The sequence below is a fragment of the Bacteroides sp. AF25-5LB genome, from assembly GCF_003602965.1.
Lineage (GTDB): Bacteria > Bacteroidota > Bacteroidia > Bacteroidales > Bacteroidaceae > Bacteroides > Bacteroides uniformis.
This window is the reverse complement of record NZ_QTMC01000011.1, coordinates 57,672-115,342: the sequence shown is the minus strand read 5'-3', so window position 1 is coordinate 115,342 and position 57,671 is coordinate 57,672. Positions and strand designations below refer to the sequence as shown.

Here is a 57,671-nt window from a genome sequence, read left to right as displayed (position 1 = left end):
ATACTGACCGCCGAACAGCCGGAAAAGAAAGAAGACATTGTCTATGTGGGGCACGGCAACCAGCTACCCAGCACGGCTACTTACGCCATGCTCGACTTCATGATGAAAGCCCATGGACTGAAGAACTTCCACGTCAGCACCATTGAAGGATATCCTACCCTGGACGCAACCCTGCTGCAACTGAAAGAGACACGCCCCAAGAGCGTGACATTGGTTCCGTTGCTGTTGGTATGCGGCAACCATACCAAGGAAGACATTGCCGGCGTGTGGAAGACGGAACTTGAAAAGCAAGGCTATCAAGTGAATGTACGCATGCAGGGACTGGGCGAAAACAAAGCCATCCGCCAGCTCTATATGGAACACATCAAAGCCATGCTAAAAGATTGATAACCAGCAAGCGTAAAAGGGTTACACCTTTTACATACCAAGGCTACACCCTTTGCTCCGGATGGCTACACCATTCCGGACAAAGGGTGTAGCTCTTTTCAATGTACACAGATTACGGACATTTGTAACCATATTACGGATTCCTCCTCCTGCAATATGGAACTTTCCGGATTATTCTCTACATTTGTACAAAACTAACAGGAACGTTTATGGAAGAAGTAATCAAGCTCAATGCTGTAGACCAATACAACAAGATGTTCGGTCTCGAAACCCTGCATCCGCTGGTCAGCGTAGTCGATTTGTCCGAAGCCACCGGATATCCCAGGCATTTCACCTTGAACTATGGCGTATACGCCCTTTTCCTCAAAAACACCAAATGCGGAGACATACGCTATGGAAAACAGTATTACGATTACCAGGAAGGCACGGTAACCAGCTTCGCCCCGGGCCAGGTGACCGAGGTCAACATGCTGGAAGGTATGCAGCCCAGCGCCTCCGGCCTGCTGTTCCACCCCGACTTGATAAAAGGCACCTCGCTGGGACAGGGAATAAAGCAGTATTCCTTCTTTTCCTATTCCTCTACCGAGGCACTGCATTTGTCCGAAGACGAGAAAGAAATCTTCCTCGACTGTCTGAAGAAGATTAAGATGGAAATCCAACGCCCCATCGACAAGCACAGCAAGGGTCTGATTGCGCGCAACATCGAGCTACTGTTGGACTACTGCATGCGTTTCTACGAACGCCAGTTCATCACCCGCTCGGCAGCCAACAAAGACATCCTGATGAAATTTGAAGCACTGATAGATGACTATTTCCAGAGCGACAAACCGCAGACCGAAGGACTGCCTTCCGTGAAATACTTCGCAGACAAAGTGTTCCTCTCCTCCAACTATTTCGGAGATTTGGTGAAGAAGGAAACCGGAAAGACGGCGCAGGAATATATCCAGAACAAAATCATCGACCTGGCCAAAGAAATGATTATAGGAAGCGGGAAGACAGTCAGCCAGATTGCCTATGAACTGGGATACCAGTATTCGCAGCACTTCAACCGCGTGTTCAAGAAGAACGTAGGCTATACTCCGAGCGAATACCGGCACTTGCAGGTTTAGACAATAAAGTTTCACCACAGATTACGCGGATTAGCACAGAGTTTTTTCGGTTTCATCAAATATAAGTTCTATCTTTGTATGCCAATAGAACATATGGATATGAAACACCCCAAAATAATTGTTGCCGGCATCGGACCGGGCAATGAATCGGATATAACTCCCGCCGTAATTTCCGCTTTGCAAGAATCAGATGTAGTGGTGGGATATAAGTACTATTTCCAATTTGTAACCCCTTATCTCCACCCCTCAACAGCATGCATAGATACCGGCATGAAGCGTGAGCGCGCCCGTGCCGAGCAGGCTTTCGAGCTGGCAGAGCAGGGAAAGACGGTCTGCGTCATCAGTTCCGGGGATGCGGGCATTTATGGTATGACGCCGCTTGTCTACGAGATGAAGCGGGAAAGGAACAGCGACGTGGAAATCGTTTCGCTGCCGGGCATCAGCGCTTTCCAAAAGGCAGCCTCACTGCTGGGAGCTCCCGTAGGACATGACTTCTGTGTCATCTCCCTTTCAGACCTGATGACTCCCTGGGAGCGTATTGAAAGGCGTATCATCGCAGCCGCTGCCGCCGACTTCGTGACGGCAGTCTACAACCCCAAAAGTGAAGGACGCTACTGGCAGCTTTACCGCTTGAAAGAACTCTTTCTGCAGGAAGGACGCTCACCGGAAACGCCCGTGGGATATGTACGCCAGGCAGGACGCCCGGAACAAGCGGTACACATCACCACGCTGGGAGATTTCAATCCCGAAGAGGTGGATATGTTTACAGTCGTATTGATAGGCAACTCACAGTCCTACGAATGGAACGGAGCCTTCATCACTCCGCGCGGCTATTACCGGGACACGAATACCGAAGCCACGGGCATCGGGCAAGACATCATGATTCGTAGTTTCCGTACCATCGAAAAGGAACTGAAGAACAAGCATATTCCCCTCGACCATAAATGGGCTTTACTCCATGCCATACATACCACCGCCGATTTTGAAATGGAGCATCTGCTGCATACGGACGAAGGTGCCGTGGCTTCCTTGTATCAAGCCATCGAGAAAGGCGGAATCAAGACGATTGTCACAGACGTCACGATGGCAGCCAGCGGTATCCGCAAAGGAGCTTTGCAGCGGCTGGGCATAGAGGTGAAATGTTACCTCGGCGACCCGCGCACGGCGACGATGGCTGCAGAGAAAGGCATCACCCGTACCCAGGCAGGCATCCGCCTGGCTGTGGAGGAGCATCCCGATGCTTTCTTTGTATTCGGCAATGCACCTACGGCACTTATGGAACTCTGCGACCTGATACGTAAGGGCAAGGCACATCCGGCGGGCATTGTTGCTGCACCGGTAGGCTTCGTGCATGTGCAGGAGTCCAAACACATGGTGAAACCCTTTACGGAAATACCCAAGATTATCGTAGAAGGACGTAAGGGAGGCAGTAACTTAGCTGCCACGCTGGTGAACTCCGTGCTGTGCTACAACGATGCGGAGCAGTTGCGCCCGGGCAGGGATGTGTAAGTGAAAAGAGACATTCCATAACATTACTTGTTACGACCGATAACATTACTTGTTATGCCCCCTTACATTACTTGATATTTTCATAAGATTACTCATTGAATGAAACACAGATTTATAATCATAGGAATGGATGACAACCGTTCCCCCTTCTTTCCACCGGAAGCACTGGCGCAGATACGGAAGGGGAAGGTTTTCTCCGGTGGCATACGGCATAAGGAGATTGTCGGTTCTCTGCTGCCTGCCGGGGCCGAATGGATTTCCATCACCGTACCGCTGGACCGCGTCTTTTCCCGTTATGAAGAAATATTTACCCGCTTCGAAGAGACGGCTACGGACAACTCCATCATTGTATTCGCGTCCGGCGACCCGTTGTTCTTCGGTTTTGCCAATACCATAAAGCGTAAGCTTCCCGAGGCAGACATTCTGCTCTATCCCGCTTTCAATTCCTTGCAGACATTGGCACACCGCCTCGTCATGCCGTATGACGACATGCGCACCGTCTCCCTGACAGGACGCCCGTGGCAGGAGTTCGACCGTGCCCTCATAGAGCATGCACCCAAAATAGGCATCCTCACCGACCGCGAACATACCCCGGTCACCATTGCCGCCCGCATGCTGGAATACGGGTACTCCCACTACACACTATACATCGGCGAGCATCTCGGCAATCCCGAAAAGGAACGCATACGCCGGATGACACCCCAGGAAGCGGTTTCCGGTGACTTCGAACATCCCAACTGCCTGCTGCTGGACAGCCATCTCGGACAATGCCGCACAAACTCCCTGCACGGTAGCGAAGCCCCAGACTTTCCAGTCCGTCCCTTCGGCATCCCCGATGAAGAGTTTGCACATCTTGACGGACGCGCCCGCATGATAACCAAGGCTCCCATCCGCCTGCTCACCCTGCAGGCATTGGAACTGAACCGCCGCCGCGTCTTCTGGGACATCGGTTTCTGTACCGGTTCCGTCTCCATCGAAGCCCGCCTGCAATTTCCTCATCTCGCCGTCATCTCCTTCGAGATACGCCCCGAAGGAAAAGAGCTGATGGACACCAACTCCCGCCGCTTCGGCGCACCGGGCATTACGGCGGTAACCGGAGATTTCCTGCACACCGACCTCACTCCCTTTGCCCGCCCCGATGCCGTCTTCATCGGTGGACACGGCGGACATCTGGAGGAAATGATAGAGAAAGTGAAACAAGTGCTGCACCCCGAAGGCTGCATCGTCTTCAACTCCGTATCGGCAGAAAGCAAGGAGGCGTTCTGCCGAGGAATCGAGCGGAACGGAATGGTGCTCCACCCTTCCACCCATATCGCCTTGAACGAATATAACCCCATTGAAATTATGAAAGCCACGCTTTCTTAAACATACCCATTATGAAAACAGCTATTATTCTAATCTCCGAAGCCGGTTTGAGCATAGCCCAATCACTACTCAACGAACTTCCCGACTCCGAAATCTTCACCCTCAGGCACGAAGAGGGATGCACACATATAGAATCCGCCGGCAAATTCACAGCGGAAAACTTCAACCGCTATGATGCCTTTGTCTTCATTGGCGCCATGGGAATCTGTGTCCGCACCATCGCTCCTTGCGTGAAGAACAAATATACCGACCCTGCCGTGATTTGCGTGGACAGTACCGGTAAATTTGCCATCTCCGTACTTTCCGGACACATCGGAGGAGCCAACGAACTGACCCACCAGGTAGCGAATATCCTCGGGGCCGAACCGGTAGTCACCACGCAAAGCGACTGCACCGGTCTATGGGGACTCGATACCCTGCCGCAACGTTTCGGGTGGTTTCCGGTCATCAACGCCGAACCCTCCACCCTCCTGCTGGCAGAACTTGCCAAGACGCCCGAAGAGAAAAAAAGAGTATGCATGAACGAGCATATCAGCCTCTTCGTTTCCGGCAAGCCCACCGCCCTGTTGCTCACGGTGCGCAATGAAGGTACGGACTGGATGGAGGCGCACCTGCCGCCTCATGTAGAAGTATTCTACCGGGTGCAGGACATCAACCCTTCACGCTTCAAACTGATTCTGTGCGTATCTCCCCAAGTCCCCAACTTCCCGGAAATGCCTATGATATGCTACGTGCCTTGTGTCGTACACCTCGGCATCGGCCTTGCCCGGCTGGCAGGCCCTGTGCGGAAAGTGGAGAAAGAGATTATGAACACGCTGAAGGAATACGGTATCATGCCCCAAAGCATCGCCTCCATCTCCACGATTAAAGCCAAAAGTGACGAACCGGTAGTGAAAGCGCTCCAAAAGAAGTTCCCGGTCTACTTCTATACAGCCGAGGAACTGGCAGAGATAGAGGTGCCTCATCCCAGCAAAACCGTCATGAAGCACATGGGCACCCCCAGCGTCAGCGAAGCCGCCGCCTTGCTGAGTGCAAACAACTCCCGGCTGCTGGTGCCCAAGAAGAAAGGAGAGAACTATACCGTGGCCGCCGCCCTCGACATAAGAACTGTGCGCCAGGGCCACATCGAAATAGTGGGTGCCGGCCCGGGCGACCCGGACCTGGTTTCCGTACGCGGACGCCAAATGCTGGAACGCGCCGACCTCATTCTGTATGCCGGCAGTCTCGTTCCCAGGGAGCTGACTCTCTGTGCCAAGGCCGAGGCTACCGTACTCAGCTCCGCTTCCATGGATTTGGAAGAACAATTTGAAGTGATGAAGAAGTTCTATGACAAGGGAAAATTCATCGTACGCCTGCATACGGGTGACCCATGTATCTATGGTGCCATTCAGGAACAGATGAACTACTTTGACCGGCACGATATGAGCTACCACATCACCCCCGGCATATCCTCCTTCCAGGCGGCGGCAGCTGCCTTGAAGTCGCAGTTCACCATTCCGGAAAAAGTGCAAAGCATCATCCTAACACGCGGAGAAGGACGCACGCCCATGCCCGAACGCGAAAAGCTACATCTCATGGCACGCTCACAAAGTACCATGTGCATCTTCCTCAGTGCAAGCATTGCGGAGCAGGTGCAGGAAGAACTGTTGCAGGAATATCCGGAAACTACCCCTGTAGCTGTCTGCTATCACTTGACATGGAAAGACGAACAAATATTTAGGGGGGAACTCAAAGACCTTGCCAGGATAGTGAAGGAAAATAACCTCACCTTGACAACCATGATTGTCGTAGGCGAAGCCATCGGCAACCGTGAAGGTCTGTCACGGCTCTATGCACACGAGTTCAAGCATCTGTACCGGAAATAAATCAACGATTAATCACCCATAAACATTCAAACATGATATTAATATTTGGCGGAACCACCGAAGGACGCATAGCCATCCAAACCCTTGAAGAAGCCGGAAAAACTTTCTACTATTCTACCAAAGGGGATGAGCAGGACGTACTTCTGCATAATGGCATCCGCCTGCAAGGCGCGATGGATGCAATAGAAATAGAAACATTCTGTGCACAGCATCACATAAAGCTGCTGATAGACGCCGCGCACCCCTTTGCCACACAGCTGCATGAGACTCTGGAACAAGTCTCCGTGGAATCGAATATCCCCGTCATCCGTTTCGAGCGTATCTTCCCGAAACGCGATGAAGAACACATCACCTGGTGCAGGGATTATGACGATGCCATCGAGAAGATACAGAAAGAAAAGATTTTCATCTTACTTGCACTGACCGGCGTACAGACCATAGGTAAGCTGAAGCCTTTGTGGCAGAATGCCTGCTGTTACTTCCGCATCCTCGACCGTGACAGCTCGCGCAAGCTCGCCCGGGAACAAGGTTTCTCCGAGAAGAACCTCTACTACTACACGCCCGGAGAAGACGAGCAAGTCCTGATGAAACAGCTTCATCCCGAAGCCATCCTCCTCAAAGAAAGCGGGATATCGGGCGGATTCTGCGAAAAGGTGGAAGCTGCCCGGCAACTGGGTATACGCATCTTTGCCATCTGCCGCCCCAAGACATCCGACAAGTTTATCTGTGTAAACGGCGAGCATGGCCTGCGCCGCATAATCGAGAAACATTTACCCGACTTCTTCCCCCTGCGCAGCGGACTGACCACCGGAACATGTGCCGCCGCTGCCGCCGTAGCCGCCACCTGGGATGTATTCAATATCTACTTCAAAAAGCGTCCTACGGAATTTCCGGTAGTCCTCCCCAACGGAGAAACCATCCAGGTTCCCGTAGAGCCGCAGCACCATATTCCCCACTCCGACCTTCTGGAAAACGGTGACGGCATGTTCGAGACAAGCGCTACCGTCATCAAGGATGCCGGCGACGACCCGGACATCACCAACGGGATGAAAGTTGTGGCCAATATAGCCGTACCTTTCCGCACAGACGACCCGCTGCCGGAAGACACTCCCCAGGATGACTACAACATCATCGTCTGCGGCGGCGAAGGCGTAGGTGTCGTCACCATGCCCGGTTTGGGACTTGAGCTCGGTAGCTCTGCCATCAACGACACCCCACGCGAAATGATAAAGAAGAACGTCAAGCTATGTCTTGAACGCCTCCATATTGCCAAACAGCCCAGTCCTATTCTCATTACCATCTCCATCCCCGGTGGAGAAGAGATAGCCAAACGCACCTTCAATCCCCGCCTCGGTATCGAAGGAGGCATTTCCATTATCGGGACCTCCGGCATCGTGAAGCCATTCTCCTCGGAAGCCTTCGTCAATTCCATCCGGAAGTCCATGGAAGTGGCAAAGGCGACCCGGAGCCCTCGTATCGTCATCAGCTCCGGCGCAAAGAGCGAACGTTTCATCAAGGCGTATTATCCCGACCTCCCTGCCCAGGCTTTCGTACATTACGGCAACTTTATCGGCGAAACCTTGAAAATAGCAGCCGAAGAGCAAGTACCGCACGTCACCCTCGGCGTGATGATGGGAAAGGCCGTGAAACTGGCCGAAGGCAATCTGGATACCCACAGCAAGAAAGTGACCATGAACAAGGAATTCATCCAAGACCTGGCACGCCAGACGGGATGCAGCGAAGAAACACTTGCCGCCATCGGACAGATGAACCTGGCGCGCGAACTCTGGGACATCATTCCCGAAGAGCTGCTGGAAAAGTTTGGCAAGGCACTGATTGAGCTCTGTCACCGGCACTGTACCCCCTTGCTGCCCAATGGCGAACTAACAGTATTACTCATAACCGAAAACGGAAAAATTTACTCATGAAGAAGAAGATAATCATTACCGTCTGTATGGCAATGACCGTACTGACCGGTCTGGCACAAAGCCCGCTGTCCTTTCATGCAAAAGCTGGAATCGGTACCTCCCATTTTCATGGGAAACACTCCAGCAGTGACACCCAAATAGCTTACAAAGCTGGTGTCGGTGCAGAATATGTCCTCAACAAGACCTTGGTGCTGCAATCCGCATTGGAGTTCGTGTCCATCGGCGGTAAAGACGAGATAAGCCAAATCGGCAAGGCCAAAATGCATGAACTGTATCTGCAAATCCCCCTCATGATAGGGGCCCGCCTCCATCTGGGCAGGGATTATCATGCCTCGCTGAGCGTCGGCCCTTATGCGGCCATAGGCGTGGCAGGCAAGACCTCCGGCGAGACCTACGATTATAGCAGCAGTAGTATGCAGGGAGGATACCAGTTCAAGATAGACACTTTCGGCAGCATGGTAGACGGGAAAATGGGTAACAACCGTTTCGATGCAGGTATTGCCCTGGGACTTACTTTTGAATACAGAAGATTCATCATCGGTACAGAGATGCAGGTGGGACTGGTAAAAATCAATGAGCAGATAAACCAGATGATAGACTATTCGGAAGAAGGAGGATATTTCCCCAAGAACTTCGCCGCATTCTTCACGCTGGGGTACCGGTTCTGGTATCCGTAGGCATCGAATACCATGCAGCTCCCCTCGATAAAGTAAAGCGGCAACTGATAGTCCCGTAAGCATTGAATAAGATACTCAAGACTACCGCTGTTGCAGTTGTTCCGCCTCCTTCCTCTTCATCTCCGCCAGCACCCCGCAGGTCAATGGAATGGCGAGGAAGAAGGTCAGCATGTCCGACGCCGCCTGGCACATTTCCACCCCTTTCAGTCCTAAGAAATAAGGAAGAATGAAGATGAGGGGGATGAAGAACAGCCCTTGACGGGCAGAGGAAAGTATCGTAGCGCGTACGGGCTTGCGGATCGTCTGCAGCATCATGTTGCTGACCACAATCCATGCACCCAACGGATAAGTGATGAACTGCCAGCGCAATGCTGCCGCACCGGTAGCTACAACAGCAGGGTCTCCCTTGCGGAAGATAGAGACAATCTCCTCGGCATATCCCATACCTGCCACCGCACAAACCAACAAAAAGAAAAAGCCTACCTTCACACAGAACCAGAATCCCTGGCGCACTCTAGCATACAGCCCGGCACCATAATTGAATCCGCATACCGGTTGGAAGCCTTGTCCGAAACCAATCAGGAAAGCATTGATGAACATAGAGATACGCGTCACAATGGACATCCCTGCAATAGCTGCGTCACCATACGCACCGGCCGCCACGTTCAGCAAAATGGTTGCCACGCTTGCCAGTCCCTGGCGGGTGAGTGACGGAGTTCCACCCCCGATAATTTCCTTGATGAAAGCCAGTGTAGGCGTAAAGTTTCTGTAACGTATACGTATATTCCCTCCTCTGCGCCCCATACATAAAAGAAGGATGAAACTGCATATCTGGCTGATTACCGTGGCAAGTGCGGCACCGGATATGCCCATATCGCATACAAAAATCAGGATAGGATCGAGCACCACGTTAATGACCGCTCCACTCACAATCCCCACCATGGCATACGCCGCATTACCTTGAAAGCGTATTTGGTTATTCAGCACCAATGAGGCGGTCATAAAAGGAGTCCCCAGCAGAATGATTTCCAAATAGCGCTCCGTATACGGAAGAATGGTATGCGTTGACCCCAAAGCAAGGGAAAGCGGTGTAAGGAACAGCAATCCCAACACAGCCAGAACCGCCCCGACAAACAAGGCAAAAAAGAAGCCGGTGGATGCCATCTTCTCGGCATCCACCGTTTCCTGCGCCCCTAACTTACGGGAGATGTAGTTCCCCGAACCATGACCGAAGAAAAATCCCACAGCCTGGATAATGGACATCACAGAAAACACGATACCTACGGCAGCCGTAGACTGGGTATTTATTTTACCCACAAAATAGGTATCTGCCATGTTGTAGAAGGACGTCACCAGCATGCTGATGATGGTTGGCACAGCCAATGACGTAATCAGCCGGGGGACCGGAGCCGTCGTCAAGTGGACATAATTATCTTTTGTAGAATGATGTATCATAGTGAATGGAATGACAAAACTATTTGAAGCAATTCCTCAATGGAGTACACCGTTACCGGCTCCTTACCCGGCCGATGGAACACGAAGCTGCCGTCTCCCTTCAAATCTCCGGTTTCGATATAGATCTCCGATTCAACATTCCGGTTTGCCAGAATCCCGTTTCTCTGGAATGCCTTGCGCACCATGGCATACTTCTGTCCGTGACCCGCCAAGCGTATCTGGGAGGTATATTCATTGGCTACCCTGAACAGTCCCGTTTCCAAATCAAAGGCAATACCCTTACGGGCAAAGAAATTGCTCAAGCTGCCGTTTAGCGATAGGTCTTCGGGCGTGCCGATGGTCACTCCGTTCGCCTTGTCCATCAACCATATTTTGTCCGCTATCTGCAGGGCCAGTTCCAGGTCATGGGTAGAAAGAAAAATCGTCTTGTCCGTTTGCCGGCTGAGCTGGTGAAGCAGTTGCATCATCTCTACTTTACTGGGAAAATCGAGGAAAGCTGTCGGTTCATCCAGATAGATGACGGGAGTTTCCTGGGCGAGCGCCTTGGCTATCATCACCTTCTGCCGTTCACCGTCACTCAGCGTATGCACCATGCGGTGTGCCAGATGGGAAATGCCTACCAAGGCGATGGATTTGTCCACCACAGTCTTGTCCTCTTTCGAAAGAGTTCCCCAGAAACCGGTGTAGGGGCTGCGCCCCAGACCTATCAGTTCTACGACGGACATATTGCGTATATCGCACTTCTCTGTCAGCACCACACTGATGACGCGCGAAAGCTGCTTGTCGGTATAGTCCCCTATCTCTTTTCCTTCAATAAATATGTTTCCTCCAAGTTTAGGCTGGAAGGCGGACAACGTACGGAGCAGCGTGGACTTCCCCACTCCATTAGCTCCCAACAAGCAAGTCAGCTCACCACTGTTGATTCTGGCGCAAATGCCGTCTGCCACCACTTTCACATCCTCCTTACCGGGGTAACCGATGGAAAGATTCTCTATATGTATGGTTTCCTTATTCATTCAATTCTCCTTTCCGTTTTCTAAAAAGTACAGAAGCCACTACCGGCGCACCTACCAGTGCCGTCACCGAGTTTACCGGCAAAGCTCCCTCGAAGCCGGGCATACGGGCTATCAGATTGCAGACCAATGCCAGGGAAGCGCCTACCAGCAATGTGGCAGGCATCAGCACCCGATGGTCCGAAGAGTGGAAGATGGCACGACACAAATGAGGAACCGCCAATCCGATAAACATTATCGGACCGCAATAGGCCGTTACAATCGCCACCAGCACACCGGAGCATGAAATAACCAGCAGGCGTGCCCGCTTGATGTTCAGTCCCAGATTGCGTGCATAGCCATCGCCCAGCAGCAACAGATTCATCGTCTTTATCAGCAGGAAGGACAACGGAAGCAGCACAGCCATGATGCAGACAAACAGCACCATCTGGTCGCCCGAGACACGGGCAAAGCTACCCAATCCCCAAATGACATATGCACGTATATCTTCCTCCACACTGAAATATTTCAATACGCCGATGACGGCACTTGCCACATAGCCTATCATCACACCGATTATCAGCAGCGTCACGTTACCCTTCACCTTCTGGGAGACGTAGACAATGAGTGCCATCACAGCCAGCGCACCGATAATGGCGGCAACCGACAAGGCAACCTCGCCCATATACCCCAAACGGCTCAACGCCACACCGCCCATCGCCCCGGACAGCAACACCACACAAGCCACACCCAGGCTGGCACCTGAACTGATGCCCAATACCGAAGGCCCTGCCAGCGGATTGCGGAACACCGTCTGCATCTGCAGACCGCTGACTGACAGCCCTGCTCCCGCCACCAATGCCGTCAACGCCTGGGGCACGCGGGACTTCCAGATGATATTCTGCCAAATAACGGATTCATCCGTATTTCCCCACAATATATTCCACACAGAGCGCAGAGGAATGTGAACCGACCCCAAAAGCAGGTTCAGCAGGAAAAAAAGAAAGATAGATGCCAGTGTCAGCAACATCAACGGAAGTACGGGTCTTTTTATCATTTCAGCAGTTCGTAGTAAGTCGGTTTATAGTCGGGCAACAAATCGGGATGGAAAGCATGTATCAGGTCTTCCAATACTATTTCGGGCTGCATGGGCATACTTTCGTAGAAGGGTTTCTCGCGCATATTGCAGTATACCACTCCCTTCTCGCGGAACGCACGGAAGTCAGCATAACGCGGATCGAGGGACTTCAAGGCATCATACGTGAATGTCCCGTCGTAGCTGTTGACAATGCGCCAGTAGTCGGCACTCTCTGCCTGGCTGTATACGGTTTCAAAGTCCAGCGTAACACCTCCCGAACGGGGGTCGTCTTTCAAGAAATAATCCGCACCGGCATCACGGAACAGTTCGGCAAGAAAGCTCTTTCCTCCCACTGCATACCAGTTGCCACCCCGTATCTCGCCGCTGAATACCACCGGACGCTTCTTCACATTGGCAGCCAGTTCCTTCAATTCGTTATAGCGCTTCTCTATCGCAGCAAACTTTTCATTCGCCTCCACTTCCCGGCCAATGAACATGCCGATGAATTTTATCCATTCGGCCTGCCCCAACGGGGTCATCTCCTTGTACCCCAAATGGGGAACCAGTGGGATGCCTATTTCCCGCATGGCATCATACCCGCCCCGCTTGAAAGGAGAGATAAAGATAACATCCGGATTCATGCTCATTATCACTTCATTATCAAAGTTCCCTTCGATACCAATCTTCACAGTCTCGCCGGACTTCAAACGGTCGTTCATCTCCTTGTTGAAGAGATGGCGCGTACTGGTGATACCCACCACACAATCGCAGGCATCCAGACGGATGAAGTTGGAAAGTTGCAGAGATGTCATACACATGACGTGCTCCACCGGCGTTTCTATCACCGTATAATCATCTGGTACACCGGCGGGTTTTATGCCTTTCGGTACCAGTGCGTAATGAAAGGTGTTGCCATTTTCTTTCTGAGGGTCGTGTATATCCACTAGGCGGACATGGTCCGGCAAGTACTTCACCGTATAGCCTTTAGCATAAAGCGGGACAATGGCAGCCGCCGTATCTGCCGCAACTGGCAAATGACTCTTTTCTGAAGAGGATGCTGTAGAAGTCTGTTTTGATTTTGAACTGCAAGAGGTTACGCATAAAGCGCACAGCAGTGCAATGCCTATGGCAGATATCCGGATCATGATTATCAGGGTTTATAGAATTCGGGCACAATATTCGTCATTTTTGGGGAGATACGCAAATGCTCTTCCTGCAAATTGACGGATATTGTGCCTAAATAATCTTTAAAAGCCCATCAGGTCATTCAGTGCTTCACTCATGCTGGGATGTGTAAAGACCGGCAGTTTGTTGCCTCTTATATTCAATCCCTTCTTGCGTGCTTCCGGTTTCATACGTCTATTTCCTTAATTGGTTCAATACTCTTTTTGCACTGTCAGACAGTACGACAATGGCACCGGCAAGAATGGCCGTATCCTTGATGACCAAGCGCCCTGCCCCCGTCAGCAACGGAAAGCCGTGCTCCCCGCTTCCCAAGTCGGGTACCCACACTTCAGGGGTTGTCACCAGGAAAGAGAGGGTACCTATTGTCATGACAATGGCCAGTGCGGCTCCCGCCAGTCCGATTTTCGGAGAGAATATCCCCAGAAATGTCAGAATGCCGATGGTCATAATCAGAATGCCCAGACCTTGGGAGAAACCATACGTATTGTTCTCCACGTGCCACTGATGTTTCACCTCATTGAACTCACCCTCTTTCAGCTTATACTCCTTGTACTCCGGGGCATTCTTTGTATAAAAGAAGCTCATGAACGGGCTGTTCGCCACAAAAGGAACAATCCCTTCAGCCTCATAATTCCAGAATTTCAATCCACCAATCCATACGAAAATAACCAGGATAGCTACACGGATCAAATTAACACCCAACTTTTGAGTGGAAGCGGCCAGCGTCAACGCAGCCATAAACAAGTTTTGCAATTTCGTTTTCATCTTTGTTCTACTTTTTAAATGGTTTCAGTAATATGACTTGATTTTTGTTTTTGCAAAGTTCCTTGTTTTCCACCACGTACGAAATGGCAATTATTCCGCAACAGTTGGCAATTCTTCCCGTTTCACTCTTTTCCGGTAGTCCGAGACACTCTCGCCGGTCATTTTCTTGAAAAAACGGCTGAACGCGGGCAAGTCTTCAAAGCCCAGAATGGAGCTGATTTCTTTGGCGCTCTTGCGGGTATACAACAGCAGTCTCATGGCTTCCGCCTCAATGCGCTCATGAATCACCCGCAACGGGGAAGGCAACCCGCAGGCCGAGAACAGATTGGAAAGTGTCTTGGGAGAACGGCAAAGAATATCGGCATAATCCTGCACCTGCTTCTTCTCCTTGAAGTGCCGGTCCACCAGCACATAATACTGTCGGATGATGTCAAACGTCTTTTCCTTCTCCTGCCCCACCCCGAAAAGCTGGCGCGCAATGCGTGTGCAGGTAATGATGAAACGTTTCAAGACAATGCGCAGCATCTCCTCCTGCAGATTGTCATGAATGACCGATTCCTGCCGGAAAATGCGGACTATGTCATGCAGGTTGGAAGACTGCCCGGCAGAAAGCGCCAGTCTCATCACCTTGGAAGAGCCATAAAAAAGGAATCCGTTGCAAGAGACCTCGTTGTCATGTCCATAGATGCAATAAAAATTGCTGTTGAATACAAACGTCAGGTATTCACCGTCCACCTCTTTTACCTCCAGGTGATGCAACGGGGTCAAGGTCACGATTTCGTCCTTTTCCAAGCGCATGGAGATATGGTCTATTTCCAGAGTGAGCGTACCGCTCTGTACCCAAATGAATTTATACAGAGTCTTGTCACGTTGCAGCGACGCACGCTCATGGTAGCTGGAAGTCATGGCTATGTTGCCATTCAAGCGGGTGTTCAGTTGATAATCCATAAAAAACAGATTGTTTTAGTAAATAACAAAGATAGCGAATATCTTGTTTGCTACTGATTATTTCCCCACTTTTGTAGCCGTTTTGCTGTTCTTTAATTTTTAACCTTTAATGTCTTCATGCAAATGTTCCCCGTCATATTTGTATCTCTCGGTCCCGGCGAACCGGAACTGATTACCGTAAAAGGCTTGAAAGCCCTGCAGACAGCCGACTGTATATTCTGTCCCGAGACACTGGCCAAAGATGGAAACAGAGTTTCACGCGCAGCCGACATCCTATTGCAACTCGACATTCCGGAAAACACGGTGCACCGCTTTCCACTCCCCATGAGCAAACAGCGCGAAAAAGCCCTGAGCGCCTACGACGAGGTCTATATGGAGAGCTCCACCCTCCGGCAACAAGGAAAGAAGGTCTGTATCGTTGCCGAAGGAGATGCCGGATTCTACTCTTCCATACACTATGTATATGACAAATTGCAGGCAGACGGCATCCCCGTGAAGCACATCCCCGGTATCCCCGCCTTCATTGCCGCCGGCGCATTGGGCGGGCTCCATGTAGCCAGCCAGGAAGAACGGCTGACGGTGATACCCGGCATCGTCACGACAGAAGAGATAGAAAGACTGACAAGCGAAAACAGTGCGGTTGTCATCATGAAGCTGTCCAGATGCACCGATGAGATTCACCGCTGCATCCGCCTGCATCCCGAATACCGGTATCACTATTTTGAGAATGTTGGCACTCCGGAAGAGAAGTATATCAATGACAGCAAGCGGATAGCGGCCATCCGCTTCCCCTATTTTTCCCTGCTTATCATTCGCCCAGAGGCCTTTTGAGCCCGATTTAATACAATTTCGCACACCATAGGCATTATTTTAATGAAAATGGGTTACCTTTGCGCCGTTGAAATATAAAAAAGATAAGAACATGAAGAAAGTCGTTTTTTATATGATGATGCTGGTTATGAGCATCGGTTATGCCTATGCACAAGGAAAGGCAGACATCAAATTCGAACAGACCACCCACAACTTCGGCACATTCTCCGAAAACAGTCCGGTAGTCAGCTACACCTTTAAGTTTACGAACGTAGGCGATGCTCCGCTTGTCATCCATCAAGCTGTAGCTTCCTGCGGATGTACCGTTCCCGAATATTCACAAGAACCGATAGCACCGGGAAAGACAGGAACAGTGAAAGTAACCTATAATGGAACCGGAAGATACCCCGGACACTTCAAGAAATCCATCACCCTGCGCACCAATGCCAAAACGGAAATCATGCGATTGTTTATCGAAGGGGACATGACCGCTAAAGATGCCAAATAAGCATTTTACCATACAGAATTAAGGAGATTTTTTTAAATCTCCTTTTTTTTTGCTTTCTTTGCCTAAAATGCGAAGATAGGCTGCACCTCAGCAGAATAATAATGAGCTTGCTCATTTTATCCAGCATTCGGTTTGCACTATCTTTGAAGTCTATTAAAGAAAAACATAAAACTACAAAACCTATGAAACAAGAAGAAGAACCTATTACCGGCTTGCCGGAAAATGCGTTCCGTGAACTGAAACCGGGAGAAGTGTACAACCCTCTGATGAGCCCGGACAAGAAGTATTCAGAAGTAAATGCCTGGTCGGTGACATGGGGTATTCTGATGGCCATTCTATTTTCGGCCGCAGCCGCCTATCTGGGGCTGAAGGTGGGGCAAGTATTCGAAGCCGCCATCCCCATCGCCATCATTGCCGTCGGCGTATCGGGTGCCGCCAAACGCAAGAACGCATTGGGCGAAAACGTCATTATCCAGTCTATCGGTGCCAGTTCTGGCGTCATCGTGGCAGGTGCCATCTTCACCCTTCCGGCACTTTATATCCTTCAGGAAACCTATCCGAAAGAAATCACTGTTACCTTTGCACAAGTCTTTATCAGCTCTCTGCTGGGAGGTGTGCTGGGTATTCTCTTCCTTATCCCCTTCCGCAAATATTTCGTGAGCGACATGCACGGCAAGTATCCCTTCCCCGAAGCAACAGCCACCACACAAGTGCTCGTCTCCGGTGAAAAGGGCGGCAGCCAGGCAAAACCATTACTCATGGCAGGTATCATCGGTGGTCTATACGACTTCATCGTGGCAACCTTCGGCTGGTGGAACGAGAATTTCACTACCCGCGTATGCGGCCTCGGCGAAATGCTGGCCGAGAAAGCCAAGCTGGTATTCAAGGTTAATACGGGTGCTGCTGTGCTCGGTCTGGGCTATATCGTGGGACTGAAATACGCGTCCATCATCTGTGCCGGTTCGCTGGCCGTATGGTGGATTATCATCCCCGGTATGTCCATGATTTGGGGAGACTCCGTACTGAACCAATGGAACCCCGAAATCACAGCAACCGTAGGCGCTATGGCTCCGGAAGATATTTTCAAATACTATGCCAAGAGCATCGGTATCGGTGGTATAGCCATGGCAGGTATCATCGGCATTATCAAGTCCTGGGGCATCATTAAGAGCGCCGTAGGGCTGGCTGCCAAGGAAATGGGCGGTAAATCCAATGTAGAGGCCAGCGTGAAGCGCACGCAACGGGACATCTCCATGAAGATTATCGCCATCGGCTCCATCATCACATTGCTGCTGGTTGTTCTGTTCTTCTACTTCGATGTGATGCAAGGTGACCTGACACATACCATTGTAGCCATCCTGCTGGTAGCAGGTATCGCTTTCCTGTTCACTACCGTGGCAGCCAATGCCATTGCGATTGTGGGCACAAATCCCGTATCCGGAATGACGCTGATGACATTGATTCTGGCATCCGTAGTCATGGTAGCCGTAGGGTTGAAAGGTCCCGGAGGAATGGTTGCGGCACTGGTGATGGGTGGTGTTGTATGTACGGCACTGTCCATGGCGGGAGGCTTCATCACAGACTTGAAAATCGGTTACTGGCTGGGTAGCACGCCTGCCAAGCAGGAGACCTGGAAGTTCCTCGGAACCATCGTTTCTGCCGCTACCGTAGGTGGTGTAATGATTATCCTGAACAAGACGTACGGTTTCACCAGCGGACAACTGGCCGCTCCGCAGGCCAATGCCATGGCAGCCGTTATCGAACCTCTGATGAACGGTGTGGGTGCTCCTTGGCTGCTCTACGGCATCGGTGCAGTGCTGGCCGTCATCCTCAACTTCTGCAAGATTCCCGCACTGGCATTTGCATTGGGTATGTTCATCCCATTGGAACTGAATGTCCCGTTGGTAGTGGGCGGTGCCGTCAACTGGTACGTGACCAGCCGCAGCAAGGATGCCGCTCTCAATGCCGAACGCGGGGAAAAAGGCACACTGCTTGCCTCCGGTTTCATTGCCGGCGGTGCATTGATGGGCGTGGTAAGCGCCGCCATGCGCTTCGGAGGAATCAACCTCGTGAACGATGCATGGTTGCAAAACACTTGGTCTGAAGTGCTGGCGCTGGGTGCTTATGCCATTCTGATATTCTACCTCATCAAAGCTTCCATGAAAACCAAATAACCTCTAAATACCAAGAACATGAAAAAGATTCTACTTTTATCTTTTCTATTTGCAACGACCATGTTATCTGCACAAAAGCCCGTTGAGCTGCCCCTATGGCCCAACGGTGCCCCCAATAACAACGAACTGACCAATTCCGGACAGAACCATAACAACGAATGGGTGTCCGATGTCACCACCCCTACCCTTACGGTGTATCCTGCCTCCCACCCCAACGGCATGGCCATCATCATGTGTCCGGGAGGTGGCTACGGAGGGCTGGCCATGAAGCACGAGGGACACGACATGGCTCCCTGGTTCAACACACAAGGCATCACCTATGCAGTACTGAAATACCGTATGCCCAACGGGCACCATGAAGTGCCCCTTTCCGATGCCGAACAAGCCATCCGCATGGTACGCAAACATGCCGCTGAATGGGGTGTCAATCCTCAGCGCGTAGGCATCATGGGCGCTTCTGCCGGCGGCCATCTGGCAGCTTCGCTTGCCACACTATACAGCAGTGACAAAACCCGTCCCGACTTCCAGATCTTGTTCTATCCGGTGATTTCCATGCAGAAAGGCGTTACCCATGGAGGTTCCCGCCAGAACCTTATCGGAGAAAATCCATCTCAGGAGCTGGAACAAAAATACTCCCTCGAAAGACAAGTGTCCCCACGCACTCCGCAGGCTTTTATCATGCTTTCTTCGGACGACGACGCAGTGCCACCCATCAACGGCATTGGCTATTTCCTCGCCTTGCGTGACCACAAAGTGCCTGCCAGCCTGCATGCCTACCCTACCGGCGGACATGGCTGGGGATTCCGGGACAACTTCACCTACAAGCGTCAATGGACGGAAGAACTGGAGAAGTGGTTGCGTGAAGGGCTCGTATTCCCGGTCTCTGAACCTACCACAAAGAAATAAAAGCAATTATGAATAAAAAGTATTTTTTACTCACTTGCCTCGCAGCTTTTCCCTTTGCCCTGACTGCTCAGGAGAACAATCGCTACGAAGAGATTACCAACCCCAAGCTGACAAGCATCAACCGGGAGCCTGCCCGCAGCACGTTCACCTCCTACGTCACGGAGGCCGATGCCGTCATCAATGACCGCAAGAACGGAACCTTCCGCTTGTCCCTTAACGGGAAATGGAAATTCCATTATGTGGAAACCTTCGCCGACCGCCCCACGGACTTCATGATGGACCGTGTGGACGCCAGCCGCTGGCCGGACATCAATGTACCCGGAAACTGGGAGTTGCAAGGATTCGGCACGCCCATCTACGTGAACCATCCCTATGAGTTCTGTTCTTCGGGCTATCCTCCTTATTGGGACAAGCCCAACCCTCCGTACGTTCCCAAGGAATGGAATCCCACCGGCACCTATCGCCGCGAGTTCACCCTTCCGGGAGACTGGGACGATAAGGAGATTTTCCTGAGTGCCGACGGTGTACGCGGGGCAGCCTTCTACTACCTTAACGGCAAGTTTGTAGGCATGAGTAAAGATGCAAAGACTCCGGCGCGTTTCAACGTCAGCGCCATTGCCAAGAAAGGGAAGAATGTCATTGCCATTCAGATACACCGCTTTTCCGATGCCAACTATCTGGAATGCCAGGACTTCTGGCGCATCAGTGGTATCGAACGGGACATTTACTTATATGCCCAGCCTCAAATCCATCTCACAGACTTCAAGGTGGAAGCTCCTCTGGACGACAACTACCGGAACGGTATCCTCAAGGTAAAGGTGCAGTTTACCAATGAAAGCGGACAAAACGCCCCATTTGTCGTTGGTTACCGCCTGCTGGACAAGAACGACCAGCAGATAGCCCAGTCCTCTACTCAGGTCAGCGGTGACCAAACGGAAGTGGAATTCACCAAGAAGACCATCCAGGAACCCCTGCAATGGACAGCCGAAACGCCCAACCTCTATACCCTCGTCGTCAGCTTGAAGCGCCCGAACGGAGATGTGATTGAAGCGACAAGCTGCAAAGTAGGTTTCCGTACAGTGGAAATCAAGGACAAGCAACTGTTGGTAAACGGACAACCTATCCTCGTGAAAGGCGTGAACTATCACGAACACAACGAGAATACCGGTCACTATGTCTCCGAAGAACTGATGAAGAAAGATTTCGAGCTTTGGAAGAGATACAATGTCAATACCGTACGCACTTGCCACTATCCCCAGCAGGAACGTTTCTACGAACTCTGCGATGAATATGGTATCTACGTCATCGACGAAGCCAATATCGAAAGTCACGGCATGGGTTACGACTTGCGGGTAGGCGGTACGCTGGGAAACAATCCGCTCTTCATGAATGCCCATCTCGACCGCACCATGAATATGTACGAGCGGGACAAGAACCATCCGTCAGTCATCATCTGGTCGCTGGGCAACGAAGCCGGGAACGGATTGAATTTCTACGTCACTTACAACACCTTGAAGACACTCGACAGCCGTCCCATCCAGTATGAACGTGCACTGTTGGAATGGAATACGGACATCTACTGCCCGATGTATGCTCCCCCTTCCTATCTGGAGAAGTATGCCCGGAACAAGGAGATGACGCGTCCCCTCATTCTTTGCGAGTATGCCCATGCCATGGGCAACAGTCTCGGCAACTTCCAGGACTACTGGGATATCATCGAAAAATATCCCATCCTCCAGGGCGGCTGTATCTGGGACTGGGTAGACCAAGGCTTTGCCGCCAAGACAGACGACGGCCGTAAATACTGGACCTATGGCGGCGATTATGGCGAGAACGGCACTCCCTCCGACGGCAATTTCTGCATCAACGGCGTGGTATACCCCGACCGCAGTGTCAAACCGCAGACGGAAGAGATGGGGAAGGTCTACCAGAACATCAAGTTCCTCGACTTCGACAAGCAAACTTCCACCGTGAAAATCCGCAATGATTTCTCTTTCACCAATCTCGACAAGTACGACTTCTACTACATCATCCGCGACCACGGGAAGGAAGTCTACCGTGGCAAGATTGAAAATATCCATGCTGCACCGGGCAAGACGGTAACCACCGGCTTTCTGAACGGCATACCCAAAGAGAAACAGACAACGGGAGATGTACGCATCGAGTTCTATGCAGCCATCAAGACGGCAGAACCTTTCCTCCCGGCCGGCACGGTCATTGCACGCGAACAGACCTACGTCCATACCTTCTACAAGAAAGAGGCTACGGCACAGAAGCCCGCCACTTCTAAGGAAGAAGGAAATTTGGTGGCGTTCTCCGGTCCCGACTTCAAAGCCACCTTCGACAAGCAAAGCGGCCTACTCACCTCCTATTTGTACAAGAAGCACGAGTACATACTGAACGGTCAAGGTCCCCGCCCATTCTTCTGGCGTGCACCGACGGACAATGATTATGGAGCCAACCTCCCCGTCCGCCTCAAAGCCTGGAAAGAGGCAAGCTACCAGGAACCAAAAGCCGAAAGTTTCCAAGTGACTCCGGGCAGCAATGCCACGACAGTAAAGGTAACCTACCGTTTTCCGCAGACATACGCCCGTTGGGACATCACCTATAAGATATATGCCAGCGGAATCATCAAGGTAGACAACCGGTTCATGGCCGAAGGAGACCAAGCTCCGATGATACCGCGTGTAGGCCTGCGGATGCAGCTGCCGGAAAGCTTTACAGACTTGACCTACTACGGTCGCGGTCCGAAAGAGAATTACCGAGACCGCCGTACCTCCCAGTTCATCGGAGAGTACGCCATCCCGGTCAAGGATATGTACGAGCCTTACGTCCGCCCGCAGGAGAACAACCATCGCACGGATATCTATTGGTGCGCTCTTACCGATAAGACGCAACGTGGTTTGCTGCTCATCGCCGACCGTACTTTTGAGCTGAACGCCTCCAACTATCCCCTGGAAAGTATGGACAGCGGCGACACGATTGACAACGGCGCTCCGCGTACCGAAAAGACCCATCACCGCCACCTCACCGACCCTCTACCGGAAAAGATGGTCGATTTGTTCATTGACTACCGCATGATGGGTGTCGGTGGAGACGACAGTTGGGGCGCAACCGCCCATGAACCCTATCTGATCCGTCCGGGCAAGGAGAATGCCATCGAATACGGTTTTACCCTTGTTCCGTTCGATAAAAAGGAAGATTATAAATATTTAATCCGGCAATATTGAATTTAATCCCTCCGGATTAAGCTTTTATAAAAAGGATGTAGTAAATTTGCTGCATCCTTTTTACGTTTAAGAACAATAATAATCAAAAGAGAGAAAAATGAAAACAATGACTAAATTTATGTTCAGCGCCCTCTGCGCCGCAGCCCTGGTAACTTCCGTTTCTGCCCAGGGAGGGAAAGATATGTTGAGCAATGGAATAAAGTATCTGGATGTGCCATACGTAGCCCATACGCTGGAGGCAGATGGTCCCGAGGAACTCGTCATCAACTGCGATGAGGTAGACTGCACTACGCTGGTGGAATATGTACTGGCAGAGACGCTTACCCCCAAATTGGCCGACGGAGACATCTCGGAAAGCGCTTTCGCCGATAACCTGCAAAAAATTCGTTACCGTGACGGTAAAATCGACGGGTACACTTCCCGCCTGCATTATATTGCCGACTGGATAAACAATGGCGTACGCAACGGCTTCCTTCAGGATGTAACGGGCGCCATGAGTCCCGACACCGAACAGTTATCCATCTCCTACATGTCTTCCCACCCCCAACTCTACAAGCAGCTGGCAAATTCTTCGGAGAACATAGCCAAAATGAAGAAGATTGAACAATCCTTGTCCGGCAAGGAAGTTCACTATCTTCCCAAAGCCAAACTTCCCGCCGATGGTCTCCCGTGGATTAAAGACGGCGATATCATAGCCATCACCACCAACACTCCGGGGCTGGACGTAGCCCACATGGGAATCGCTTTCTATGCAGATGGCAAACTCCTGTTGGTACACGCTTCTTCTACCGACAAGAAAGTGGTTGTTTCCAAAGTCCCCTTGTCCCAAATGCTGAAAGACAATAATAAGTGGACGGGAATACGGGTGCTGAGAATGAAGAAATAAGGTGAAATACTATAATACGGAAAAGGCGATGGAGAATAGAATCTCCATCGCCTTTTCCATATATATGATTGTTCGTTCCTATTCCTCTACGACAATATATTCATCAATATTCCGTGTTTCTTTACTGAAGTTCACACCTACTTTCACTAATTTCCTGCCATCCAAGGTATAAGGAATCAGATACCCCTTCTCATCTATTTGCGTCAGAGCTGCGTCGGCTGTACCGTCCAGTTTGAACTCAAAAACATAAATAGCGGTAGGGGTATGAACTACCGCGTCCGCACGGCCGCGGCTGCTGCGAACCTCGGACCGGATGAACTGTCCCAGCAAAGTAAACACTACATGAAAAATAACCTGATAATGACGTTCCGTATCATCACTCAACTCGTACGGAATACCGGAGAAGAATATCTTAAGACGCTCCATAAACGCCTCCACATCCCCACTCTTCAATTCACGCATGAATTTAGCGATGTGGAAACCAGTCTCATCATCAGTAACTTTAGTATAAAAAGGAACCAGAAAATTCAGAAAGCCGTAACGAACCTCATCATTTGGAAAGCCTAAAGTGTATAGCTTCACATCATCATCATACCCTTTTATGGTCAAATAACCACTTTGATAAATCATCGGAAGAGGATTATTTGTTTCCGCACGATATTCAGAGAAAGCGGAAGCCAGCACTTCCACTCCATCTATCAATAGACGTATATCGTAATCACTCTGCTTCAGCAAGTCAACCAAGTAAGTAGGTGTGCCGGTCTGAAACCAATAATATCCCATCTCTTCTGCATCAAAAGCATTCAATACACTGAACGGATTGAACATTCCTACACCTTCCGGATGAAAATGATAACCATCATATTGACGTTCCATCAAATCAATCACTTCTTGTAAAGATATCCCTCTTCGTTTAGCCAGTCTCTCAAGTTCCGGCAGAAAGGTTTTCACCAACTCCTCTTTGGTAATACCACACAAAGCAGCGTAAGGAGACTTCATGCTGATATCATTCAGCTGGTTCAAGTCACTGAACACACTTACTTGCGCAAACTTGGTCACTCCGGTCAGGAAAACAAAACGAAGATAACGGTCAGCGCTCTTCAAGACACCGTAGAATGCTTTCAATGTTTTCCGATACTCATCCAGCAAGTTCTCATCCAAGACCGCTTGAAGCAATGGCTTGTCATACTCATCAATCAGCACAACAACCTGCTTTCCTGTCTGCATGCATGCCCGCTCTATCACGTAAGCAAAACGCTCTTCCGGATTACGGTCTTTCTTCTCCTGACCATAGAGCAGCTCCCATTTCTCCAGATACTGATTAAGCATAGCCGTCAGGTCAGCAGCAGTTTCATATTTCCGGGCATTCAAATCCAAGTGCAAAACCGGGTATTCTTCCCATTCCTTTTCCAGCTGTTCGATGGCCAAACCTTGAAACAGATCCTTGCGTCCTTGAAAGTAGGCTTCAAAGGTAGAAAGAAGCAGACTCTTGCCAAAACGACGGGGACGGCTCAAGAAATAAGGTTTACCTACATTTGCAATTTGATAAACCATAGCCGTCTTATCTACATAGAGATAACCATCCCTACGTATTTCCTCAAAAGTCTGTATGCCAATCGGCAGTTTACGCATCTGTTCCATGTTATTATTATAACCTGATTGGTATATGACAAAGGTACGATTTATATTTCAAAAATAAGACGAAAGGCGATGGAGATTTTAGTCTCCATCGCCTTTCATTATTTTACTAATCATCATTTCAGTATTACTCACGTAGACTGGTGCAATCCGAAATACTTCTTCATAAAGCAGGTATAAGAAAAACAAAGCAAAAGAATTATACCTGTCAAATACCAATAACCGTAACCTAAACACATTATATATCCTACGATTATGATTGCCTGCACCGCCATGTAAATAGAAGAAACCATTACATGAGGAATCTTCAGCTCATTCGCCATAATCTGATACAGATGCTTGCGATGCGGCAAACCGATATTCTCATGAAGCATCAGACGGTGAATGATAGTCAGTACACTATCCACACCATAAACGGATAAAAGGACTATCCAGCTGAAATCTTCCGTTTCAATGATGAGCCTGCCTATCAGGAAAAGAAGGATGAAGGCAATGCTCACCGACCCCACATCACCCGCAAAGCATTTGGCTTTCTTACGAAAATTGAAGAAACAGAAGACTAGAACGGAACAGATAACGGTATAGATGAAATCCGCTTCCACAAAAGTAACCACCTCCTTATTGATATAGGCCAACGCAGCAAGAATAACCAGAGAATAACCACCGGTTATGCCGTTAATGCCATCCATAAAGTTGTAGGCATTGATGATGCCCGTACAGACTATCAAGGCTATGACTATCCACCACCAGGACAAGGAGAACAGCCCCCACTGATAAAACATCATAGCCATAGCAGAGAAATGAAAAAGCAGCCTTGTCATCTGTCCGGTGGATTTCATATCGTCCACGAAGCTGATGAACGTCACCAGTGTCAAGGCAAGCAGGAACCAGGGATATTCAAAACTACTTGTCAGAAAATAGGCCAATGCACCAAAATAGAAAATAATCCCACCACCGCGTAAAGTCACTTTCGTATGGGAACTCCGCTCATTGGGCTTGTCGATGATATTGCACCTATCAGCCACTCTAAAATAAAAAAGTTCTGCCAAAAACAGCAGAACCAAGACCATCCAATAATACATCATCCGTTTTTGATTATCCAGTAAAACCAAAGCTGAATACATGTAAATCCCAAAGATACAATACCCAGCCCTATCAATATGACATCTAAATATACATTCATTCTATCTTGAAGTTTTCCAATACACGGGTCGGCTTCCATCCCAATTCACGCATCGCCTTTTCGTTACTGAAAGTAAGCGATTCTGTGATTTTCTTCAGTTTCAAAGAATTGATAGGCGCTTTCTTTCCTAAGCAATCTCCTACCAAAGCCATACATTTAGCTGCCCAATAAGGTATTGAGAAAGGCATTTTTTTATTCAGCTGTTTGCAAATAACCGCTTCCAACTCTCTGAAAGAAGGATGGTAACTATCACATACATTATAGACACCTCCTTTTTCTGCCAACAAAGGAACCAGACTTGCTATATCCTGTACCATCAACACACTCTTCCGCGCACGACTTCCGGCAATACCTAAATATCTTCCATTGCGTATGCCTTGAATCATCGCTCCTAAATTTCCCGGAGGATTACACCCAGCAATTAAGGAAGGACGAATAATACCCAAAATAACGTTGTGTTTGTAGCACCATTTATGCAAAAACTCTTCGGCCAGACGTTTGCTCATGGCATACGGAGTTTTCCCACCCAAAGGATACTCTTCTGTTATCTCTTCTCCATACTCGCAACCATATACGGCTACTGTAGAAATAAAGATAAAAGCTCGGGGAACCCCTCTTCTTTCCAATGCTGCACAAAGATTCTTTGTACCTTGCAGATTTACATCAAAAAAAGCTTGTTTCTCTGCTTTCGTCTTGGGTGTCACATGTGCTTTTCCAGCTGCATGAAGAACGATATCATACCGTTCACGCAGCTCCGGTATCTCCTGTGCCATGTTCACGGTATAGTCATCCTGTGGCAACAGACCTACAGTAGTAACCTCATATATAGCTTCCAAAAGAGGATGCACGTTGTTACCCAAGAACCCGGAGGCCCCTGTAAATAAAAGTTTCATGAAAATTAAATAGAAAAAATTAACTCAAAAGAAAAGTAATATCAAAATGCTGTTCCGGAGTCATAACAAAATTCCTTCCCCATCTCAACTAATAACAACAAATCAATGTCGCTATCCGAACGTACATCACCACGTGCCTCGCTCCCATAAAGAATAACCTTCAAATCAAGAAAGTTACGATGTAATGCTTCTTTATATTAATGATACGACATGTGGACGACTCATAGAAACTTTGTTAAGTATGGTGACAAAGTTTCCGTAAGTACTCAATTTAGGGCATACCCCTTAATGAAAGCACTTTTCAGTGCCCTAAAACGAGTTTTGTTAATTAATTAGTTTTGAATTTAACATTGGCTGGTAGCCAAAGTGATTTTGCCAGGAACCATGTTAACATAATCCCTGCACCCGTTAAAAATATTTTTGAAAAAAGTTCCAATGAAGTTCCAGATAGAACAGCCATGAAGCTTTACAGTTCCTATTACACTATGATAAGTTACAGCCATCCCAGCACCGGAATCACTGCCATAATGAAGGGAATTGTTGCGTTGAGTGGTCAGCTTCCGAAGTAAGCCCGGCTTCATCATAAACATGTTCTTTCAAAAAGAATCTCTTTAAAAGGTTTGAAAAACGCCCGGCTACCGGTTCACCGCCTTGATTACCGGCTTTAATGAACTTGTTGTTTGCATGAGACATGCAAACCTGATGTATAGCTGATTTCAGCTCATTGCCGATAAATACATAAGCATTGTATCCGTCAGACATAATACTCTTTAATTCCGAATCACCCAAGAAGTCTGTTAGTACCTCACGACTGCGAGAGTCATTCTCATAGAAGAAAGGCTACTCCCATCGTTTTATACCCGTCGGGACGATTGCCCAGGTCACGTTCCTTTTGGGGAAGAACCGGCCTATTCCGAAATTTATTTTTGTCCAGAGAATCTGTACGGAGTGTATCGTCCGTACCGTCATATTTAAACCTTTGATTTACAAACATAAAGGCAGCAAAACAATCTCGAAACCTCAAGTAAACAAACCTATTCGTCTGATTTTTTAATATTTTAACCATAGGAATCTCAAGTATCAGAATTACATCTTTCCAGTCGATCCGATAAACCGTATCTGCCTCATTCCGCTCTACTTTCATAAACTGATAGCCAGCAACAAACTTCTTTTCGAACAGGCTGTATGAACGGTTGTCAAATGAAAACATACGGACTATTCTCCGATTTCGAGACAACGCATATCGGCAAAGTCACGGACATAATAGAAATAATTCAGACCAGTTACATTCAATATAATCTCTTCAGTTTCTCTACCATGCGAACTAAATCCTGATAACTTAAATTCTTTTGGGATAAACGCAGCCTATTGCTGATACGAATCTCAAGCCAAATACGAGCAGAGGTATCATTACTGCTTTTTGATGCAGGGGTAGGTTGGTCACTAGTCCTGTTTTTTTCCTCATAGGTAATCACAGAGACATCATCAACCCAGACTGCAACCACTTTTTTGCGAGTATCCTTAAACCATTTCTGGAAAATGTTATAAGGTACTTTGTTCCTAACACAAAACGATTGGAGAGATTCTCCATGAGGCAAGCCTCGCTCTGGTACTGAAAATAAAACCTTTCAAGATATTCACTGCTATACATAATTCTATAAATTTAGTTGGCAGCAAAATTATTACTTTCAATTAATAGCCATTTTTTGACTGCTTACTCATCTATTTGTTTAATCCACAATTCCATTATAAATCCTCAAATATCCATCTATCATATTATCAACAGTCAGCTTCTTTTGATAGCTTTTTAAAGCGTTTTTTGAGAAACGGGTATAAACATCTTTATTCTCTAAAATATAGCAGATTTTCTCACAGAAAGCTTTCGCTGAATTCTCTACTGTATAACCATTTTCATCATCTAATACAATCTCGCTAATACCTCCTACTTTTGAAGCAACCACCGGTTTTCCAAAAGCCATGGCTTCAATAATAGTCATCGGTAATCCTTCATAATTACTGGGAAGAATAAACAAATCAGCGTATTCATTATACGCGCCCGCATTGGGAAGACTTCCCATGAAAAACACATTTTCAGAATACTGTCCACGAAATTCATGCTGATTACCAATCCAAACAAAGGCATATTGAGGTAATAATTCAGAAACTTTCAGAAATAAGTCTATATTTTTTGGGGGAGATAATCTGGCAATACATAATATTATCTTTGAATAGCTTCGCATTTTATTAAAGGGACTTTCCGGTAAACGCAATGGTTGACTAATACCATTATATACAAAACAAACATTGTTATTTATCCCCTCATTACACAAATTATCTTCATCATATTTACTTACACCAATAATAGTTCTACACCTAAATTGCAGCATCTTTTCGAGGAATAAATATTTTCGATGGGCTATACGTATAGAATCAAAGCCATGAACTGTATATACTATTTTTGCAGAAGGAAATGCTATTCGGCCTAATAATCCGGCTTTTGATGAATGCAAATGAATTATATCTGGGTGATACTTTTTATAAAGTTTCCGCATAGCTCGAATTGTCTTGATTTCATTGAGTAGAGACAAAGCTCTTCGTAACGATGGAATGCGTTCACATATCACAGACGGATGAAGCAACAACCACATTTTTCCGTCACCAGCTCCCGCCGCCACTATCACCTCATGTTCTTTAACCAACCTATTTGCCAGATTGACAACGACCGACTGTGCTCCTCCAAGATCACAGAGAGTTATTACTTGAAGTATTCGCATAAAAATAACGTTCAAAAATGACGTATAATATAATTTACAAAATCATTAAAAAGTCTGAAACAATTTATTATAGAGGTATAGGAAAAAATAAAGGCGGTATCTTAAAGCATAAGTCATGCCTATTGCAATCAGATTTTTTCTATATACAGCATGCCGTATGGCATTATCATAGTAAGGGTTTTTCAGTTCTTTATTAATCTCGCGGCACACCTCTCTATATTTTTTATTTTCAAAGAATTGAGATGCAGCTACCGTAGCCACTTCATGCGTAACAAATCGATATAACTGCTCTTTAAAGTCATATTTAGACATATCAATTTGTTTTTCTAAATGCCTACCTATAACTTCCGGAGTATTCCAAGGGAAAGCTTTTCTGCATTTTGTCATAGACGACGGATTCATTCTATAATAATAACCGCAATAATCCATCACTACTGCGTTTCGAGCAAAGTTCATAAATGCTATCGTACAGGCTTTGTCCTCTCCAATCTTCAGAAACAAACCTTGCTGTTGTTGTTGTTGTTGTATGTATATATCAGATTTAAATGCCTTACCCCACAATTGTCCCGGCAGACAAGCATCATCATTCCTTCTCATAAGTAGAGGATAGATTTCCTTCACCAATTGTTCTTCATTATAATAGCCTGTTCTTAACGAAATCCTTCGATACTTGTGATTGGTTTCCAAAGCAAAAACATGTCCCATCATAACAATATCCGGATTTTTATATTGCTTTATGCTATCAGATATCAATTCAAGATAACGGGAATCTATCCAATCGTCCGAATCCAGACAAATACAGTAATCTCCTCGCACTTCATCAGCTCCTGCTATTCTTGCACTCACCAATCCACCATTCGCTTTATTTACCAACCGGAAACGGCTATCCCTTACCAAATACTCCTGACAAATGGTCAAGCAGTCATCGGTTGACCCATCATTCACCATAATGGCTTCAAAATCCGAAAAAGATTGGTTCAGAACACTGTCAAGGCATTGTCTAAGATACCTACCTGTATTATAGATTGGAATTATAATACTAAATAAAATCATACTAAACTATTCATTACAATATTACCATCTTGAACTAACATGTAATCCGACCTTGATATAAAGCCTTAGCAATGCTATCATCTTTGTATCCAGCAGAAAAAGCAATAATCTGTCTTTCATTCCGATTTTAGTTTTATCACCCCCCGATATGTTTGGAAAAAGAGAGATAGAGTATTTGAAAGCTTCTTCATTGTAGAATGATGATTTCATAGAATGTACTTTTACATAAACCTTTGCCAGGGATAATACGGGTGCATAATACTCAAGATTTATCTTCAAAAAGAAATCCTCCAACAGCAAAGCGGCTCTTTCCAGACTTTTAATAGATTTTACACTCACAGATGCGGTATAAGACGTAGCTATATTTTTAAGATAATAATAGCACGTTTTCTTCAGATATGCCACCTTATTGGAGTTATAAACCAGTCGTGGACTGGTAGCATAGTCTTCACTATAACAGATGCTTTCATCCAATTCAATGCCGTTATACACTTTTCTATTACAAAAGCGGAAGCAGAGTTCAAACCTCGTCTTTCTTATAATCATTTGATACAGATACTGCTCTTTTGTTTCAGGCATGGATAAAGTAATGTGTTTTGTGAAGTTGTCATATAATTCGTCTATGTCAAACACCACCATATCGGCATTTTCATCCAAAGCCTTGTTTACAAGACATTCTACTGCATCTGTCGAGATATAGTCATCGCTATCAATATGCCATATATACTCACCTTGGGCATGCGACAAGCCTGTTTTTCTGGCAGCAGTCAGCCCCTTGTTCACTTCATGATTTATTAATATCACTTGCTCCCTCCGATGTGGATAATCAGTCATTTTATCTTGGATATGCTTCATGCTATTGTCTATAGTACAATCATTTACAAAAATGTATTGCATATTTTCGTAAGATTGCGAAAATAATGAATCCAAACATTTATCAATGTAGCGTTCAACATTGTACACCGGAACGACAATAGAAACTAAAGGTTCTCTATTTCTTAACATAATCATTTAATATAAATATAAAGTTCACCGTTGGGATTAACATTATTCATCACCCAGTTATCGTCATAGTCCATGGAAAGAGCCACGGGATATGGACTGAATAAATAGTACCACCTTGTTATGGTATGTTTTCTCCATTCAAGCATGAATCCGAATAGAGTAAGGAATACATAGGTTTTAAAAAGAACTTTCAGTTTAGACATTCCCGCATATTTCATTAAGAAAAAGATGCCGTAATAATAGAAATATGCCATCACTCTACCATTTACGGCAAAAAATGCGGAAGTAAATGCCGTCAGCAGAAATAAATTATACACCAAAGATGTCTGTTTTGTTATAGGAACATTCTTGCAGAAAATAGCAAAAAACAATATATTGCAAGTGTAATGTCCTATCGTAGGAAGCCAAAAAAATATATTATGCCCCTCAAGATATTCGGTAGAAGCGTATTCTCCCTCTGTATAACTAACAAGATAATCATTTAATTCTCCTAAAGGAAGAACGGAAACCAATAATCCAAACGATTGCGAAACAAAAAAAAGAATTCCAAAAACCAAATAGAAAATGGGCTTATGCCTTACATACAATCCAACCTCTGCCAGCAGAATGAGTGGTATCACCATCATGACACCAAAATGAAAGAAAAAGGCAATTAATAACAGCCCTATGTCAATAAAACGTTTTTCGTTCAGCACATAGTGTCTGAAAATGTAATAACTTACTAAAGATGCTGCAAAAGAGCTTCTCAATCCTACTGCAACAGCAGCGTAGGGAATTATAAAAATCACGAACCATAAAAACACACAGCGGTCTCTATCGTTCGGCTTCATGCTTTTGCAATAGCTATTATAGGCATTTAAGAAGAGCATTGTAGTGCTCGCAACAAGCAAGAACCTCAAAAATCCAAAAGAGATACCATATTTTATAAAAATAAATTCCAACAATGGTAATAGGAAATCCACTTTTATGTTCACTCCCAAAAAGAACAAGAAATCGTTCCACTCAAACAGCTTTATGTCTTGAAAGTTTACCCAATGCCTATACAAATCTGCTACGGGAGGATAAAGCAACATGGCGCATAAACCCATAAACAATGAAAAAAGAAGATACATATTCTTCTTTTGCCGATAGCAGCCATTTATCACCATGGGCATGGCCAGTACAGGGCAGCAAAAAAAAGCCACCCACACAAACCAATCAGTTCGGATTAAGCTCCTCAATTTCAAATTGTCCATATACATTCAATAATTCCGGATGACATTTAAACCCAAGAAGATGTTTTTTACATTCCTTCGGGAATGAAAAGATAGAAGTACTATTAATTGTATATGCATCGGTAAAGTACAAACCTATCAAAGAAAACAACTCCGCCGGCATTTTTTTTGAATATACCATTACATCGGGAAACATTCCTCTGTAATCCATAGTATCTCTGGGATGTGTCTTGATTACTACATCTTCTGCATTGTATTGATTAATTATACCTTGATATATCTCTCTCATCACTTCGTCACCCACACCTTGATTGAAAGGTTGTGCCAGTATAATCACCTTCTTTTCGCGAAGTTTTTCTATTTCCTCCTTATTAAAGCTGAACATATCAAGAATATAATCTTTATAATCACACGTTTCCCATAACTTCCTGATATCGACAAGTATAGCTTTTTCTTTGAGACAAGCAGGAATAGATCCCATAGCACCGGTAAGAACAACTTGTGAAGCATATTTAGAATTACCATACTCACCATAACACATGCTGGAGCCAAACAGCAATCTGTATAACCACTTGTGCTTCATCGTTGACGGTCTTACTAAAGCGCTTTCTATATAGTTTGCCAGACCATCTTCAATAACCACCATAGAGCGTTTGCGCAACAGAGCCGGAGTGTACCACAGGTGATCTTGACCAAAAATCGGGAGCGTACACAGAAAAGGCCATTTCATATAGGCTGTACATTTTAACCAAAAGCGGCATAATACTCTCAACACAAACGGCTGTGAGGTCATTTTCACATAAGAGAGAAATTCCTTATACTTGAGTTTACTCTGAAATTCAGACGAGAATGCATCTGATATAAAAAAGAAAGTCTTGTCAAATTGTTCCTTTCCATATACCAGCATATAAATGAGCATGGTATACGTTGAATCAACAAAACATACAGCTTTCAAATCTTTATATTTCTTCATCTTTATTCTTATTTAGATTTATTATTCTATTCATATTGTGACGTAATCACCTCACGTATTTATTAATTAATCCTTTAGCTCTAAAAACCACCATCGCCACCATAAGGGCTTTAAGGAAAACATAGAGCAGACAGGTATAGTAAAGGCTGTATCTGGTAAACAGCATTGACAGTCCTAAATGGAGAACAGAGCAACTGAATGTTATGAACATCAAATCCTTGGTTCTATCATAGTAGAAAAGATAGTTGGTATAAAGAAAATATATACACTGAAAATATCCGGAAATGCCTAATAAATAAAAATAAGGCAAGGAAGATGAATACTTGGGCAACAAAATAGGGATAATGACTGAACAACCTACAAAAACGATGACAGCCCCAATTGTATAAATAACAAAGATATCCCTTGTTTGGCGTTTCAGCCGCAACCACCTGTCATTCGCTTCCGAAGACAATATTTGATAGATTGACACAGAATTTGTCTGATTAAATGCCGCCCCAATCATATCTATGATATTCGAAAGATTGAGTGCAAAACTGAAGATTCCAACTTCGGCAAGGGTATAATAGTAATTGATGATATATCTGTCACCGCCTTGCTTAATCCAACTCGTAGCCAAGTGTGGAATTAAAGGAATGCCCCACATCAAGATAGGCTTTACCTGAAGCCACGAAAGTCCCTTGAAAATAAATAGGCGATAGCGAAAACACACATAAAAAGCTACAAGTCCATAGAGTACTCCGCAAGCAAGCTGTGCATAGATACGTCCCACCCATCCCTGCTTCAAAGCAACAACAAACAGCATAGTTACAGCGAAATTTACAACGGCAAAGCTGCAACTCACCAAACCAAAAGAAGTCAGTTTCTCACGGATGCGATAATAGTCGAGTACAATTTGAAAATAGCAGTTCATCACAGAAATGACTAATGCAAACCAAAGATAATGTATCGGCAATTCTAACACTTCCGCAACAAAAGTATTACCCAACAGAAGCAAAAAAGCGAAAAACGTAGCTACCGCAAAAGTGATTAGGAAGATGAGAGTATAGTCTTGCTTAAATTTCTTTTCATCCTTTTTAAAGAAAGAAATAGTTATGTAACCATGCGTTGAGAGAGAAACAACAAACCCCAAAAAAGAAATGATGGTGTTGAATAAGCTCAAAGTACCATAATCTGAAGGAGCAATATAATTGGCCAGAATAATCAGTAACAAAAAGCTTGCACCCTGATTAAAAAAAGAGAAAAAAGAGAACAAAGCTCCTTTAAGCAGAAGCTTGTTGCCTAATAAACAATTTAAAAACATTATTTTTATTCAGCAGCAGTGCTACGCAATCCTCTCCACCTTTTCCACACTATCACCGGCAATATGCTCAGTGATACGGTAAGTATTATCGTCAGTGTAGCGCAGATGTATTTATTGCCCACAAAATCCAGCAACATTCCATGTGGAAAGAATGCGAAAACAAACATCTGAAGGAGAAAAATCTCGAAGGAATATTTCCCCATCAGACCTATAAACTCTTTTAGTTTAGTACTCAAACGATTATAACAGAATTTCAGAAAGAAAAGGAACAAAGAGGCTACATAGAAGTAGCATATCCAATGATATATCTTCCAGTCTGTCTGAAAAAATAAAGGTTCGAAATTAATTGAGGTATAAGCGAACATCAAAATAAACGCTATACTGACCACAGAAAGCAGCAATCTAATATTATCCAAGAGAATACCTTTCTCCACCCACATATATCCCAAATAAATCAAAAAGAAATACCGGAAAAATAAAAGCCTGTAAAGCATCTCAGGTATGTGGATATATATGCATACCAACTCCCAAAGGCAGCTTAACGCAATCATCAGCAAGCATATTTTACCCCCCCTACAACTTTATTTAACAATTTGATTATCAATGCAATAATAGGCAACAACAACGCAAACTGTATGTATATCCACACATAGTAGGAACCAGGACCTATACCGCCACCAATAATAACAGTCTTCATCACCTGCAAAGGATCTCTTTGCAATACCACTACCAGCAAAAATACCTCAAAAAGCAGTAAGAGAAGAAAAGGCTTGAAAATCCTATTAAACAGCTTAACCAAATTAGGCATTTTCACAGCCTCGTCCACTCCATGCTTATAGGCATGAAAGACCTGTATCAATAGGAACAAAGGCACTGCTTGGTCTCCCCAAAGAGGAAACAAGATATATTCTGTGTGTGGCAGACAGTGTGCCAACACTACCAAGAAGATACAGACTCCTTTGAGATAATCTATGAAAGGGTCATATCCCTCCTTTTGTAATGTAATGGGTAGCATTCGTTTTATATTTGTAAGCACTCAATTTAAGGTATCCCCCTTAATTAAGGCACTTTTCAGTGCCCTAAACCGGTAAGTTCTCTCCTGCTTCCCTGAAGGGACATCAGGCATATCGCCAAATGCTTATGGAATATTATCACCGGGAAGAGTACCGTCAAAAACTGATAACCTTCGACCTGAACGAAAAGACGCTCAAAATCACTGCTACTAATACATACTTCTATTTAGGTCGATGACAGCAGCAAAGGTCGAAATCTTTAGAATAGAAAACAAAACGGCATTTTTGGACGCTTACTTTTATATCCAATTTATTGGCAATCTATTCAACAACACACTCATGCCGTTCGCCAAAGTTCTTTTTTCCCTATACACATAGGAAAATACTTCACAAGTAGTAGAGTAAGGAAGTAACTTACCACTATAATCAAAGGAAACTCAAAACACAACACAGCCGCCCAACTATTGGGGACTATGTGTAATACTTTGACTACGGGTATCTGTGCAAAAGGGAACATTGCCAAATGGACACCGAATATTACAATGGAATTTCTTCCAAAAAACAAAAAAGGCCTATCAAAAACCAAATACCGCCTACTCCTAAAGGATTGGGTTCAAGAGCATCTATTGGTATAACAGTAAAGAGTTTGGCAAGTCCTATAAATTTATCCAAAATAGAAAATTCAAATAGGCCTTCAAACAGATAGCGTACACACTGCACCAAAAGTTGCAAAGTTATTCCGAATAACCAAAAGAACACAAAGGGTACTAAAAGTGTATTCACTTTCTTGATAAAAAAGTCCTTAAAACAACTCCGTTGTCTGAAAAACAATCCGGATACCAAGAAAAAAAGAGGTAATCGTAAAGGAGCATTTATCGCAACTCCGGTCAAATCGAAATGATAAAGTACCACCCAAAGTACTGAAAAACCTTTTATCGCATCTATGTAATCTATACGTTTTGTTGCCATTGAATTTAATATAAATTATTCCTTACATAAGCACAATATCTATAAAAATATTACATTGGGGACGTCAACAATTAGCATCCCCAGCTGATATGCAAATTAAACCTTCTCTTACTCTCTCTTTCTCACCTTCAGCCATCCCTCCAGCCACTCATTCACCATCTGCCTGATTTCATCATCCTCCAAATCCATGGAGTAGTAATAAAAAAGTGACTGATAAGCACTTAATCTCACATCCAGCCCTTTTTTATTTTTCCATACGTAGTTGTACAAATATGGGCTTCTTTGGCAAGAGTATTAATATTCAAGTCTTTCTCTTTACGCCATTTCTCAAATAAAGCACCCAGTATAGGGTGGTCACTGTTTACATTCATCGTCGTCTTGTATTATGTTATCAGAATTAAAAAAGTACATGTTATTAAACGTTATTTTAGGTTTCTCACATTTAAAATATTTTCCATATACAGAAAATATTTAATGAGAAAAGAGCCCTAACTTCGCACAAAATCTTTAAAACAACAAAATGGAAAATCTATTCAAAATGTCACTTTTCATGCCGCCCATATCACCGATAAAAGACGAAAACACCGGAAAAACCGTAAAAAGTGCCACACTCACCCCATTCAGGACAATGAGCATTGACGAAGTACACCGTCTTATCACCTCCGACCAGAGACTTGCCGAACTGACACTCGCCATAAGAAATGCCGCAGCACAAGGAGACGAAACTACCGCACGATTCCTCAAACAACAGACACTACCCTACGTCACTCCCTGCGGCGTATTCACCCGACGACGAAGCGACTGCCTCACGGAATCCTCCGGCCTGGTTGTAGTCGATATCGACCACCTTGAATCCGCAGAAGAAACGGAAAACTTACGGCAACAACTATTCGATGACCCCTATCTATGCCCTGCGCTGGTGTTCATCAGCCCCACCGGACGGGGCGTAAAAGCGTTTGTTCCCTGTCTTCACGGACAGAATCCTGCAGAAGGAATACAATGGGCCATGAACTACGTCCACTGCATGTATGACACCGAAAACACACAACCCGGAAAAGGAGTGGACACTTCGGGGAAAGACCTCGTACGTGCCTGTTTCCTCTGCCATGACCCGAAGGCACTGCTCAGAGAAGTTGTGAATTTCGAATGATGAGTCATTGCAAATCACCGACTACAAATTACTAATTATAAATTACCAAATCCGATGGAACCACTATCTTCATTGCACCTTCTGGCCGAAGCAGTCAGAAATGCAGGAGCAGACATTGCTCCAACCTATCAAGAATATATACAACTGGCATTTGCCATTGCCACCGACTGCGGAGAAGCAGGACGGCATGATTTTTTAAGTCTGTGCAGCCTGTCGTCCAAGTACGACCAACGGGCAGCCGACAAGCTCTTCAGCAATGCCCTGAAGACCGGCCGTAACGACGTGCATCTAGGAACCGCCTTTCATCTGGCCGAGCTTTGCGGCGTGAAGATTCAGCATGAAGCCGCACCCGCCATTGGTACACTTGGTACACAAAGTTCACCCCTCTCTTCTACCTCACACACACGCGCACGCGAGGAAGAGTCCGCATCGGGCATTGAACCACTGTCTCCATTACCCACTTTCGACGAACACCTCCACTGGCCTTATCCCCTGAATCGCATCATGAGCTGCGGAACCTCCCTCGCCCAATACGATGTACTGCTACTGGGTGCCATCACCGTATTGGGTGCCAGTATGGGAAAACACGTCCGATGTTCCTACGGAGGAAAAATGATGTCCCCCTGCCTGCAAACCTTTGTAGTAGCCCTACCTGCATCCGGCAAAGGAGTGCTCTCCTTGGTACGCCTGCTTGCCGAGCCCATTCACGATGAAATACGTGGGCAGGTAGACGAAAGCATGGCATGTTACCGCCGCGAAAAAGCAAAATACGACACACTGGGCAAGGAACGTGGAAAAACGGAGACTCCCGTAATGCCTCTCAACAAGATGTTCCTCATCTCGGGCAACAACACCGGAACCGGCATCCTGCAAAACCTGATGGACTCCGACGGTACCGGACTGATATGCGAAAGCGAAGCCGACACCATCTCCACCGCCATCGGTTCGGAATACGGACACTGGAGCGACACCATGCGCAAAGCCTTCGACCACGACCGACTGTCCTACAACCGGCGCACCGACCACGAATACCGAGAGGTAAAGAAAACTTATCTTTCCGTACTTCTGTCAGGCACCCCCTCACAAGTGAAACCACTGATTCCCACTGCTGAGAACGGGCTCTTTTCTCGCCAGGTATTCTACTACATGCCTGCCATACATCATTGGCAAAACCAGTTCGACCGCAATGACAGCGATCTTGAAGATACCTTCAAGGCTCTGGGCATGGAATGGAAGGACAAACTGAAAACCATTGTCATGAACGGAATATTCACCCTTCACCTTACGGACGGACAGAAAGATGAATTCAACCGGCTCTTCTCCCGGCTTTTCGTACGCTCCGGACTAGCCAACGGAAACGAGATGTCAAGCAGCGTGGCACGTCTGGCCATCAACATCTGCCGCATCATGGAAGTGGTGGCCATGCTCCGCGCAATGGAACAAGGGGAAATCACCGCCTCGCCTTACGTGTCGCCCGACCCTCACACAGCCACAGACAATCTGAAAGACCACATTGTCAGCCGATGGAATCTCCTCATTGCTTCCGCTGACTTTCATGCCGTACTCTCACTGGCCGAAAGCCTTTACCGGCATACCACCCATATCCTCTCCTTCCTGCCCAACACCGAAGTGACAAGCCGCGGCAATGCCGACCGGGATGCGCTGGTAGACAGCATGGAAGAAGAATTCACACGGGCCTCTTTCCTGCAGAAAGCCGGAGAGATGGGCATCAAATCGGAAACCGCCTCCACCTGGCTCAAACGTATGCAGAAACACGGGCTGGTGGAAAATGTAGATGGCAAGGGAAACTACCGGAAACCCAAAGTCTGACATTCACTTCGCTTCACGCACGCGTATGTGTGTGAGACGAAAGGATGGATGAACCTCTGTACCAAGTGTACCAACCTGACCTTTACGCCATCCAACCTCAGGTTTAAGGCTCTCCAAGTGCAGCCACTATCAGCCGCACTTGGGCAGGCGTATAAGAGCGGGAACGGGAAGAACCGCCCAAAGCGGAAAGTCCGTCACGCAAATCGGGACAAAGGTCTATCCAGTGTTTCAGTTTGCGGAAGGCAGCCTCCGGACAAAGATTGGGACAATAGATTTGGGCCAATTCGGTACGCCCGTATGTACGTATGACAAAAGAATCCATAGTTGACAGTTACGATTTATATTTCATCAAAAGTAACTATAAATCATGACATTATCAAACTTACAAGCGTAAATAACCGACTAAAACAGACCCAAACAGACGAGAACCTGCAAAAACCGACAAACGCCCGTATCCACAGCCTTATCTTTGCATCGTTGAGTTCAACACAGCAAATGTTTTTATCCTTTAACTTCTAAATTTTAATTGTATGATTCGTTACAAAAAGTATCAAGTGACGGGCGAAGACAGCCCACTGAAAGGCCTCTGGTATGCACGCCCCGTAATCGAAGAAACCTTCGACATCGAAAAATTGGCCAAGCACATGTCCAATCACAACACCCCCTATTCGAGTGGTGTCATCAAGGGGGTACTGGCAGACATGGTTTCCTGCACCAAAGAATTGATTCTGGACGGCAAGAACGTGAAACTGGATGACCTTGCCATCTTCTCCGTAGGAATCGTCAGCAAGAAAGGGGCGCAATCCGCTGCCGACTTCTCGCTGGCCAACAACGTGAAGGGGCTGAAGCTCCGCGCCCGTGCCACCGGCGAACTGAGTAATGCCCAAATCAACCTGGATGGACAGCTGAAGGAATCTTCCCTGTACACCGTAGGCGGAAAAGCTCCCGATGGCAGTGGTTCCGACGGCGGTTCCGGAGGAAGTGACGGCAATCAGGGCGAGAATCCGTTAGGATGAGAATAATTACAAATTACTAATTATCAATTACCAATCATCATGAGTGAAGACAAAAAGTCAAAATCCGTATGGGGCATTGTCCTCAAAGTAATCATCACCGTAGCTACCGCCATAGCGGGAGCTTTAGGTCTGGGCGCTTGCAAATAGCCATGCGTACGATTACCCTGCTCATTATTCATTGCTCAGCCACGCCTCAAGGCGTGGCCCTGGGCTTTGAGGATTGCCGCCGCGACCACATCCACCACCGCGGCTTCCGTGACATCGGCTATCATTTCTATCTGACCCGGAACGGCGAAATACACCGCGGCCGCCCGTTGGAAAAAATAGGTGCGCATTGCCTCAATCACAACCGCCATTCTATCGGCATCTGTTATGAAGGAGGACTGGATGCTGCAAGTTTTCCTGCCGATACCCGTACATTGGAACAGAAGGCTTCGTTACTGGCACTGCTACGTGAGTTGAAGCGTATCTTTCCACGGGCGCTGATTGTGGGGCACCATGACTTGAATCCGACGAAAGCGTGTCCGTGCTTCGATGCGGAAAGGGAGTATAGGGGGCTCTAAAAGGCTCCCTTCTTCATTCTATCATCCGCACTATCTGAAATGCCTCGGCCAAGTGTTTGCCTACGGTATAGCCGCGAAACCGGGCAAGGGCTTTCAATGCCTCCGAAGAGCGCGGATGCGGAAAAGCACGGCTCTCAAACTCATAGGCCGCCATGGCAGCACATTTTGCTTTCAAATCATCCTCCGAAATCTCCATATAGAAATTGGCTGTGAAATGGCGTGGGTCGCAAGTAGCCTGCCACTCACTGGCTGATGGGGTCTCGAATGTAAAAATAGCCTTCACCGGTTCGTCCTCCATAGGGCGTGTGGCAGTCATCACTGCTTGAAAAGTCATCTGATGGTCAATATTAAGGTCGCCACCATGGTGGGTAAAGATAAAGTCCGGACGAAACTGTTCCTTCTCATGCTCCACTACCTTTACGATATCAAGCAGTGCATGGCTGTCAAAACGGTTGTCGGAAAAATTATATGCCTGCACGCTGTGATAGCCTATCAACTGCCGCGCCGTCTCCACATTCTGATGATGCCTTTCCAAGACTTCCTTCCACTGTTCCGTGTCACGGGTATCTGAGCGTGAAGTAATCCCCTCTCCCAAAATGATGACCCGGGTCTGTACTCCTTGTGTCTTGACTAGTTTGTGCATGGTAGCGCCTAGGCCCAGCAGTTCATCATCGGGATGGGCGGCAACAACCATGATACGTTTATTTGTAAATAGAGACATAAATATATTACTGAACGTACTCCATTTTCATTGGAGTACCACGTTTGACATCACGATTGACAGTTCTACCTAGAAGTTCATCCAAATATCGCGGATGCAATCCTTGCCCTGGCCGAATAGAGCGTAAGTTATTAGCCGTAAGCGTTTCGCCGGCTTTCACATCCTCAACAATAAACAAAGAACGAGCGAAACCTCTATTGAACCGTGCATGTTCGTTTAGTTCATATTGTACAGTGCCTAAAGCCTTTTCTGTATTACGGATTTCATCTACCATCGTCTTGAACTCATCCGGCTCCATTGAGAAAGCAGCATCAGGGCCTCCCATTGCCCTACTTAAAATGAAGTGCTTTTCCACAATCTTTGCTCCTAATGCCACAGCGGCAACAGCAACAGAGTGTCCCATAGAGTGGTCTGAAAGGCCCGCCACAACTTTAAAGCGCTTGGTCATATCGGGAATTGTCAAAACATTAGCTTCTTCTAAAGGAGTGGGATAAGAAGATGTACACTTCAGAAGAGCAATCTGATTATTACCCTCGCTACGGCAAATATCAATGGCTTCTTGTATGTCAGTCATCTCGGCAATTCCTGTAGAAATAAGAATAGGCCTGCCTTTTGAGGCCATTCTGCGAACAAGAGCTGTATCTGTAATCTCGAAACTTGCAACTTTATAAGCAGGAACGTTCATCTTTTCCAGAAAATCAACTCCTTCCAAATCTGATGGTGCTGAAAAGAACTCCATATCCAAATCATGGGCAACTTTCTGCAATTTGGGCAACCACTCCCAAGGCGTGTATGTTTCCTTATAGAGTTTGTTCAATGTCTTCCCGTCCCACAAAGTGCCTCCACCAATTTGAAAATATTCATTATCACAATCAATGGTAATACCTCCGTCTGGATTGTCATTCTGTACTTTTACAACATCGGCACCTGCCTTTTTCATTGCCTCGATGGTACGGACAGCAATATCAAAGCTCTGCAAATGATTACAAGACAGTTCTGCCAAAACCAGCGTTCTGTCCAGTTTATCAAAATTGATTTCTACCATATCTATATCTATGCAAATATACTATATTTAGAATTTGATGAGTTCTCCTTCAGAGTTAGTAAAATACTCCAAGTATCTACGTTTCATACGGGTGCCAAACTGAGGCGAGACATGGGGCAATGGTTCGCCTAACAATTGTTTAATGCGGAGATAAGGCAAATTTACTCCACCTGCTGCAATTACAGATACCGTAGCCGTCAAACGAGGATTAATATCCATTAAAACTGCCGTTCCATCTGCACTGCGCATAAAGTCAAAACCCACATTACCATCCATGTGCATCAAGCGCACCACATCGCTACATATTTTATAAGCTTGCCTGTCATAAGCCAATACGCTTTCCTGTGCAATACTCATAAGGCTAACGACATTTTCACGGCCTACCTGATAGATTACAGTACCCTTATGAGCCAAAAGGTCAACTGTGTATTCATTACCTGGCATGAACTCCACCAACATAAGCTCATCCAGCACATCCACTTCTTTCAAAATGCTCAGCATATCATCGTAAGAAGTATAGAAACTGTTGGGCTTCTCATGGGCGAATAGCTGATAACGGGACTTGTTCGCATCAATAATTCTTACACCACGGCTTCCACTACCATTGACTATTTTTAGGCATACAGGTTTTTGGGGATAACCCATATACTTACACCCTTCAACAAAGTCATTGACTGTATGGACTGGATAATATTCAGGCACCGGTATCCCTGCCTCTGCAAGCATTTGGTATGTCTTAAGCTTGTTATTTGCCACATCTACAGAATTGCTGTTGGAAACCGACAAAGTGACCCCTATCCGCTTGAAATCGTCCCATCGTTTCACCAATGCACTCACTTCCGCCGAAACTCCCGGGAAATAGATATCTACATGTTCTTTCTTGCAAATATCGAGCAATATGTTACAATAATCAGGATGAGTAGCTGCAGGTACTTGATAAAAAGCGTCAACCATATACCTGGCAGAAGGTTCATCAGACATATCCACACCTACTACCCTAATTTTACGTTCTCCATTATTTTTGAAGCAAGCTATGATGCCGGGAATAGATGGTGAGCCACTGGCGGAAATTAATACTGTGAGGTCTTTCATTGCTTCTCTGTTATAAAAGTGTTGAACACATCATCAAAAGTTTCTGCCCGTTTGATTACCTTAATCGTGCCATCTTGCGAATAACACAACATTTGGCAATCCGGTTGGATAAACGGTGGTTTTGATACGATTGAATAGCCCCCCACATTACCAAAGAGCAAAATGTCACTTACAGAAACAGGTTCCTTAAAGTCATGATATAAACAATCTTGTTCCAAACAAGTGTATCCCATAATATCTGTGATTCCCGAACTATAATTCGCATTGACAGAACCTGCAGAATGGACCACTCGATAAGGCACTTCCTTGAACTTGCAAATTTCACCGGCATTGTAATAGCAACTGTCCACGGTTACAAATTGTTTACCTCTAATAGACTTGATATTATCCACACGGGTTGCCAGTGATATAAACTTTGATATGAGGGTAGTACCCGGTTCTGAAAACAGAATAGGTTTCTTTTCTGAACCAGAAAAGAACTGCGCCATAGTTCCAGCCACTACGCGGGCGTAATCATCATAAGTCGGAACATGATCCCCAAACTGAATAGCGAGAGAAGGATCCATTTGTCCGAACATACCACTTCCAACGTCAACGTAGTCTACGGCTCCGTCAAAATAGTTAGAGATGACATCCAATAAACCGTCAATTCTATTTTGCCAAGCCTCTAATCCCCGTGCACGACTTATATGGCAGTGTACACCGCTCAAAACGACATTGCCGCATGCCTTTAGACAATCAATCGTACGTCGGAAAGATTCACTGTCTTTTTCCAGACCAAAACGTGAAATGTATCCAGCACCAATATCCATGTTAACACGGATACCGACCCTTATAATCTTGTTTGAATGAATGCGGGATATTTCAACGACACGTAAAGCTTCATCCTCACTGTCTATATTAGATATGCCCCCATTAAGAATATGCTCCTCCATACAACGGCCTTTACAAGGTCCGTTATAAATAATCTGACTGTCCGGATAGCCCAATCTTTTTGCTAAAGTATATTCCATATCGGACACAACCTCGGCATATCCCCCCATCTGTTTAACTAAATTACATATGTAGGGGGTATAGTTGGTCTTATAAGAGTAAGAAGGAATATAGTTATCGTAAACAGCACGGAAAGAGTCACATAATGATTGGAAGTTTTCACAAAAATCTTTTTCATGAAACAAATAGAATGGGGTTCCATAATCATGGACTAATCTTAGGATTTCACTATCCAATGCACTTTTCGTATCGGGATCCTTGGTATAAAACGGAAAATCTAACAGATATTTATTCATAAAAACAGTTTAAAATTTCAATACGGTTCCCGCATCAAATAGTTATAGCTCTTTACTCCCTCAAATGTCAATATATCTTCATTACACATAAAGCCATTATTCAAAAACACTCTTTGCGACGGTATATTCTTGTCTTTAACTTTTGCTATTAATTCTTTAATACCCATCCGATTTGCCTCTTCTATGCCCAATCGAATAATAACATTACCCAAACCTTTTCCACGACTTTCTGATGATATAGAATAATCAATCTCAGCTTTACCCTCTTCAATATTGAATCGGACTTGACCAACAAGAGCGCTATTCTTAACTAGAATAAAGATTTGAACATCATCTCTTTGCATACAATTGGCAAACCATTGACAATGACCACCATATTCAATAGGATCTGTATTAAACGCATTGTTACGAACAGTAGAATCATTGGCCCAATGAAACAACAAATCTAAATCTTGAAAACGTACATTCCTAAGGTAATAACCATCTTGTAAGTTATGAAATAGCTGGCAATAGTTTTGACGAATGTCTTTCCCTATAGATGCGCAAGGAACCGTTGATGCATTAAGAGCATCCATATCTATATAGGGGTGCTCCACATTGCCCAAACCGATTACCCATCCTTTAGCAGTGACAAGATTATAGAAATCCATCTGATTATCTACAAACCACCCTGCCGCAACTTTTGTATTACAAAACAAAGCCTCAATGCACACTGTACTTGCTGAACAAATAACGAGATCTGACTGCCTAAACAAATCAGCCATTTGTTCAGCTGAAAGGCCTGAACAATATGTAAGGCGTCTATCTTGTGATATAGGGTGGATTGGTTTATAGGCATCACCTACAACTGCGGTTATTGATTTAATATTTTTGCTCTCAAGAAGATTACTTGCATAGTAACCGGTTGCATCAAAATCATCACAACCGCCAAATGTAATAGTAACTTTTTCTATACCCCCTATAGTATGACAACGCTGTTTTTTTACAGCTTCGATAAACGGATGACGGAGCAACGCCCAATCAAACCCCAAACAGAGTTTGGTATAGGGCTCTACATCAAACAAGGATTCATCCGTTAACCCATGGTTTATCACAACATCAGCCACATAATGCTTGTCGTGCATATCATCCACACACACCAGACAGCATCCCTTTTCTTTAATGGCACGCTGGTAATCAGTAGTAAAGAAATAGTTGTCAAGTACCACAATTTCGTCACCTTGCAAAAGGGAAAGGAACTCATCATAATGTGATTCTTCCTGTAAGGGGATGAAAGGACATACTTTCTCCATCTCACTTACCTGATATGAGGTAGGATGACAAGTAAAGAAGGTACAATCAAAATCGTCCTTCAGCATATCGGCCAAAGCCAGAGTACGAATAAAGTGACCGTAGCCGATGGTAGCACTTGCATCGGCACGGAAATAGATTTTTTTCAAGAAAATGAAATGAATTAAATTGAAATTATTGGAAATTCTTCACCACATCAAGCACAAGAGTTCCAGAGTGTGGGCCTCGACTGTACCGTATGATAACATCTATATTCTTCTTTTGACGTGCCGGACAAGAGGCAAATATAAGAAAGACAAACCGGATCAAGTGTCCGCATCTGCTTACATAACTCTACAATGCGATGCAAACCATAATACGCACGTATCAAACGCCAATCATCAAGATTGCCATACTCAAGTACTCGCTGAACCACTTGTTGAGGGGCAGGCATCCATAGAAGCTTGAGACATATCAATGTCCCAAAACAAAAAGGGTGACAACCTACTCAAGCATTCTTTTTCGTCCATATACAGTTTCTTTTGCTACAAAAAAACAAATGAAGAAAACATCAAAAGAAAAGTGCTTCTTCTTTATGCATAAATACCTTCCTCCATAATGTTCAGTCTCAATATTCCGTCCATATCTTCACGCAATCTTACGATATCCACCGCGCAGCCAAACAAGTATTGAAGCTCTTCTTTGATGTGAACTAAACTAAACATGCTGGGCGTTTGCAATTCAACATAAACATCCACATCACTCTCAACAGTTTGTTCATCACGCGCTACAGAACCGAATATTCCCATACGCATAATGCCATATTTAGAAGCATTTTCGGCCATGTACTTACGCAAAAGAGTGATGTATTCAGATGTTGCCTTCATGTCTCTTTGTTTTTACTACACACAAAGATAAATATCGAAACTAAAATAAAAACTGGCCGGAATCATGAAAAATCGGCTCCTAATCAGAGAAACTTTTGTTTTACCTTACTATTAATCCCCAATAGTTCTTGATGTTTCTCCAAGTATTCATAAATCATCTTATTCTCAATAGGAGCATTCTTGTAAAGCTGCTTATAGATTTCATTCATCAGCAAAAAATCGGCTTCCTCATCAACAGTCAAACGATAACTAAGCTTATTATAAGGATATTGTTTGCAAATATTTTTTTCATTACGAGCTATGTAAGGGCAAACATGCTCTCTTTCTTCAGGGGTTTTAGCATGGTGATAAGCTTCATTTAAAGCATGCTTTGTAAATACCTCTACAGAAGTACCCAATGGAGTTTCTTTACAATACATATAATCCGCATCACCCCAGTTTTCTATCATTTCATCAGCCAAATGCCAATCAACACACGGATTATCGCAAGTGGCCCTGACAATCAATTCAGGGTTATATTTCTCTGCACAATGATAGAAGCGCCCTAAAACATCATTTTCACTACCTCGACAATATTCTATCTTCTTATTTTCCAAAAAATCGGCCAGTTTATCATTCAAAGGTGTGTCTGGTATAGCAAATACAACCTTATCTATTTTCAAGGACTTATTGAGACGCATATTAACATGTTCGAGAATTGAAAGCCCACTGTTTCCCAACTCCATCAATACCTTCTCTGGCAGTCTTGATGAAGTCAAACGCGCTTGCACAATACAAAGTGTATTCACCATATTGTCCACCCTCCATCTACTTGAATATTCTGTCCCACTACATATTTGGATGCATCTGATGCCAAAAAAAGCAATGCACCTTTTAAATCCTCAGGATTGCCAATGCGCCGGGAAGGATTTTTACCTGCCAAACGACTTACAAACTCTTCATTCTTTTGTACAGAAGGCGAAGGAAAAGGTCCTGGAGAAATGGCATTTACACGAATATTATCACCTATTAGATATTCACCAAAGAATTTGGTCAGTTGAATGACTCCGGCTTTGGAGGCTCCGTATTGAGGAGGATTAAAATTTGGGTTGCAATCACCGTCGTAAACCTTAAAGTCAGGAACCACCACACCGTACATAGAAGCGATGTTCACAATATTTCCAGACTTTTGTTCTCTCATATAAGGAATTACTTCGCGTATACACTTGTAAACACTACCTATAATACCATCAAATGAATAAGCCAAATCCTTGTCACTAACTTCTTCAGGATATTGACCGGACAGATATACTGCATTATTCACCAAAATATCAATACTACCATATGTTTTATTCACATCAGCAAAGCATTTTTTGATGCTCTCTGTGTTCGAAATATCCAAAGGGCAGAAATAGATATTGGAAACAATGGGAAAAGCCAATTTAAACTTTTGTTCATCTCTACCGGCCACAACAACTTTTGCCCCTGCTTCATTAAGAGACTGTACAAAAGCTTTTCCCAAATAACCGTAGCCGCCAGTGACAATGGCTACTTTATTCTCCAAAGAGAAAAAGTCTAAAACATTCATATTATAACCAATTAGAAGGATTCAACAAATAAGTTTCTTTCACAGTTATCTGTTTAGCCAACTCCTCAACCTCTTTCGTACAGATGGCCACATTGATATTGTTCTGCAACTGACTTATATTATCAACCCCTATCAATACACCATCAATAAAGGGGTTTCGAAGCACAAAACTTAATGCACATTGTTCAATGGTGATAGAATGCACTGCACAATAGGATCTAATCTGCAATAAATAAGGTTTCAATGGTTCCATCTGCCCACTAAGGCTACCCAGATCCTTAAAAAAAAGTCCCTGCAAAAATACAGAACGAGTATGTATCTCTACCCCAGACTGCTTAAGTTGAGAAAGATAAACATCGAACTGCCGATCGAAGAGATTATAAGGAAATTGTAAAATATCAAACTCTACTCTATTATCTAACAAATATTGCAGTTGATTGATATCATAAAGCGAAAAACCAATTTTTTCTACTTTTCCCTCTGCTTTGAGTTGCTTCATCTCTTCCCATAATTGAGGATGGGATTGATAGAACTCAAAATGATGAACAAGATAACCATATAACTTCTGTTGATGGAGCTTCTCTATAGAAGAAGCGAATACGGTAGCAACATTTTCTTTAGACTGGGGATATTTGGAAATAATCTGAAACTGAAGATTATTTTCAGAAAGAGACCTTCCTAAAACGCTCTCACTACTTCCATAGGCAGAGGAGGTATCAAACGTATTAATTCCGCTTTTCTTTGCCCACCTCAATATCTGCCCGACCTCATCTTGGTGTACCTGCCCAAACTGATTATTTATTCCATAGTCAAGTCCGAACTGTACGGTACCGAGAACAAGCTTGTTTACGCAATTCATTTCGCTACAAATTCTATAACCTTTTTAATCACATACTCCTGTTCCTCGTCCGTCAGCGTGGGATACATCGGAAGACTCAGACAATGTTCGTAATACTCTTCTACTATAGGTAAATCGCCTTTCCTATTTCCCCACTGCTGATAGTAAGGCATCAGATGAAGCGGAGCATAATGAACCTGCGCATAGACATTGTTCTCGTGCAGATAATTATAAAGGCCCAAGCGGTCAGCTACTTGAATGATATAAAGGTGATAAGCATGATAGACATCGGCAGCATTGAACGGAGTCTTGATACCATCTATTCCGGAAAACGCTTCATTATAGCGTCTCACGATTTCATGGCGGCGGTCAAGACCTGCTTTCGCACGCTCCAGCTGAGAAATACCCAAGGCAGCCTGAAAATCAGTCAGACGGTAATTGTAGCCTAACTCCTGCATCTCGTAATACCAGCCACCATGATGCTCGTGCAATAAAGCAGGGTCTTTCGTAATGCCATGCGTACGGTAAAGACAAAGCTTGTCATAGAGCTCCTTGCTGTTGGTGGTCACCATGCCTCCCTCACCCGTAGCGATATGTTTCACGGGATGGAAAGAGAATACGGCACAGTCGGCAAAACAACCGTTGCCACAATGTTGTTTCTTGCCTTTACTGTTCATGAAATAGCCACCGGGAGCATGACAGGCATCCTCGATAATCCACAAGCCGTACTCGTCGGCAAGCTTTCTGAACTCTTCCAGATCCAAAGGATAGCCTGCAAAATCAACCGGAACAATACCTTTGTAAGTACCGCGAGGAGAAGCTTTAAGCATGGCTTCGAGTTTACGGATATCCATGAGGTAAGTATCCTTGTCAATATCACAGAATACCACCTCGCCGCCACAATAGCGAATGCAGTTGGCACTGGCAGCAAAGGTCATGGGAGTGACAATCACCTTGTCACCCGGCTTTACATTCAGTGCGGTAGCTGCAAGATGAAGCCCCGAAGTAGCATTGTTCACCGCTACGGCATATTGTGCACCTACATATTCGGCAAATTTCGTTTCAAATTCCCTGATTTTGGGACCTTGTGTCAGGTAATCGCTTTTCAGGGTATCGATGACTGCCCGGATGTCCTCATCTGTGATATGCTGACGACCGTATGGAATAGGCTTGCTTATCATTTCACCTCGAAATTAGGGTCAACGTATTTCTTTATATTCTCGCGCATAGTCTCTACTGTCTCCCACTCCGTATTGTTGTCACTGCTGTAGTGGAAACCGTCGGGAACGGGTACTGCATTGTGATGTCTGATGAACTCTTCGCGACTGTGCTTGAAAGATACGGAAGGAAGAATGACATAATATCTGCCCAAATCGATTGTATCAAGAGCATCGGTTACAGTAATCATCTCCTCGTGCAGTTTCTCTCCCGGACGGATGCCCACTTCCACCTGCGGCAGATTGGGTGCAATGGCGGTAGCCACGTCCTGGATATGATAGGAAGGAATCTTAGGAATAAAGATTTCACCACCCAGGTGATGTCCGATGGCATACATGACCAAAGCGACACCGGCTTCCAGTGAAATGTTGAAACGGGTCATGCGCATATCGGTTATGGGAAGTTCCTTCGCCCCGTTGTCACGCTTGTTGATAAAGAAAGGGATTACGGAACCGCGGGAACCCATCACATTGCCATAACGGACTACGGAGAACCTGATGTCCTTGGAACCGCTGATATTGTTGGCGGCAGTAAACAGCTTGTCGGAAGTGAGCTTGGTGGCGCCATAAAGATTAATGGGGGCACAAGCCTTGTCAGTAGAAAGGGCCACCACATGCTGTACACCGGTGGCAAGAGCAGCCTTTATCACATTCTGCGCACCGTGTACATTGGTTTTGATGCACTCTTCGGGATTGTATTCAGCGGTATCCACCTGCTTGATGGCGGCTGCATGGATAATCACGTCCACTCCTTCGCAAGCCCGCGTCAGGCGTTCGAGGTCACGGACATCACCGATAAAGAAACGCAGTTGCGGATACTTATGACCGGGATATTTCTGTTTCAGCTCAAATTGCTTCAGCTCATCGCGGGAGTAAATAATAATTTTCTTTACTTGCGGATAATCACGGAGAATGGTTTCCACAAACTTCTTTCCGAAGGAACCCGTTCCTCCGGTAATCAATACGGATTTATTGTTAAGCATTATATGAAAAGTTTTATTCATCGATATATTCCCATGGATAGGGATTGTCTGTCACATTCTGAAATTCATCAACCGCTTCCTGCTGTTCGGGAGTAAGTGATAAGGAATCCCAGGAGGCGATGATGGAACGGCCTTCGTCGGCCAAAGACTCGTCGAACACTTCACCGTAGCAGGCGGTAAGCAGACGGAGCTTCAGTAAGGAAGCGGGAAGGGCGTCGAGCACATCCCAACAACAGTCCAGCACTTCCTGGACATGCTGCTGCTTTTCGCCATGGTCCACAAAAGAGGCGCTGTAACCCATAAGAAGGGCAAGACAGACATTTGCCTGCTCTTCGATGGTAGTGCCTTTTACACCCGACCGGTATAAAGCCATGGTAAGACGGTAGACCTCACCGTTCCGCCGTGACAAGTCATCGCTATAGACGGGACTGCCGTCCATACCCAAATACATCAGTTCGTGCGCAGCACGCTGAAGAGTGATTGCTTCTTCGGAAAGAGACATAAGCAATTATAGAATTAAGAATTAAAAATTAAAGTTCAGCCGATTACTTCTATAAGATCGGGATGGATAGTGGCCATGGCAACAGCTATGACACCTTGTATTTCGATAACCACGCGACGGTCACGTGCGCCTTTCACCTTCAGAAACACACCCTCTTGCCCCTCAAATTCACCGCCGGTAATCCGGACTTTGGTGCCTTTGGACAAGTTCAATTCATCCGGTTGAAAATAAAGAAGATGATCATCGTAAGTGCCGGATACGGCAATGAAACGCTGCATCTGACCGTCTGGGACAATAATCTTCTGCCCACTGCGGGTATCGGTGATATATTGCAGATAAGTGACTTGAGATTTTACACGCTGCACATCGGAAGGACGGGCATGGACAAAAAGCAGATTATGAACGACCGGAACCAGAGCACGGACTTTTTTCCCTTTTTTTATACATATCTTGTATTGCATAGGAATGAAACAGCCCAAATTTTCTTTCTTGAGCAGATGCATGGCATCTGGTTCTCTGCGGTAGGTGGCACGCATAGCATACCAGATTTCGACCTCTTTCTCTATTCCCATTTTTATGCTTTTGTTCAGACAAGGGTGTTCTCCTGGGGCTTTGAACCTCTTGCATACACTTGAAATTCAATTACTTGCGGACACTTTATGTAGAATACGACAAGCTTTATGCCCTTCTTGTCAACAGATTTTTTGCAGTCATTCATTACCTGTCAGGTAAAATGCTGTAAACGAATCTATTGCAAGCAAAAAGCGTTCAATAGACGTTCGTTTTTTGAACGTCAATATTTAAGAAAACTAAAGAGGGAAGATTACTTAAAAATTAGTAAAAGGAAGAAGTTAGAGAAATACAATGCAATAGGCTTACTGACAAAGTATTATACTCACTAAAAAGAAATTTATAGAATATTTTTATTAAACATTTTGCGAGATTCAAAAATACACGTTATCTTTGCGTTCATTAAACGAACGTTTAAAAAACACCTTTTCCAAACGAAATATTCCACTGTATAACAAATAATTACATTGAAATAAAAAATATCGTGTTTATAGAAATCAGATTCCTACAAACACGATATCAATTAAAAAAGAAATTACTATTCTCAGAAGTTAAAGATACCCAATTCCGGGAAAGTAGCCCCTTGCACTGCAAAACAGATTCCGAAGCAAGCCGCACTTACAATCCAAAGAATAACCAGCGTCCACTTCAAACCGGAATTCATCGGCTGCCATTTGAATATCTGACTGAAGATGGCCCATACAAGACTGACCAAAGGAATTCCTACCAGCAAGATTCCTGCAATGTACATCACAATGGCAGACAACGGAGAAGTAGGCAGTACCACATCAGCCATCGGGAAAAAGGAAATGAGAGCCGCACCGCCACCAACAGCCACCGCTATCGCAGCAAACAACAACGCCACAAATACCACTCCAAATACAAACAATACCGGACTGCAGATAATGGCAAATATCACCAGACAGATTTTCAAGAACCAGCCGACAATCATCACCAATGCATCTCCCAACTTCTGCAAGAAAGTACGGGGTTTGTCCGACCTCATATAATCATTCACCCCATTGGCAACCTTCTCAAAACCGTCCGTCACCGTCTTTCCGATATTCTCCACCGTAACGGCCTCGCCACGCATACTCAACTTCTCGGCCGCTGTGCGGGCTTCCGGTATAACCAGCCAACACACGATATAGACCGGTATCAATGTCCCTACCCCACAAATCAAGATGACAAGCAGTAACAGTCGAAGTAAAGTTACATCCCATCCCAGGTAGGCAGCCATTCCACTGATGACACCACCCAGCATTTTGTCATCCGGATTGCGGTATAGACGACGGCGTGTAGTGCCATAAGCGGTATTGCTGTTCCAAGCACCGGCACCATAGCCGCCCCCGGCACTCGTGCTGCCGGAATCGGCACTAGCACTCTCTCCTTCCGCCTCCATATCTTCCGGCTTTCCCATGCGGGCAATCACCTCTTCCACATCGGCTATCGTGATTACTTGCGAACCGGCCGACAATTTCTCGGCAAAGAGTTCGGAAATACGGCGTTCAATATCATCTACAATCTCGTCGGCACCGACTTCCTTGCGGAAGTGCATCTTGAGATTACTCAGATAATTATCCAAAAGACGGTATGCGTCATCATCAATATTGAAAACGGTTCCACCTAAATTTACAGTTAATGTCTTTTTCATAACACACTATTTATTTACAATTTGACTATTTACGATTTACTATTTACCATTCGGCGAATGCAGCATATTCTCTGTGGGCATTTCAAGAATTGCTGATGTGATTCACCGTATCGTTCAACTCTTTCCAGGATGTTTCCAGTTCACCGAGAAAGACTTCTCCTTTTTCCGTCAACCGGTAATATTTACGGGGAGGACCTTGTGTAGACTCAATCCATTCATACCCCAAAAGGTCGTCGTTCTTCAAACGGGTGAGCAACGGATAAAGTGTACCTTCCACCACAATCAGTCTGGCTTCTTTCAACTTCTGAATGATATCCGAAGCATAAGCCGGCTCTTTGTGAAGCAGCAGCATGATGCAATATTCAAGCATGCCCTTGCGCATTTGCGACTTTACATTGTTTACATCCATAATGGTATTTACTATTTGACAATTTACGATTTACTATTTTGCTGCGCAATAGAGTAATGAGTGTCCTTATTCATTCTATTGTTGTTCCTTGTATGGCACAAATATATGTATTATATCAGTACCTTGCATTACAAAGTACCATGTATTAAACATTATTAACAAGAAAAGTAGTTCACGCTACTCTATAACATCAGTAACGTGAACAGAGAGGGAAAGGGATATTTACCGATAGATAACAATTTTATCCAATATACCGGTCAGACTCGCAATTGCTACTCCGTAGTTGGTTATGGGGATGTGCTGTGCGCGGGCATGGGCTATACGATTGAGAACGTACTTCCGGTTGAACATGCAAGCGCCGCAATGGATAATTAAATCATATCGGGACAAGTCTCTGGGAAAGTCATTTCCAGATACAAAGTCTATCTGCAATTCCTCGCCGATGCGCTTTCGTAGCAGGCGGGGAATTTTGACGGTACCGATGTCCTCGGTCAGCGGGGCGTGGGTGCAAGCTTCGGCTATCAGTACACGCGATTGGGGGGTCAGGCTATGGATAGCGGCAGCTCCCTCCACGAAGGCATTGATATCTCCTTTGTAGCCGGCAAAAAGAACCGAGAAGGAAGTAAGACTACTTTCGGCAGGCTTTTGTTGATAGACGATGGGGAATACTTGTGAATCGGTGATTATCAGCTTAGGCGGACGGGCAAGGGCTTGCAGGGAGGCTTGCAGCTTGTCGGTGGTGCAGCTCATCACTAAGCACTTTTTATCCAACAGTTCGCGGATGGTCTGCACTTGCGGAAGAATGAGACGACCTTTGGGGGCTTGTATATCCTGGGGCATCACCAGCAGGACGACATCTCCTTCACTTACCCAATTGCCCGTGATAGTCTGCTCACCAAAATTCTCGGGAAGCTTTTCGAGAATAGCATCGAAAATGCCTTGAATGCCGGTACCCTCTTTGGCACTGACCACAACGGGAGCCTGCCCGCATTCCTTTTCAATCCGAAGCACCACGGAAGCGGTGTCTTGACGGGAATCGGCTTTATTCAGTATCAGTATCACGGGGATTTCGCGCGCAGCCAGTAGCTTTAGCCATTGCTGTTCCAGCGTTCCGTCAGCTTCATAAAGCAAGAGGGCGATGTCCGCTTTCTCCACCGTCTTTAAGGTACGCTCCACGCGCATACCGCCCAGTTCGCCTTCGTCGTCATCAAAACCGGGGGTATCGATAAAGAGGCACGGGCCCAAAGGATATACTTCCATGGCTTTGGTTACGG

At 45.6% G+C, this 57,671-nt stretch carries 57 protein-coding genes and 2 pseudogenes (2 of these 59 cut by a window edge); 18 read left to right on the top strand and 41 right to left on the bottom strand.

The genetic code is table 11. From position 1 onward, the window contains the following. The 7 genes from DWY57_RS13275 to DWY57_RS13245 form a co-directional block, all read left to right on the top strand. Positions 1 to 387: the 3' end of a sirohydrochlorin cobaltochelatase gene (locus tag DWY57_RS13275; protein ID WP_117866382.1), read on the top strand. The gene continues 438 nt to the left of window position 1, outside the view; 387 of the gene's 825 nt are visible here — the last part of the coding sequence; its start codon lies beyond the left edge, outside the window; it ends in the stop codon at positions 385 to 387. 209 nt (positions 388 to 596) lie between these two features. After that, positions 597 to 1,496 (top strand): helix-turn-helix domain-containing protein, encoded by a 900-nt coding sequence (locus DWY57_RS13270; protein ID WP_005836667.1) that lies wholly within the window; start codon positions 597 to 599, stop codon positions 1,494 to 1,496. A 99-nt stretch (positions 1,497 to 1,595) separates the two neighbouring features. Then, entirely contained in the window at positions 1,596 to 3,005 is a 1,410-nt protein-coding gene (cobJ, locus tag DWY57_RS13265) for a precorrin-3B C(17)-methyltransferase (protein ID WP_119961930.1), read from the top strand. Between the two features lie 99 nt (positions 3,006 to 3,104). Next, entirely contained in the window at positions 3,105 to 4,370 is a 1,266-nt protein-coding gene (gene cbiE / locus DWY57_RS13260) for a precorrin-6y C5,15-methyltransferase (decarboxylating) subunit CbiE (protein ID WP_119961908.1), read from the top strand. Between the two features lie 11 nt (positions 4,371 to 4,381). Next, positions 4,382 to 6,235, top strand: a complete 1,854-nt coding sequence (gene cobM, locus DWY57_RS13255) for a precorrin-4 C(11)-methyltransferase (protein WP_119961907.1) — start codon at positions 4,382 to 4,384, stop codon at positions 6,233 to 6,235. A 32-nt stretch (positions 6,236 to 6,267) separates the two neighbouring features. Further along, the gene (gene cbiD / locus DWY57_RS13250; protein WP_119961906.1) at positions 6,268 to 8,163 is read left to right on the top strand and encodes a cobalt-precorrin-5B (C(1))-methyltransferase CbiD; all 1,896 of its coding nucleotides are present in this window, start codon (positions 6,268 to 6,270) and stop codon (positions 8,161 to 8,163) included. Further along, positions 8,160 to 8,840 carry an outer membrane beta-barrel protein gene (locus DWY57_RS13245; RefSeq protein WP_117599528.1) on the top strand — a complete coding sequence of 227 codons (681 nt, stop codon included), beginning with the start codon at positions 8,160 to 8,162 and terminating at the stop codon, positions 8,838 to 8,840. The genes cbiD and DWY57_RS13245 overlap by 4 nt, the downstream gene beginning before the upstream one ends. An 81-nt stretch (positions 8,841 to 8,921) precedes the next feature. Here the strand turns inward: DWY57_RS13245 and DWY57_RS13240 are convergent, their stop codons facing one another. The 6 genes from DWY57_RS13240 to DWY57_RS13215 form a co-directional block, all read right to left on the bottom strand. Next, positions 8,922 to 10,295 carry an MATE family efflux transporter gene (locus tag DWY57_RS13240; protein ID WP_117599527.1) on the bottom strand — a complete coding sequence of 458 codons (1,374 nt, stop codon included), beginning with the start codon at positions 10,293 to 10,295 and terminating at the stop codon, positions 8,922 to 8,924. Next, positions 10,292 to 11,311: an ABC transporter ATP-binding protein gene (locus DWY57_RS13235; protein WP_119961905.1), complete on the bottom strand. Its 1,020-nt coding sequence runs from the start codon at positions 11,309 to 11,311 to the stop codon at positions 10,292 to 10,294. Before DWY57_RS13235 ends, DWY57_RS13240 begins: the two co-directional genes overlap by 4 nt. Beyond that, on the bottom strand, positions 11,304 to 12,341 hold the full coding sequence (locus DWY57_RS13230) for an iron ABC transporter permease (protein ID WP_034529853.1): 1,038 nt from the start codon (positions 12,339 to 12,341) through the stop codon (positions 11,304 to 11,306). Before DWY57_RS13230 ends, DWY57_RS13235 begins: the two co-directional genes overlap by 8 nt. Beyond that, positions 12,341 to 13,510 (bottom strand): ABC transporter substrate-binding protein, encoded by a 1,170-nt coding sequence (locus DWY57_RS13225; RefSeq protein WP_119961904.1) that lies wholly within the window; start codon positions 13,508 to 13,510, stop codon positions 12,341 to 12,343. Before DWY57_RS13225 ends, DWY57_RS13230 begins: the two co-directional genes overlap by 1 nt. A gap of 214 nt (positions 13,511 to 13,724) precedes the next feature. Then, positions 13,725 to 14,315 carry a DUF417 family protein gene (locus DWY57_RS13220; protein WP_119961903.1) on the bottom strand — a complete coding sequence of 197 codons (591 nt, stop codon included), beginning with the start codon at positions 14,313 to 14,315 and terminating at the stop codon, positions 13,725 to 13,727. Positions 14,316 to 14,405: 90 nt separating this feature from the next. Then, entirely contained in the window at positions 14,406 to 15,263 is an 858-nt protein-coding gene (locus DWY57_RS13215; protein WP_035448396.1) for a helix-turn-helix domain-containing protein, read from the bottom strand. Between the two features lie 123 nt (positions 15,264 to 15,386). Here DWY57_RS13215 and DWY57_RS13210 point away from each other — a divergent pair, with 123 nt between their 5' ends. The 6 genes from DWY57_RS13210 to DWY57_RS13185 all read left to right on the top strand — a co-directional run bounded on the left by DWY57_RS13210 (position 15,387) and on the right by DWY57_RS13185 (position 23,777). Then, positions 15,387 to 16,094, top strand: coding sequence for a precorrin-2 C(20)-methyltransferase (locus DWY57_RS13210; RefSeq protein WP_171030463.1), 708 nt, complete (start codon positions 15,387 to 15,389; stop codon positions 16,092 to 16,094). Between the two features lie 91 nt (positions 16,095 to 16,185). Beyond that, complete coding sequence (locus DWY57_RS13205; protein ID WP_117599729.1) at positions 16,186 to 16,581, top strand: DUF1573 domain-containing protein; 396 nt, start codon at positions 16,186 to 16,188, stop codon at positions 16,579 to 16,581. A 182-nt stretch (positions 16,582 to 16,763) separates the two neighbouring features. Beyond that, a complete protein-coding gene (locus DWY57_RS13200; RefSeq protein WP_119961901.1) occupies positions 16,764 to 18,755 on the top strand; it encodes an oligopeptide transporter, OPT family in 1,992 nt (663 codons plus the stop codon). 18 nt (positions 18,756 to 18,773) lie between these two features. Further along, a complete protein-coding gene (locus DWY57_RS13195) occupies positions 18,774 to 19,661 on the top strand; it encodes an alpha/beta hydrolase (RefSeq protein ID WP_119961900.1) in 888 nt (295 codons plus the stop codon). Between the two features lie 8 nt (positions 19,662 to 19,669). Then, entirely contained in the window at positions 19,670 to 22,891 is a 3,222-nt protein-coding gene (locus DWY57_RS13190; protein ID WP_119961899.1) for a glycoside hydrolase family 2 TIM barrel-domain containing protein, read from the top strand. A gap of 97 nt (positions 22,892 to 22,988) precedes the next feature. Further along, complete coding sequence (locus DWY57_RS13185) at positions 22,989 to 23,777, top strand: N-acetylmuramoyl-L-alanine amidase-like domain-containing protein (RefSeq protein WP_119961898.1); 789 nt, start codon at positions 22,989 to 22,991, stop codon at positions 23,775 to 23,777. 78 nt (positions 23,778 to 23,855) lie between these two features. Here DWY57_RS13185 and DWY57_RS13180 read toward each other — a convergent pair whose 3' ends face one another. The 18 genes and pseudogenes from DWY57_RS13180 to DWY57_RS20925 all read right to left on the bottom strand — a co-directional run bounded on the left by DWY57_RS13180 (position 23,856) and on the right by DWY57_RS20925 (position 38,166). Then, positions 23,856 to 25,418: an ATP-binding protein gene (locus DWY57_RS13180; protein WP_119961897.1), complete on the bottom strand. Its 1,563-nt coding sequence runs from the start codon at positions 25,416 to 25,418 to the stop codon at positions 23,856 to 23,858. A gap of 128 nt (positions 25,419 to 25,546) precedes the next feature. Further along, positions 25,547 to 26,497 carry a glycosyltransferase family 4 protein gene (locus DWY57_RS13175; RefSeq protein ID WP_119961896.1) on the bottom strand — a complete coding sequence of 317 codons (951 nt, stop codon included), beginning with the start codon at positions 26,495 to 26,497 and terminating at the stop codon, positions 25,547 to 25,549. A gap of 97 nt (positions 26,498 to 26,594) precedes the next feature. After that, positions 26,595 to 27,491 carry an NAD-dependent epimerase/dehydratase family protein gene (locus tag DWY57_RS13170; protein WP_119961895.1) on the bottom strand — a complete coding sequence of 299 codons (897 nt, stop codon included), beginning with the start codon at positions 27,489 to 27,491 and terminating at the stop codon, positions 26,595 to 26,597. 41 nt (positions 27,492 to 27,532) lie between these two features. Beyond that, the gene (locus DWY57_RS13165; RefSeq protein WP_226791161.1) at positions 27,533 to 27,655 is read right to left on the bottom strand and encodes a nucleotidyltransferase domain-containing protein; all 123 of its coding nucleotides are present in this window, start codon (positions 27,653 to 27,655) and stop codon (positions 27,533 to 27,535) included. A gap of 180 nt (positions 27,656 to 27,835) precedes the next feature. Next, positions 27,836 to 28,328: pseudogene (locus tag DWY57_RS13160) on the bottom strand (transposase); the annotation flags it as partial. After that, positions 28,318 to 28,701, bottom strand: coding sequence for a hypothetical protein (locus DWY57_RS20735; protein ID WP_133302458.1), 384 nt, complete (start codon positions 28,699 to 28,701; stop codon positions 28,318 to 28,320). The pseudogene DWY57_RS13160 and the gene DWY57_RS20735, both read right to left, overlap by 11 nt. Positions 28,702 to 28,780: 79 nt before the next feature. After that, positions 28,781 to 29,142 (bottom strand): annotated as a pseudogene (locus tag DWY57_RS21625) (hypothetical protein). A 79-nt stretch (positions 29,143 to 29,221) separates the two neighbouring features. Continuing rightward, complete coding sequence (locus tag DWY57_RS13145; protein WP_119961894.1) at positions 29,222 to 30,265, bottom strand: glycosyltransferase; 1,044 nt, start codon at positions 30,263 to 30,265, stop codon at positions 29,222 to 29,224. Between the two features lie 45 nt (positions 30,266 to 30,310). Beyond that, positions 30,311 to 31,318, bottom strand: coding sequence for a glycosyltransferase family 2 protein (locus tag DWY57_RS13140; protein ID WP_119961893.1), 1,008 nt, complete (start codon positions 31,316 to 31,318; stop codon positions 30,311 to 30,313). A gap of 21 nt (positions 31,319 to 31,339) precedes the next feature. Then, a complete protein-coding gene (locus DWY57_RS13135; RefSeq protein ID WP_165491400.1) occupies positions 31,340 to 32,323 on the bottom strand; it encodes a glycosyltransferase family 2 protein in 984 nt (327 codons plus the stop codon). Between the two features lie 2 nt (positions 32,324 to 32,325). Continuing rightward, a complete protein-coding gene (locus tag DWY57_RS13130; protein WP_165491399.1) occupies positions 32,326 to 33,558 on the bottom strand; it encodes an EpsG family protein in 1,233 nt (410 codons plus the stop codon). Continuing rightward, positions 33,521 to 34,510 (bottom strand): glycosyltransferase family 52, encoded by a 990-nt coding sequence (locus DWY57_RS13125; protein WP_008663378.1) that lies wholly within the window; start codon positions 34,508 to 34,510, stop codon positions 33,521 to 33,523. Before DWY57_RS13125 ends, DWY57_RS13130 begins: the two co-directional genes overlap by 38 nt. 46 nt (positions 34,511 to 34,556) lie before the next feature. Further along, entirely contained in the window at positions 34,557 to 35,813 is a 1,257-nt protein-coding gene (locus DWY57_RS13120; protein WP_117588790.1) for an oligosaccharide flippase family protein, read from the bottom strand. A 5-nt stretch (positions 35,814 to 35,818) separates the two neighbouring features. After that, positions 35,819 to 36,049: a hypothetical protein gene (locus DWY57_RS20730; protein WP_131226220.1), complete on the bottom strand. Its 231-nt coding sequence runs from the start codon at positions 36,047 to 36,049 to the stop codon at positions 35,819 to 35,821. A gap of 314 nt (positions 36,050 to 36,363) precedes the next feature. Next, positions 36,364 to 36,828 (bottom strand): acyltransferase family protein, encoded by a 465-nt coding sequence (locus tag DWY57_RS13110; protein WP_119961890.1) that lies wholly within the window; start codon positions 36,826 to 36,828, stop codon positions 36,364 to 36,366. Between the two features lie 535 nt (positions 36,829 to 37,363). Beyond that, positions 37,364 to 37,795 carry an acyltransferase family protein gene (locus tag DWY57_RS13105; RefSeq protein ID WP_119961889.1) on the bottom strand — a complete coding sequence of 144 codons (432 nt, stop codon included), beginning with the start codon at positions 37,793 to 37,795 and terminating at the stop codon, positions 37,364 to 37,366. 108 nt (positions 37,796 to 37,903) lie between these two features. Continuing rightward, positions 37,904 to 38,026: a hypothetical protein gene (locus tag DWY57_RS21550; protein WP_255260470.1), complete on the bottom strand. Its 123-nt coding sequence runs from the start codon at positions 38,024 to 38,026 to the stop codon at positions 37,904 to 37,906. Beyond that, positions 38,023 to 38,166 (bottom strand): hypothetical protein, encoded by a 144-nt coding sequence (locus DWY57_RS20925; protein WP_153881084.1) that lies wholly within the window; start codon positions 38,164 to 38,166, stop codon positions 38,023 to 38,025. The genes DWY57_RS21550 and DWY57_RS20925 overlap by 4 nt, the downstream gene beginning before the upstream one ends. A 149-nt stretch (positions 38,167 to 38,315) precedes the next feature. Between DWY57_RS20925 and DWY57_RS13100 the strand changes: the two genes are divergently transcribed. Together DWY57_RS13100 and DWY57_RS13095 are read left to right on the top strand one after the other, a co-directional pair. After that, positions 38,316 to 38,945: a BT4734/BF3469 family protein gene (locus DWY57_RS13100; protein ID WP_171030458.1), complete on the top strand. Its 630-nt coding sequence runs from the start codon at positions 38,316 to 38,318 to the stop codon at positions 38,943 to 38,945. 54 nt (positions 38,946 to 38,999) lie between these two features. After that, complete coding sequence (locus DWY57_RS13095) at positions 39,000 to 40,775, top strand: DUF3987 domain-containing protein (RefSeq protein ID WP_009038576.1); 1,776 nt, start codon at positions 39,000 to 39,002, stop codon at positions 40,773 to 40,775. 103 nt (positions 40,776 to 40,878) lie between these two features. Here DWY57_RS13095 and DWY57_RS13090 read toward each other — a convergent pair whose 3' ends face one another. Then, complete coding sequence (locus DWY57_RS13090; RefSeq protein WP_005829478.1) at positions 40,879 to 41,097, bottom strand: DUF4248 domain-containing protein; 219 nt, start codon at positions 41,095 to 41,097, stop codon at positions 40,879 to 40,881. A gap of 208 nt (positions 41,098 to 41,305) precedes the next feature. Here DWY57_RS13090 and DWY57_RS13085 point away from each other — a divergent pair, with 208 nt between their 5' ends. The 3 genes from DWY57_RS13085 to DWY57_RS13080 are packed head-to-tail and all read left to right on the top strand — an operon-like array spanning position 41,306 to position 42,354. Continuing rightward, positions 41,306 to 41,791, top strand: coding sequence for a DNA-binding protein (locus DWY57_RS13085; RefSeq protein WP_005829481.1), 486 nt, complete (start codon positions 41,306 to 41,308; stop codon positions 41,789 to 41,791). A gap of 39 nt (positions 41,792 to 41,830) precedes the next feature. Continuing rightward, positions 41,831 to 41,938, top strand: a complete 108-nt coding sequence (locus tag DWY57_RS21620) for a smalltalk protein (RefSeq protein WP_005829485.1) — start codon at positions 41,831 to 41,833, stop codon at positions 41,936 to 41,938. Between the two features lie 2 nt (positions 41,939 to 41,940). Further along, on the top strand, positions 41,941 to 42,354 hold the full coding sequence (locus tag DWY57_RS13080) for an N-acetylmuramoyl-L-alanine amidase (RefSeq protein ID WP_035457976.1): 414 nt from the start codon (positions 41,941 to 41,943) through the stop codon (positions 42,352 to 42,354). Positions 42,355 to 42,367: 13 nt separating this feature from the next. Here DWY57_RS13080 and DWY57_RS13075 read toward each other — a convergent pair whose 3' ends face one another. From DWY57_RS13075 to hydF, 16 genes are all read right to left on the bottom strand, one after another. Further along, positions 42,368 to 43,075 (bottom strand): PIG-L family deacetylase, encoded by a 708-nt coding sequence (locus DWY57_RS13075; protein ID WP_035457975.1) that lies wholly within the window; start codon positions 43,073 to 43,075, stop codon positions 42,368 to 42,370. 7 nt (positions 43,076 to 43,082) lie between these two features. Next, entirely contained in the window at positions 43,083 to 44,120 is a 1,038-nt protein-coding gene (gene pseI, locus DWY57_RS13070; protein ID WP_016273592.1) for a pseudaminic acid synthase, read from the bottom strand. A 27-nt stretch (positions 44,121 to 44,147) separates the two neighbouring features. Further along, positions 44,148 to 45,212, bottom strand: coding sequence for an ATP-grasp domain-containing protein (locus tag DWY57_RS13065; protein WP_117588783.1), 1,065 nt, complete (start codon positions 45,210 to 45,212; stop codon positions 44,148 to 44,150). Then, positions 45,209 to 46,501, bottom strand: a complete 1,293-nt coding sequence (locus tag DWY57_RS13060; RefSeq protein ID WP_081030666.1) for a hypothetical protein — start codon at positions 46,499 to 46,501, stop codon at positions 45,209 to 45,211. The genes DWY57_RS13065 and DWY57_RS13060 overlap by 4 nt, the downstream gene beginning before the upstream one ends. A 17-nt stretch (positions 46,502 to 46,518) precedes the next feature. Beyond that, a complete protein-coding gene (locus DWY57_RS21335) occupies positions 46,519 to 47,940 on the bottom strand; it encodes a bifunctional UDP-2,4-diacetamido-2,4,6-trideoxy-beta-L-altropyranose hydrolase/GNAT family N-acetyltransferase (protein ID WP_064774925.1) in 1,422 nt (473 codons plus the stop codon). A 423-nt stretch (positions 47,941 to 48,363) separates the two neighbouring features. Further along, positions 48,364 to 48,657 carry a nucleotidyltransferase family protein gene (locus tag DWY57_RS13045; protein ID WP_057281186.1) on the bottom strand — a complete coding sequence of 98 codons (294 nt, stop codon included), beginning with the start codon at positions 48,655 to 48,657 and terminating at the stop codon, positions 48,364 to 48,366. 83 nt (positions 48,658 to 48,740) lie between these two features. Beyond that, the gene (locus DWY57_RS13040) at positions 48,741 to 49,448 is read right to left on the bottom strand and encodes a hypothetical protein (RefSeq protein ID WP_057281187.1); all 708 of its coding nucleotides are present in this window, start codon (positions 49,446 to 49,448) and stop codon (positions 48,741 to 48,743) included. Continuing rightward, entirely contained in the window at positions 49,442 to 50,224 is a 783-nt protein-coding gene (locus DWY57_RS13035; protein ID WP_057281188.1) for an SDR family oxidoreductase, read from the bottom strand. Before DWY57_RS13035 ends, DWY57_RS13040 begins: the two co-directional genes overlap by 7 nt. A gap of 1 nt (position 50,225) precedes the next feature. After that, entirely contained in the window at positions 50,226 to 51,083 is an 858-nt protein-coding gene (locus tag DWY57_RS13030; RefSeq protein ID WP_057281189.1) for an aldo/keto reductase, read from the bottom strand. Then, positions 51,080 to 52,243 (bottom strand): UDP-4-amino-4,6-dideoxy-N-acetyl-beta-L-altrosamine transaminase, encoded by a 1,164-nt coding sequence (gene pseC, locus DWY57_RS13025; protein WP_057281190.1) that lies wholly within the window; start codon positions 52,241 to 52,243, stop codon positions 51,080 to 51,082. Before pseC ends, DWY57_RS13030 begins: the two co-directional genes overlap by 4 nt. Next, entirely contained in the window at positions 52,240 to 53,262 is a 1,023-nt protein-coding gene (gene pseB / locus DWY57_RS13020; protein WP_005836599.1) for a UDP-N-acetylglucosamine 4,6-dehydratase (inverting), read from the bottom strand. Before pseB ends, pseC begins: the two co-directional genes overlap by 4 nt. A 13-nt stretch (positions 53,263 to 53,275) precedes the next feature. Further along, on the bottom strand, positions 53,276 to 53,764 hold the full coding sequence (locus DWY57_RS13015; RefSeq protein ID WP_005829506.1) for a UpxZ family transcription anti-terminator antagonist: 489 nt from the start codon (positions 53,762 to 53,764) through the stop codon (positions 53,276 to 53,278). Positions 53,765 to 53,799: 35 nt separating this feature from the next. Next, a complete protein-coding gene (locus DWY57_RS13010) occupies positions 53,800 to 54,336 on the bottom strand; it encodes a UpxY family transcription antiterminator (RefSeq protein ID WP_005825336.1) in 537 nt (178 codons plus the stop codon). A gap of 542 nt (positions 54,337 to 54,878) precedes the next feature. Next, on the bottom strand, positions 54,879 to 55,988 hold the full coding sequence (locus DWY57_RS13005) for a PspC domain-containing protein (RefSeq protein ID WP_057281191.1): 1,110 nt from the start codon (positions 55,986 to 55,988) through the stop codon (positions 54,879 to 54,881). 82 nt (positions 55,989 to 56,070) lie between these two features. After that, entirely contained in the window at positions 56,071 to 56,397 is a 327-nt protein-coding gene (locus DWY57_RS13000; RefSeq protein WP_057281192.1) for a PadR family transcriptional regulator, read from the bottom strand. A 222-nt stretch (positions 56,398 to 56,619) separates the two neighbouring features. Continuing rightward, on the bottom strand, positions 56,620 to 57,671 hold the 3' portion of the coding sequence (hydF, locus tag DWY57_RS12995; protein ID WP_119961888.1) for a [FeFe] hydrogenase H-cluster maturation GTPase HydF. The gene runs 139 nt beyond the window's last position; the window shows 1,052 of its 1,191 coding nt (coding positions 140–1,191); the start codon falls outside the window, past its right edge — the gene reads right to left on this strand; the stop codon is at positions 56,620 to 56,622.

Excerpts from the sequence above, each read along its gene's own strand:
- DWY57_RS13185 (WP_119961898.1), top strand. The coding sequence starts at position 22,989 with ATGAAAACAATGACTAAATTTATGTTCAGCGCCCTCTGCGCCGCAGCC.
- DWY57_RS13135 (WP_165491400.1), bottom strand. The coding sequence starts at position 32,323 with ATGTTAAGAAATAGAGAACCTTTAGTTTCTATTGTCGTTCCGGTGTAC.
- DWY57_RS13270 (WP_005836667.1), top strand. The coding sequence starts at position 597 with ATGGAAGAAGTAATCAAGCTCAATGCTGTAGACCAATACAACAAGATG.
- cobM (WP_119961907.1), top strand. The coding sequence starts at position 4,382 with ATGAAAACAGCTATTATTCTAATCTCCGAAGCCGGTTTGAGCATAGCC.
- DWY57_RS13075 (WP_035457975.1), bottom strand. The coding sequence starts at position 43,075 with ATGTCTCTATTTACAAATAAACGTATCATGGTTGTTGCCGCCCATCCC.
- pseC (WP_057281190.1), bottom strand. The coding sequence starts at position 52,243 with ATGATAAGCAAGCCTATTCCATACGGTCGTCAGCATATCACAGATGAG.
- DWY57_RS13145 (WP_119961894.1), bottom strand. The coding sequence starts at position 30,265 with ATGCGAATACTTCAAGTAATAACTCTCTGTGATCTTGGAGGAGCACAG.
- DWY57_RS13225 (WP_119961904.1), bottom strand. The coding sequence starts at position 13,510 with ATGATCCGGATATCTGCCATAGGCATTGCACTGCTGTGCGCTTTATGC.
- DWY57_RS13060 (WP_081030666.1), bottom strand. The coding sequence starts at position 46,501 with ATGAATAAATATCTGTTAGATTTTCCGTTTTATACCAAGGATCCCGAT.
- DWY57_RS13080 (WP_035457976.1), top strand. The coding sequence starts at position 41,941 with ATGCGTACGATTACCCTGCTCATTATTCATTGCTCAGCCACGCCTCAA.
- DWY57_RS13205 (WP_117599729.1), top strand. The coding sequence starts at position 16,186 with ATGAAGAAAGTCGTTTTTTATATGATGATGCTGGTTATGAGCATCGGT.
- DWY57_RS13015 (WP_005829506.1), bottom strand. The coding sequence starts at position 53,764 with ATGTCTCTTTCCGAAGAAGCAATCACTCTTCAGCGTGCTGCGCACGAA.
- cbiE (WP_119961908.1), top strand. The coding sequence starts at position 3,105 with ATGAAACACAGATTTATAATCATAGGAATGGATGACAACCGTTCCCCC.
- DWY57_RS13200 (WP_119961901.1), top strand. The coding sequence starts at position 16,764 with ATGAAACAAGAAGAAGAACCTATTACCGGCTTGCCGGAAAATGCGTTC.
- DWY57_RS13220 (WP_119961903.1), bottom strand. The coding sequence starts at position 14,315 with ATGAAAACGAAATTGCAAAACTTGTTTATGGCTGCGTTGACGCTGGCC.
- DWY57_RS13180 (WP_119961897.1), bottom strand. The coding sequence starts at position 25,418 with ATGGAACAGATGCGTAAACTGCCGATTGGCATACAGACTTTTGAGGAA.
- pseI (WP_016273592.1), bottom strand. The coding sequence starts at position 44,120 with ATGGTAGAAATCAATTTTGATAAACTGGACAGAACGCTGGTTTTGGCA.
- DWY57_RS13105 (WP_119961889.1), bottom strand. The coding sequence starts at position 37,795 with ATGGCAACAAAACGTATAGATTACATAGATGCGATAAAAGGTTTTTCA.
- DWY57_RS20925 (WP_153881084.1), bottom strand. The coding sequence starts at position 38,166 with ATGAATGTAAACAGTGACCACCCTATACTGGGTGCTTTATTTGAGAAA.
- DWY57_RS13100 (WP_171030458.1), top strand. The coding sequence starts at position 38,316 with ATGGAAAATCTATTCAAAATGTCACTTTTCATGCCGCCCATATCACCG.
- DWY57_RS13000 (WP_057281192.1), bottom strand. The coding sequence starts at position 56,397 with ATGGATGTAAACAATGTAAAGTCGCAAATGCGCAAGGGCATGCTTGAA.
- DWY57_RS13215 (WP_035448396.1), bottom strand. The coding sequence starts at position 15,263 with ATGGATTATCAACTGAACACCCGCTTGAATGGCAACATAGCCATGACT.
- DWY57_RS13245 (WP_117599528.1), top strand. The coding sequence starts at position 8,160 with ATGAAGAAGAAGATAATCATTACCGTCTGTATGGCAATGACCGTACTG.
- DWY57_RS13005 (WP_057281191.1), bottom strand. The coding sequence starts at position 55,988 with ATGAAAAAGACATTAACTGTAAATTTAGGTGGAACCGTTTTCAATATT.
- DWY57_RS13040 (WP_057281187.1), bottom strand. The coding sequence starts at position 49,448 with ATGGTGAATACACTTTGTATTGTGCAAGCGCGTTTGACTTCATCAAGA.
- DWY57_RS13170 (WP_119961895.1), bottom strand. The coding sequence starts at position 27,491 with ATGAAACTTTTATTTACAGGGGCCTCCGGGTTCTTGGGTAACAACGTG.
- DWY57_RS13110 (WP_119961890.1), bottom strand. The coding sequence starts at position 36,828 with ATGCTACCCATTACATTACAAAAGGAGGGATATGACCCTTTCATAGAT.
- DWY57_RS13210 (WP_171030463.1), top strand. The coding sequence starts at position 15,387 with ATGTTCCCCGTCATATTTGTATCTCTCGGTCCCGGCGAACCGGAACTG.
- DWY57_RS13140 (WP_119961893.1), bottom strand. The coding sequence starts at position 31,318 with ATGATTTTATTTAGTATTATAATTCCAATCTATAATACAGGTAGGTAT.
- DWY57_RS13010 (WP_005825336.1), bottom strand. The coding sequence starts at position 54,336 with ATGGGAATAGAGAAAGAGGTCGAAATCTGGTATGCTATGCGTGCCACC.
- DWY57_RS13190 (WP_119961899.1), top strand. The coding sequence starts at position 19,670 with ATGAATAAAAAGTATTTTTTACTCACTTGCCTCGCAGCTTTTCCCTTT.
- DWY57_RS13125 (WP_008663378.1), bottom strand. The coding sequence starts at position 34,510 with ATGAAGAAATATAAAGATTTGAAAGCTGTATGTTTTGTTGATTCAACG.
- DWY57_RS13235 (WP_119961905.1), bottom strand. The coding sequence starts at position 11,311 with ATGAATAAGGAAACCATACATATAGAGAATCTTTCCATCGGTTACCCC.
- DWY57_RS13240 (WP_117599527.1), bottom strand. The coding sequence starts at position 10,295 with ATGATACATCATTCTACAAAAGATAATTATGTCCACTTGACGACGGCT.
- DWY57_RS13035 (WP_057281188.1), bottom strand. The coding sequence starts at position 50,224 with ATGAATGTTTTAGACTTTTTCTCTTTGGAGAATAAAGTAGCCATTGTC.
- DWY57_RS13130 (WP_165491399.1), bottom strand. The coding sequence starts at position 33,558 with ATGGACAATTTGAAATTGAGGAGCTTAATCCGAACTGATTGGTTTGTG.
- DWY57_RS13195 (WP_119961900.1), top strand. The coding sequence starts at position 18,774 with ATGAAAAAGATTCTACTTTTATCTTTTCTATTTGCAACGACCATGTTA.
- DWY57_RS13090 (WP_005829478.1), bottom strand. The coding sequence starts at position 41,097 with ATGGATTCTTTTGTCATACGTACATACGGGCGTACCGAATTGGCCCAA.
- cbiD (WP_119961906.1), top strand. The coding sequence starts at position 6,268 with ATGATATTAATATTTGGCGGAACCACCGAAGGACGCATAGCCATCCAA.
- DWY57_RS20735 (WP_133302458.1), bottom strand. The coding sequence starts at position 28,701 with ATGTTTTCATTTGACAACCGTTCATACAGCCTGTTCGAAAAGAAGTTT.
- DWY57_RS13175 (WP_119961896.1), bottom strand. The coding sequence starts at position 26,497 with ATGTATTATTGGATGGTCTTGGTTCTGCTGTTTTTGGCAGAACTTTTT.
- DWY57_RS13065 (WP_117588783.1), bottom strand. The coding sequence starts at position 45,212 with ATGAAAGACCTCACAGTATTAATTTCCGCCAGTGGCTCACCATCTATT.
- DWY57_RS13045 (WP_057281186.1), bottom strand. The coding sequence starts at position 48,657 with ATGAAGGCAACATCTGAATACATCACTCTTTTGCGTAAGTACATGGCC.
- DWY57_RS13095 (WP_009038576.1), top strand. The coding sequence starts at position 39,000 with ATGGAACCACTATCTTCATTGCACCTTCTGGCCGAAGCAGTCAGAAAT.
- DWY57_RS21620 (WP_005829485.1), top strand. The coding sequence starts at position 41,831 with ATGAGTGAAGACAAAAAGTCAAAATCCGTATGGGGCATTGTCCTCAAA.
- cobJ (WP_119961930.1), top strand. The coding sequence starts at position 1,596 with ATGAAACACCCCAAAATAATTGTTGCCGGCATCGGACCGGGCAATGAA.
- DWY57_RS13120 (WP_117588790.1), bottom strand. The coding sequence starts at position 35,813 with ATGTTTTTAAATTGTTTATTAGGCAACAAGCTTCTGCTTAAAGGAGCT.
- DWY57_RS13030 (WP_057281189.1), bottom strand. The coding sequence starts at position 51,083 with ATGAATTGCGTAAACAAGCTTGTTCTCGGTACCGTACAGTTCGGACTT.
- pseB (WP_005836599.1), bottom strand. The coding sequence starts at position 53,262 with ATGCTTAACAATAAATCCGTATTGATTACCGGAGGAACGGGTTCCTTC.
- DWY57_RS13085 (WP_005829481.1), top strand. The coding sequence starts at position 41,306 with ATGATTCGTTACAAAAAGTATCAAGTGACGGGCGAAGACAGCCCACTG.